The sequence below is a fragment of the Pseudomonas sp. 21LCFQ010 genome (assembly GCF_024129905.1).
In the GTDB taxonomy this organism is placed as follows: domain Bacteria; phylum Pseudomonadota; class Gammaproteobacteria; order Pseudomonadales; family Pseudomonadaceae; genus Aquipseudomonas.
Genome location: NZ_JAMYDZ010000029.1, coordinates 1 through 55,745, shown reverse-complemented (window position 1 = coordinate 55,745; position 55,745 = coordinate 1). Strand labels below are relative to the sequence as shown.

The window sequence follows — 55,745 nt, the reverse complement described above, 5'->3', positions numbered from 1 at the left end:
AGAGCAGATGACGCCTTACGACCTGTCCAATAACGCACCGGATGCCCCGGTGGTGTACTTCGCCACGGTTCGCTACCGCGACCTGGGCATCCCCTTCCACCGTCTGCTGCTGGCCACCCACGTCGACGACCAGTTGCTCGAAGGCGCCGGCCGCGCCTCGATTCTCGACGTCTCCGGTAAACAGGCACTCAAACTCACACCGGGCAAGCACTCGCTGCGCTGGTGCTGGACATCCATGAATGCCCTGGGCACCGGCGGCGCCCAGTGCAACCAGGAAGCCCGGGACGTGGAGTTCAAAGCCGGCAAACGCTACATCGTCGACTTCCAGAACAGCACCAGCATTGTCGGCGCTCCCGGACGCGAATCGATGCGCATCCATATCAAGAGCACAATCCGCGACCTGGACAGCGACGAAGTGGTTTACCCGGTGTTTGGCAGCGGGCAGGAGTTGATTCCGCGCACCTGAGGGCCAGGTGCGCGAGGCCGGGGTTTAGTAGGTGTATTTCAGGGAGGTCATGAAATTGCGGGGTTCGCCATAGACCGCACAGCAACTCGGCCCACCCGAGAAGTACTCTTTATCCAGGACGTTATTCAAATTGATGGAAGCGGTGAGGTTTTGGCTGATTTCGTAACGGGCCATCAGATTGACCAAGGCATAACTGCCTTGGGTCAGATACTGAAGGTCCGCGCCGGATTTGCTTTGCCAATTGACTCCACCGCCAACAGTCAATTTATCCAGCGGGCCGCTCAGGCGATATGTCGAGAAAGTTTTCACACTGTGGCGAGGAACCTGAGTGACGATGCGCTCACCCTCGCTGTCTTCGATAACGCTATAGGTATAGCCACTGCTGAGCTGCCAGCCGGGGGCAAGCTCACCGGAAAGCTCCATTTCCACGCCCGTGCTGGTCGTGCCCTGAGCTGCGGTGTAATTGCTGAACGTGCCATCGTTGATAAGGATCGCAAGGTTATCTTGCTCGGTCTTGAACAACGACAGACTGGCGACAAGGCGATCATCGTTGAAGCTGGCCTTGGCACCCAGCTCATAGCTGCTGCCCTCTTCAGGTGACAAGGGCAGCTTGTTGACGTCGCGGACATATACAGGTTGAGGATTGAAGATTTTCGTGTAGCTGGCGTACAACGACCAAGTGTCGTTCAGGTCTTGAACCACACCCACGTAGGGAATGTATACGCCGCTGTCGCGAGCATTTGTTTTGGTGGTCACCCCCGCCAACGAGGTGGTGTCTCTGTTACGTTTCCAGTCGGTCAACCGGTTACCAACAATTAGATGGGTCGAATCGGTCAGATTGAAGCGAGCACTCAGATAAGCGCCGTACTGATACTCATGAGTTTCAACATCAGCCGTCTTCGGAAAGTCAGGTTTGCTCAGGCTACCGTCCCAGTCGAGCAGGTTGGCAATGGCACCGTTATACCCCGTATAAGGATACATCCATGAGCCATACACTGGTGACGTTGACTGCAGGTCTGACAGGGTGGTCCCGACAATGATCTCGTGCTCCCGGTCGAACAGCTTCAACGGGCCTGTCGCGTAGAGGTCCAGACTATGTTCATGTGGGGCATCCCTGAACCGGGCCGGTGCAATGTAGGCTCCAGCACCAGTTGCCTGGTTAACAGAACCGGCCATGTACGGCACGATCGCGTTGCTGCGGTACTGGCTGTAACGATATTCAGCCTTGGCATTCCAGCCCGACTCAAACTGGTGCTCGAGCGAGCCAAAGATGCTGCTCAACTCATTGTCGTAGAACGTCCAGTCCGGGGCATTGTTGGCCGAGCGCTTGAAGTCGATGCGCTGCCCATTGCTATAACGCGTCAGATAGCCACTGCGCATTGGCGCATTTGCATCGGTCGTTTCGAAATTGAAACCCAGTGTCAGCAGGGTCTTATCACTTAAATCAAGTTCGGTGATGCCATACAACACCGACTCTTCTTTTTCGAAACGGTCCACCCAGGCATGCTGGTTCTTGTAGTCACCGACCAAACGGCCTCGAATGCTTCCTGAATCGTTCAAGGAACCGGAGATATCAAACCCGGTGCCATAGCGATCCCAGCTACCGGCCTCTGCAGTGAGACTGATCTGCGGTTCAAATGTCGGGCGCTTGCGAATCAGGTTAACCGTTGCCGAAGGCGTACCCATTCCGCTGATCAAGCCGGTAGCGCCCCGGACGACTTCGATTCGATCATAAGCAACGCTGCTCAGACGCTGGTTGGCGAGTAATGAAGAGGTGCGAACGCCATCGACAGCAAAGTTGTTAAGAATGAAACCGCGCGAGTAAATCAAGTCGTTATCAATATCGACGCCAGCGCGACTCACGGTAATACCCGGCGTTGCCTCTAGAGCATCGACCATATTTTCAATTTTCTGGTCATCGAGGCGCTGACGCGTTAGCACTGTGACCGATTGCGGTGTTTCCTTCGGTGTCAGATTGAGCCGGGTCGAGCTACTGGCTGAGTAGGTGTTGTACAACCCTGTCCCCTCAGTCGTCGACCCCGGCGCCTTGCCGGAAATGGTCACCGACGACAACTCCATGGCCCCGGCAGGTTCCATCGCCACCACCAATAGATAACTGCCATCGCTTTGCTGCGCCGCAGAATATCCGCTGCCCGCCAGAATGCGTCTGAAGCCTTCCTCGATGCTGAACTCGCCTTGCAGCCCGGCACTGGTCTTGCCGGCCGTCAGGCTGGCATTGGTCGACAAGGCAATGCCGGCCTGGCGACCGAACTGGCTCAGCGCTTGATCAAGAGGGCCGGCGGCAATCGAGAAGTGCTGGATGCTGGCCATCGTCTGCGCCTGTGCGCGGGTGGCGGTCAGGCCGTCAATGAGCACGGCACCGCCAAGCAGTGCGAGGCTCAGGGTCGATGCGCAGGCGACCTGGCGGCGGCGTTTTCGGGGCGTTGCGGGGTATTTCATGACGGTTTTCCGATCTTGGCTGGCAGGGCTCCGCGCTTGCGATGCACGGGTTCTGCTCATAGGCCAAGCGAGGCGGATAAATCTGCGATTTTTTTTGGATTTTTTCTCAGTGCTTAGCGAGCCGTGATGGTCACCCACCACGGGGTACGCTGTTCAACCCGCACCGGCAGGCTCTGCTCCAGCATCGACAGGATTCTGGCCGGGTCGGCCAGCGGATAGGAGCCAGTCAGGCGCAGGTCGGCCACTGCCGGGTCGCAGCGCAGTACGCCCAGCCGATAGCGCGCCAGCTCTTCGACAAAGTCCCCCAGACGCATGCGCTCAGCCACGATAAAACCGTCGACCCAGGCATTCCCGGCCTGACTGGCGGGTTGCAGCGGCTGGATCCGGGCGTGATCGATGCGCGTCTGAAAACCTGCCGGCACTACCTGTGTATCGCCGCCACTGGCAAGCTGCGCCGCCACCCTGCCGTTGCTGACCGCCAGCAAGGTGCCCTGAGTGTCGTTGTCGCGGCGCACCGTGAAGCGTGTGCCCAAGGGTTGCAAACGCGCTTCGCCGGTGTAGACCAGCAACGGTCGCCCGGCCGGGTCGCTGCCGGTCAGGATATCGACCTCGCCCTGGCGCAGGATCAACTGGCGCTCCTGCGCACTGAAGCGCACATCCAGCAACGTGCGGGTGTTGAGCCAGACCTGCGTGCCGTCCGCCAGGGTGTGATGACGGCGCTCGCCAATGCCGGTGTGGTAATCGGCCAGAGTGCTTTGCAGCCAGAAGCTGTCGCTGACCTGCCAGGCCGCACCACCCAGCAATCCGGCGCCAAACAGCAGCTTGAGAAGCTGGCGGCGATCCGCCTCAACCAACCGGGTTTTGCTCAAGGTGTTGCGGGCCAGCGGATTGCTCAGCACTGTGCTGCGCTGTTGTAACTGCCGGGAAATACCGGCCAGCCGCTGCCAGGCACGCTCATGCTCGGGATCGGCCTGACGCCAGCGTTGCAGGTTCTCGGCCTGCGCGGCACTCATGTCGCCCGATTGCGCCTGGGTGAACCAGTCGATGGCCTGATCGCGCACCGCATCGGCAATCGGCGCCTGCGGGTCTTGGGCAGTCGGCACGCGCGGTTACTCGAAGCGGCTGGCATAGCAAAGCGCGAAGGCTTTGCTCATGCTGCGCTGCACCCGGTCGACACTGATGCCCAACTGGTTGCCGATCTGTTTGTAGGTCAGCCCGTCGAGTTGCGACAACAGAAAGATCTCGCGCATCTCGGGCGTCAGCCCCTGCAGCAGTTCATCGAACTCGACCAGCGTTTCGATCAGCAGGTAGCGCTCTTGCGGGGAAATCTCCAGCGCCTGCGGCTGCTCGGCCAGCACCTCAAGATACGCCCGCTCCACCGCCTGACGCCGCCAGCGATTGATCAACAGGCTGTTGGCGATGGTCGCCAGGTACGCCAGCGGCTGTTGCAGATCATTGACCGGCCGCCGCGCGCGCATGATGCGCACGAAGGTGTCCTGTGCCAGGTCATCGGCATCCGCACGTTCGGCCAGGCGCTTGCGCAGCCAGTTTTTCAGCCAGCCAGAATGCTGCAGATAAAGGCGCTCGACGTCCTGTTCGAAGCTTGTGCGGTGATCCATGAGGGTAGGCGCCAACGTGTGATTGATAACTATTATCAAATTTAACGTGAGGCGTGCAGGTGATGCAATCGGCAGATGCCAGAGCGCACCTGAGGGTCAGGTGCGCCTGGCTGCCGTATCAATCAAAAGCTGTATTTGAACGACGTCATGAAGTTGCGTGGTGCCCCCCAGGTTCCGTTAAGTCCGTTGTCAGCAAGGACGTACTCCTTATCAAACAGGTTATTGATATTGATCGACGCTGTCAGGTTACGGCTGATGTTGTAACGGCCCATGAGGTTGAATACGGCGTAGCTGCTTTGGCTGAATACATGCAGATCAGTACCCGTTTTGCTTTCCCAGTTGAAGCCGCCGCCGACGGTGAACTTCTCCAGGTTGCCCGGCAAGCGGTAGGTCGTGAAGGTCTTGAGGCTGTGTCGCGGGGCACGCGTCAAAACCCGCTGATCTTCTGCGTCCATTGTCGTGCTGTAGACATAGCCGCTGCTGAGGTTCCAGCCCTCTGCTAACTGACCGTTGAATTCGACTTCGACACCCTGCGTATCAATACCGTTGAGCGGGGTGTAGGTTCTTGAATCAGAGTCCCATTCACCAATATTGTCCTGCTCGGTTTTAAACACCGAGAGGCTGGCATTCATGCGCCCTTCATTGAAGCTGGCCTTGATACCGGTCTCATAGCTGGTGCCCTCTTCGGGCATCAAGGGTTGCTGGTTGATATCGACGACGTAATACAACTGCGGATTGAAGATCTTTGTATAGCTCGCGTACAGCGACCAGGTTTCATCCAGCGCATGGGTGACACCCACGTAAGGAATAAACACTCCACTTTCACGCCCGGTGGTTTTGCTTTTCGAACCGTTGTCGGTATTGCTGGTATCCCGGTTACGTTTCCAGTCGGTGACGCGGCCACCCACCAACAGGCGCGTATCATCTGTAAGGCGAAAGCGAGAACTCAGGTAAGCGCTGTATTGATACTCGCTGGTTTCAACCTTGCCGTTCTTTCGAAAGCCCGGTATTGCGGTGGTCCTGGAGAAGTCCCAGAAGTTAGGGATGCTGTAAGTGGGCGTGGTCTGCAGATAGTTGGGCGTTTCGATATCGGTATCGGCCAGCGTCAGCCCGGTAATCAATTCATGCTCGCGGCCCAGCAAAGAAAACGGGCCGGTCAAATAGACATCGAGGGTGTCCTGATTGACCGTAGACGCATAGTGGTTTGACTGGATCGAAGCACCGGTTCCGGTGACCTGGTTGACCCGCCCCTGAAAGGCGGCAACCAGACCATCATATTGATACTGGGTATGCGACAATTCGCTCTTGATACTCCACCCTGAATCAAATCGATGCTCCAGGGATGCAAAGACGTTGTTCGACTGGTGGTCATAGTAAGACCAGGCAGGTGAGTCGTTGTCTGAGGCGTTAGAGGGCACCTTATTGCCCACACTGTCCAGCAGCGGGAACATCCGGGTTTGCGAGTCGGTATGTTTCTTCAGGTGGTTAAAACCCATTGACAGCAGCGTGTTTTCGTCAAGATCGATTTCCGCAATACCGTAAACTGCGGTGTTTTCCTGCTCGTAGTTGTCCGTCCAGGCGTGCTGGGTTTTGTAGTCGGCCGCCAGCCGGCCACGTACATTGCCATTGTCGGTCAACGGGCCTGAAACATCGAAGCCGGTACCGTAGCGGTCCCAGCTACCCGCCTCACCACGAATCGAGGCCTGGGCCTCATAGGTTGGGCGCTTGCGCACCATGTTGATAGTGGCCGAAGGATAACCCATGCCGCTCATCATGCCCGTCGCACCGCGCACGACCTCGATCCGGTCATAAGCAATCGTGCTTTGCAGGTAGTTATTCAGCGATGAAATGGTTGGAACACCATCGACCTGAAAGTTGTTGATACTCGAACCACGTGCCCAGATCTGCGGAGTATCTGCGCCCATGGAAAGTGTCTTGATGACCACCCCGGTGGTTGCATCCAACACATCGACCAAGCTGTCGAGCTTCTGATCTTCCATGCGTTGCTGGGTAATGACCGTAATCGACTGCGGCGTCTCCTGCGGGGTCAGGTTCAGACGCGTCGAGCTGCTGGTCGAGCCGGTGGTGTACGACCCCGTCCCTTCGGTAATCGACCCCGGTGCCTTGCCTGAAATGGTCACCGACGACAGCTCCAGCGCCTGCTCGTTGCTGAGCGCCGGCACCAGCGTGACATTGCCGCCGCTGGTCACCAGTACATCCAGCCCGCTGCCGGCCACAGCCTTTTGCAGCGCCTGGGTGGCGGTCATTTCGCCGTGAATGGCCGGGGCCTGTTTGCCGCTGACCAGGCTCGGGTCCAGCGACAACACCAGGCCGCCCTGGCTGGCAATGCTGTTCAGGGTATCGGCCAGGTTGCCGGCCGGGATGTTGAACGGCTGGGCAGCCTGGGCCATGGCCGGGGCGCTGATGGCGGCTACAGCGAGGGCAAACGGGAGGGCGTGGAACCAAGGGTTGTGCACAACATGCTCCTGATGATCGTGTTAAGGGTCGTTTCAGGAAATAGGTGGGACGAGATCGAAAAACCGGACACGAATGAGAAAGATTTTCAAAACTTCCCTGTTTAGACTCTCCGCCATTCGCCAGCAGTGCCTCCCACCGGGCTGGCGTCGCACTCAAGTCACAGGCACGACACTGGCCACTGTGGGAGGCTGCTCTGCAGGCGACAGGTCCTCAACGCGGGCCGATCACGGTTACCCAGGGTGTGTAATGCTCGACTTTGATCGGCAAGGTCTCTCCCAGCGCCTGCAGGGTGCGCTGCGGATCATCCAGCGGGAACACGCCTTGCACGCGCAGATCCTGTACCTCGGGCGCCACCCGCAGGATGCCGTGGGTATAGGGGCGCAAGGCATCGATCACTTCGCCCAGTGGCTCGTTGAGTACATTCAGGCGCCCTTCCAGCCAGGCGGCGCGGCGCAGTGCTTCGCGGCCCAGCGGCTCGATGCTCGAAGTACGTAACAGCGCGCCCTGACCTTGCAACACATCCTGCTCGCGGCCATCGTTCAGGCGGGCGCGCACGGCATGCTCCAGCACCACCAGGCGGGTGGCGTCCTGCTCTTGGGCAACCATGAAGCGCGTGCCCAAGGCACGGGCTTCGCCCTGTTCGGTGCGTACCCGCAAGGGCCGCTGTGGGTCGGCGGCGACCTGAATGATCAGTTCGCCACGGCGCAGGATGATCAAGCGTTGGCTGGCGTTGAAGTCCAGGTCGACCGCGCTGTCGGCATTCAGGCTCAGGCGGCTGCCGTCCGCCAGGGTCAGGCTGCGGCGCTCGGCGGTGCCGGTGCGCAGGTCAGCGAACAGTGCCAGGCCGGGACCGCTGCGCGCCGCCAACCAGAGCCCGCCCCCCAGCAAGCCAATGGCTGCCAGGCCGCGCAACACATCGCGGCGCGTCGTGGAGGGCGTGAGCAACAGGCGCCGGGCCTCTTCGGCCTGGCCTGGCTTGTGGCGCTCCAGCGAGCGAACCACATTGAACGAGCCGCCAATGCGCTCTTGCAAACGTTGCCAGGCCTGGGCATTCGCCGGGTCGCGGCGTAGCCAGTCATCGAATTCGGCACGCAGATTTGCCGAGTGCTGGCCGGCGCTGAGGCGCACCATCCAGTCAACGGCCTGTTCACCAACCGGGTCAATGGCAGGCCGGCTCACGAGCTGCTATCAGCCATATAGCACTGGCACAGCGCCTGTTTCATGTAACGACTGACCGTGCGCTCGCTGAGATTGAGCTTGGCAGCAATATCGACATAGCTCATGCCGTCGAGCTGGCTGTAGAGGAATACGGTCTTGACCAGCATCGGCAAACCGTCGAGCACCCGGTCGATGGTCACCAGCGCTTCGATCAGCAGGTGTTGCTCTTCCGGCGATGGCGCGACCTGCTCGGGCAGCAGGGCCAGGCGTTCGAGGTAGGCGATTTCCAGTTGCCTGCGCCGGTGCCGGTCAAGAATCAAACGACGGGCGATGGTCGACAGATAGGCGCGCGGCTGCTCAATGCTGTCCGGGTCGACCCTGGATGCAAGCATCTGGCAAAAGGCTTCGGCAGCGGTGTCCTCGGCGTCGGCATGGTTGCCGTTTGAGCGTCCCAGCCGCCACTGGATGTGCTGCAGCAACCAGCGATGGTGGTCGCTGAAGAAGAAACCCAGCTTGTGAATGGAGGACGTAGACACCCTGAATGATCCCGCTTTTGAAAATCGTTCTCATCTTAAGGGGCAAAGGTAAAACTCTGCAATGCTTGTAAAGCGGCTGGTCACATCAGTCGAACCGCGCCGTCAGGCAGGAGTCTACCGAGCCAATCCAGCCTTGCAGGTCAGCAGCGTGCCCAGAATCATTACCCACGAAACGCCCGAGGAGGTGGTCAAGGAACAGAACACCCGGCTGTTCGGCTCGCCCAAGGAGCGCCTGGAGTTCTACCGCCGGGAGATCCAGTACGAGACCACCAACCTCTCCAACCGCACCAACGCCTACCTCACTGCCCAGTCGTTTATGGTGATCGCCTACGCCTCGTCAATGGCTAACCTCAACCCTGACTGGGGGGTGATTTTCACTGTAGTGATTCCGCCGATGCTGGCCCTGCTCGGCCTGCTCAACACCCTCAGCGCCTGGCCCGGCATTCGTGCGGCCTGCGAGATCATCCAGCACTGGCACCACAAGCAGGCGCAATTGCTGCAAAGCGAGCCGGTCATCGGTCTGACCTATGACGACTCGCCGCTGTTCAGCGACTGGGAGTCCAGCGAAACCGGGCCGAAAAAGTCCCTGCTGTTCTCCCTGCGCGCGCCGTGGCTGTTCAGTATCTTCTGGATTTTCTTCGGCTTCTTCGCCCTGTTTCTACAGGTTCTGACACTGGACAGTTAAGCTGCAGATGGCGCTCAGGGGATCAGGATGATCTTGTCACTGCGCCCGGCATTGACCTCGCCATAGCGCGCAAGGCCTTCGCTCAAGGGTGACTCCACCAGGTCACCTGGCAGTTCCAGCAGCCCTTCATCGAAGAAGCGACCAAACTGGTCGAGCATCGCGGCGCAGGCTTTGCAGTCGTAAAGCAGCGAGTTGATCCCGACCACCGAACCGCCTTTGCGGTACAGCGCCAGTGACGGTAGCTGTACCTGGCCGTCTACCGGCGCAGCAATGATCGCGATCCGTCCCCAAGTCGCCAACGCCGCCACCGATGGCGCCAGCCAGAAGCCGGTGGTGTCGAAGATCACGTCGGCACCGCCACTGAAAAACGCCTGCACGTGCCCGGCCAGCGCATCCGGTTCGCCCAGCACAATGCTGTCGATCCCCTTGGCGGCCAGAGCCTGCTGTTGCTCAGGACGGCGCACCGCGCCCAGCACCTGAGCGCCCAGCACCCGGCCCAGTGCCAGTGCTGCACTGCCGACCGCCCCGTTGCCGCCGATCACCAGCAGCCGGGTATTGGCGCCGACACCGCTGCGCTGCAAGGCATCCCAGGCGGTGGTGTAAGGCACACCCAGGCTGGCGGCCTGAACAAAGCTCAGCGCCTTGGGTTTGAGCGCCACACCATTGGCCGGCAAGGTCAGCCATTGCGCATGGGAGCCGTCACGGAAGAACCCCGGTTCTTTGCCGGTGCCCCAGACTGGCTGGCCAATCAGACCTTGCGGGCCTTCAACCACTACACCGGCAAAATCCCGGCCCGGTACTCGCGGTAGTACGGTGTACGGGAAGCGGCCCAAGACGTTCTTTACGTCACTGGGATTGAGCCCGGCGGCCTTCACCTGGATCAGCACCTCGCCCTCGGCGGCAACCGGTTGCGGCAGTTCGACATACTCTAAAGCTGCCAGGTCGCCAGTGCGGGAAAATTGCAGTGCGTTCATCAGTAACTCCACTCAGATAGAAGATTCAGGACAGCCAGGCCGTGACCAATTGCTTGCCCATGGGCCAGGCTTTTTCACCGAGCTGCATGCCCAGCAGGCCGACCAGTGCCACGGTGGGCGGTGCCGGCGAGCGAAAATCCAGCGCGCCGTACAGCACACCGACCGCAATGCCGATGACCAGGGAAATGACAAAGCTCATGGAAGGACTCCGGACCAATCAGGGAATGGCCAGAGTCTAGGGACAGACGCAAAAGGCTACCGGCCAAGGACTTCTGAATTTCGGCCAGCTTGGATCAGCCTGATGTTTATGAGTGGAGGCGGCTCTGGATGGCTTTGCCAAGCGACGTAAGACGGTATTTCTGCAAGCGGCTGGTGGGCTTGTGTGGCAAGGTCATCTCGATGACGCCCTGTTCCAGGGCCGGAAGCAGGTACTGTCTGCGAAAATGCTCGGCGTCTTTCAAACCCAGGCAGCGCTGCAGTTCGAGGCGTCTGGCCTCGTCGTTCAATGCCCGGGCCAGCCGCTCGACTTCCGGGGTGACTTCCGGGGTGACTTCCGGGGTGACTTCCGGGGTGACTTCCGGGGCGAAGAAAGTCAGAGTTACCCCGGATGAGCGATCCGAGTGCCAGACCGGCGCCGGCAGCCCTGCTTCCTTGCAAGCCTGGCTTATCAAGACACTGCCCCGCCCCAGTTTCTCCATGTACCCCAGCACATACAGCACGTGGGCGATATCAGGATTGCGCAAGACCGAAACATGCGCGCGATCAAGACTTCCAGCCTCTATACCTTCAGGCAGTTCACCGGAGTTCCAGATTTCGACCTTGCCGGGGCTGATTTCAATCTTGATACCTCCCGTGAAGCTACTGTAGTCGCGATGGGCGAAGGCATTGACGATCCCTTCGCGAATCGCCAATTCCGGGTACAAGGAAATGTCCTCGCGCTGCACCTGTCCCCGGCGAAAACGCACCCTCGCAGGCGTGTTACGCATGACAAAACCGAACAACTGCTCGATGACTTCACTCATGGGGCCGGAGAAATGCTTGAGATCCTGATACTCGTCAGCGGTCTTGCTGTTGTAGCAAACGGCCCGCACGCGAGCTTGAGGATGCCGGCGTACAGGCTCTCTGGCCAACAAAACATCTGCGGCATTGGTCAGCCGGCCATGACTGGCCAGTGATAAAGCCCGTAACTGTGAAAGAATTCCCTGGCTTGCGAGCTCTGCTAGCTGCGGGAACCGTGGTGACTTGAACAAGCGCTGACAAGCAGCATTACAAAGCTGCAGCTCTTCAACCTCCGGGGAAAACAGCCGTTCCCAGCGCTGAGGTTCAATCTGCTTGCGCAGAATCATGTCGCGAATGGTTTCGACATCCGCCTTCGTTGCCTTACCTTCATGGAGAATGAAAATGTCATCCTCAAAGGCGTAGGGAATGTCTTTACCCGAAGGTGCATCGATCAAGATGGCCTCATGCCCGTCCAGCTCCATGGTCTCTACCGAGAATAGTACGGGTGGCCGGATTCCTGTCTTGAGCACCTGCTCCAGCTCGTCTGCCCGCCACTTGGTATTCTCTACCCCTGGAACCTCAGTACATCCACTGAACTCACACAGCAGGTAGCCTCCTTCTCCGTTAAGCAATGCACAGAGTAACGGCCCACAAGCCCCAGGATGAGTGACTGTCAGCCACTGCGGCACCTGATGGTCGCCCGGTTGAAGCAAGTTAACAGACTCCGCAGGAACTCTACTCATCGCTGCCTCCCAGAGACTTTGCGAGCAGCCGAGAATCAGTGAAATGCTCGATCAACCGCTGCTCGACATCCTGATAACGCGAGAATTGAGCAACTACAAACAGGTTGGCCTCATCGTCCTGAACAAACTTCTGTACCCAGTTACCCTGACGATCATTCAGAGGCAACTGCTCCATCGTGGCCTCTTCGTACATATCAATGATTTTCAGATCGCTGAGGGAGGCTGATCGGGCCTTGAGAGCAAGCCGTTGACGGTCCTGTTGCTTTCGATAGCCAAGGTCGGCCAACAGACGCCGGGCAAATACGACCTGTTCATGGGCAAGAAACCAGCGAGGTTTTTTCAGCGCCACAGCCTGACGGATTTCCTGATGGGTGATCGATACCCCGCTATCGCCTACACCGCTGCCGTATTGCGAGGTGATGATGCCCAGAAACAGATCGCACTTTTCCACTGCCGACAGGCAGCTCTGGAACGCGGTCTGGTTTGAAAACACAGGGACAGTTCCCTTGTGGGACATCCAGACCTCGTAGCCGAAGCCCGTCAACAATGCATAGACACGATCAAGCAACTCTTCTACGCCATAGACGGTGGAAGACACCATGATCCTGATTTTTCGTTCGTGCATGCGTTTGTGGCCCGCAAGGAAGGTTATCTGTATCGATCAACGTACACAGACCTTACAGAGCCCATTTGCTGTCGCCTACATGCAATCGCCGCCGCGACACGCAGGAAAAGTCTTCAATTTGCCGCCCATGATTCAACATCATCCTTCGATTTCAGGTGTAGTTATGAATCCCTCCCATACTGCGAAGGCGCCACCCCCAGTTCCCGACGGAACATGTCGCTGAAGCTGCTTGGTGAGTAGCCCAGGCGGTGGGCGATGCTGCTGACGGTATGGCCCTGGATCAGGCTGGCTACGGCGGTGGCCAGTTGAACCTGGCGACGCCATTCGGCAAAGCCCATACCCAGAGCAGCCTGGAACAGGCGGGCCAGGGTGCGCACGCTGGCACCGGCGTTCTCTGCGTGTTGCTCAAAAGGGATGTCCAGCGAGGGTTCGTCAATCACCGCCTGACAGAGGTTCATCAGGCGGCGGTCGGCGCCGTCCGGCATGGGGATGCGGATCAGTGAACGGCGGGCGCGGGCCAGTTCGAGCAACGCCAGATTGACCAGGGCATCGTAGTAATCAGGTTCAGCTTCACGGTCCAGCGCGACCAGACTGATGATCAGCTCGCGCAGCAGGCTGCCCACTTCGAACACCTGCACGGTCTTTTCAAGAGTCAGGGCAATGGCCGGGCGCAGGTAGATATTGCGCATTTCCAGATCCGAGACCACACGAATGCCATGCTCGACACCCGGCGGCAACCAGACCGCGCGTTGAGGTGGGACCAGCAGCGCCTCCCGAGGCGTCTCGACCCACATCACGCCTGACGAGGCATACAGCACCTGGCCCCATACATGCTGGTGCGGCTCGATATACAGCCCGCGCGGGTAGGTGCGCGCCAGCGGCTGAACGGGAATCGCGGTGTCGGTCAGGTCAGGCGGTGCGGCAAGGGCCATGGAAGTTATCGCAGCCAGTGAACAATGACGCATGGTAACCAAAATTCTGACAGCACTCGTCATCTGACCATTCGATTGTCTCTCTCAGGGTGACAGTAAAACGCTTTTCAACCGATTTATCCCGTCCAGGTAAATCCTTAATCTGTGTCCAAGTTGAACGCAACGCCACTTACCCCACAACTTCTCAGATAAAGGATCTACCCCATGGCCAACTTTACCTACAACCGCCTGAACAAAGACGACGCTGCTGTACTGCTGATCGACCACCAGACCGGCCTGATCTCGCTGGTGCAGGACTTCTCGCCCAACGAGTTCAAGAACAACGTGCTGGCGCTGGGTGACCTGGCCAAATTCTTCGAGCTGCCAACCATCCTCACCACCAGCTTCGAGCAAGGCCCCAACGGCCCGCTGGTGCCGGAGCTCAAAGAGCAGTTCCCGGATGCGCCGTACATCGCCCGCCCTGGCCAGATAAACGCCTGGGACAACGAAGACTTCGTCAAGGCGATCAAGGCCACCGGCCGCAAGCAACTGATCATCGCCGGTGTCGTCACCGACGTGTGCGTGACCTTCCCGGTGCTGTCGGCCCTGGAAGAAGGTTTTGAAGTGTTCGTGGTGACCGATGCTTCCGGCACCTTCAATGAAACCGTGCAACAGGCCGCGTGGAACCGCATGAGCCAGGCCGGCGCCCAACTGATGAACTGGTTCTCGGTGGCGTGTGAGCTGCACCGCGACTGGCGCAACGATATCGAAGGCTTGGGTAACCTGCTGAGCCAGCGTATTCCCAACTACCGCAACCTGATGAACAGCTACTCGGCGCTGACTGCGCGCTGAGTCCAATGCAACTCGGTTAAAAGCACAAATCTCGGTAGGAGCGAGCGTGGTCTGGGCGGCACACCGACGAAGACGGCGGTACATTCGCAGCGGTTGCTGTGACTTTACCGGCCCTTTCGCGACCAAGGTCGCTCCTACAGTGGGCATGCGTGTCTAAGTGAATGTATTGCGGCTAAAGCCCCTCGGTAGCGGCTTTAGCCTTTATCCCGCATTTGGCCGATAACCTTTCATCAACCGCTATCCTTGTGACACCCTGTTCACCAGCCATGGCTACAGAAAGGAATGCCCTGATGCGTCTGTGTGTGTTTTGCGGTTCGAGTGCCGGCAGCGACCCGGTGTATATGGATCAGGCGACCCGTCTGGGTGAAGCGCTGGCCCGTGCGGGTATTGGCCTGGTGTATGGCGGGGCGTCGGTGGGCCTGATGGGCGCAGTGGCTGATGCCGCATTGGCCAATGGCGGTGAAGTGATCGGTGTGATCCCCCAGGCGCTAAAGCAGAAAGAGATCGCCCACCCTGGCCTGCAGGACTTGCGTGTGGTCAATTCCATGCACGAACGCAAAGCGCTGATGGCCGAATTGTCAGACGGCTTCATCGCCATGCCGGGCGGCGTCGGCACCCTCGAAGAGCTGTTTGAGGTGTGGACCTGGGCGCAGCTTGGCTACCACGAAAAACCTTGCGCGCTGTTCAACGTGCACGGCTTCTATGATGGCCTGTCAGCCTTCCTGACGCATGTGGTGAACCAGTCCTTTCTCAAGGATGAACATCGCCAGATGGTGATCGTCAAAGACGATGTCGCCGGGCTGCTTGAGGCCATCGAGAACTACCAGCCGCCCAAAGTGGTGAAGTGGATCAAGAAGGATGAGCAGACTTAACAGCCAGTTAAAGCCCCAGCAACCCCGGCAGCTCACTGATATCGCTGATCTGTCGGTAGCCATAGATGCTGTTGGCCGGCTGTTCGTGCCCGCGCGCGACAAATACCTTATGGGTGATGTTCATGTCGTGGGCAGGAAACAGGTCGTAGCGAAAGCTCGATGACACATGCAGCACGTCCTGCGGGCCACAGCCCAGGTTATCCAGCATGAACTCGAACGCTGCCAACCGCGGCTTGTAAGCCTGCGCCTGCTCGGCGGTGAAGACCTTGTGAAACGGCGCACCGAGTTTGCCGACGTTGGACATGATCTGACTGTCGCTGGCGTTAGAGAAGATCACCAACGGAATTTCGTTCGCGATTTTCGCCAGCCCGGCAGGCACATCAGGATGCGGCCCCCACTCGGGTATCGCATCGTAAAGTGCCTGGCCTTCACCCCGGTAGTCGATACCCCAGCGCTTGCAGGTACGGGCCAGGGCTTGCTTGATGATCTGATCATAAGGCACCCACTCACCTTTGACCTGATCGAGGCGGTAGGCCGCGAAGTCCTTGATGAATGCGTCCATACGCTCGACAGGCACCCGGTCAGCGAACATCTGCCGGGTCATGGGGCTCATCTGAAAGTGCGTCAGCGTGCCGTAGCAGTCGAAGGTGACGAATCTGGGGCGTAGAACGCTCATGGTCAGAACTCCTTGCAAGGCCTGGCGGCTATTTCCCGGACTGCTCCAGGTAGTCAGTAAGAAAGTGCTGAGCATTGCCCTGGCTGGACAGTCCCTCGTCATAGCCCACCGAAGCGGTCTGCGCTTCGCCCGGCAGATACAGCTCGCCATAGTTGCCCTGAACGATCAGCGCGACATACTTCTTGCCATCAACTTGCGTCGAATAGCGGGTGTCCTTGCTGGTCTTCTCGACTGTCATCTGCTGGATGCGCTTGTCCCAGTCGTGATCAACACCCTCGATCTGCACCAGCGCCTGGTTGGCCGAACGCTCGGCATAGCGCAGCGTCCACACCTTCACCCCTTGCGTGCCCGAGTAAGCCACCACCCGGTCAGCAACCTGCGGCCGCGCCGTATCGTTATCAGCCATCGCACCCGTGGCGATGCACAAGCCCAGCATCAGCGCTGCCCAGTTCCTTGTTACCAACATCGTTGTCGTCCTTCTATTGCGGAAAATATGCTTAGCCAGATGGGACAGCGTTGCTGGAGAAAAGCTCCGTATGAGGTCTTTAGACACCTGTGAGTTGCGACTCGCATCAAGCAAACTGCGGCCCGACCTTCGAGCCCCTGAAAGACTACATCTTGCTAAGTTTTTTCTTATCTAAACATAGGCATTTCCTACGTTTATAGCTGCCTCTTCATCTGTCACAGCTTTCAGCCGCCCTCTAATATCCATTTCTCTGGAAAAGAGCCTTCAGGGCTATTGAGCAGCACACACCTATTCTCCTGCGGCAGCTCGCACTTCAAAAGGTACGCCAGAGGCGTATACTCGTATATGATTTTTATCGAGACACCTGTATTTACAAAGCGCGCTAAAGAACTGCTTGAAGACGCAGAGTACGATGATCTACTGAAGGACCTCCTAAAAAACCCCTCAAAGGGCGTGTTGATTGAGGGAACCGGGGGTATCCGAAAGATTCGCGTCGCCTCAAGAGGTCGCGGCACACGTGGCGGTGCAAGGGCTATCTACTATCACTTCGTTTCAGCGTCCAGGATCGCCATGCTTATGATCTATGCGAAGAATGAAAAACACGATCTGAGCTCGGACGAACGAAAAGCATTGAAAACCATCATCGACGGATGGAGTTAACCATGAGCAAATTTTTCGATGAATTAATGGAAAGCGTCCAGCAAATGGATGGGATCATTCGTGGAGAAAAAGCAGCGTCGCGCGAGTTCACGGTGGACGCACTGCAGGTCAAAGAGATACGCCGCTCAACCGGCCTGTCTCAAGCGAAATTCGCTGCAATGATCGATGTGCAGATAGGCACGTTGCGTAACTGGGAACAGGGCCGTCGTGAGCCCGCAGGACCTGCACGTGCACTACTGAAAGCTATTCACAACGATCCCCAGAACGTTCTCAAGGCCCTTGCTGGCTGAGCATGGGCTTCAGGATTTTCGCTCTGCACAATCAGTTCTCAAGAATTAATGCCGATCAGTTAAGCGATTTCGGACCTGGCCAGGTCCCGGTGGGAGCCGACCTTGGTCTGGGCGGCACGCCAACGAAAGGGCCAGTAAAACCGCTACATCTGTTGTGGATGTAATGCCGCTTTCACGAGCGAGCTCGTTCCCACAGAACCCGCGCTGCCCTTGGCTGATCGGCATCAGTTCTCAAGAACCCGCTTATAGAACTTGCTATCCACCGCCATCAACGGAAAGCTCGCCGGCAAGCTGTCCTTGGCCACCTCTATGAAACCGTGCTTTTCATAGAAACGGTGGGCCGCGAGGAATTTGTCGGTGGTGCCCAGCAAGACCTCTTTCACGCCTTTACTCCTGGCGCCTTCGAGCAACTCGGCCAACAGCTTCGCAGCCACGCCCAATTCACGACCGCGATAAGCTGCGGCCACGAACATCTTGCGCAGGGCGGCCTGGCCTTGGCCGATGTCTTTGAGGCCAATGGTGCCAACCACCGTACCAGCCTGCTTCGCGACCCAGAAATCACCGGTGCCGCGCTGGTAGAAATCCACAATAGCAGCAAGGTCTGGCTGATCTGCTGCAGTGATGGCGATGCCGAACTCCTGCTGCTGGATCGGCACGATGACATCGATCACGCCTTGTTGGTCCTGGGGTTGAAAACGCTGGATCTGGATGCTGGAGGTCGTCAAAGGTCTGTCCTGCTGCTCGCCGAGTGAGTGAAAAGCATTGTTTCAGAGCTTTTACTGTCGCCGCAAATGAACAAAGACACCCTTTGAAATGGGCTGAAATTCAGACCGGAAAAAAGTTTGTTTAATTACGACATGTAGTTTTCAGCGTGCGACACAGCAGGCGCTCAGAGGCGTCAGACCCTCGCTGCAGAGAAGCTTGTCTCATAAAAAAACCGCCCCGAAGGGCGGTTTCTTGTTAAGCCAGCTGAAATTACAGCTGTGGACCGGCCGCCTTGATGGCGTCGCTCACCTCGAACTTCTTGAAGTTCTCGATGAACAGGCCAGCCAGGCCTTTGGCCGCCTGGTCGTAGGCCGCTTTGTCTTCCCAGGTGTTACGTGGGTTGAGCAGAACGGTTTCGACACCTGGAACGACTTTAGGTACGTCCAGGTTGATGATGTCCAGGTGCTCGGTCTCGGCACCGATCAGCGCGCCGCTCTGAATCGCTGCAATCACGCCACGAGTGGTCGGGATGTTGAAGCGCTTGCCGACACCGTAGCCACCGCCGGTCCAGCCGGTGTTGACCAGATAGACCTTGGAGTTGAAGCCACGGATACGCTTGATCAGCAGCTCAGCGTAAACGCCAGCCGGACGCGGGAAGAACGGTGCGCCGAAGCAGGTGGAGAAGGTCGACTTGATGCCGGCGCCCGAACCCATTTCAGTCGAGCCAACCAGTGCGGTGTAGCCGGACAGGAAGTGATAGGCAGCCTGCTCTTCGCTGAGGATCGACACGGGCGGCAGTACGCCGGTCAGGTCGCAGGTCAGGAAGATCACCGCGTTGGGCTCGCCGCCCAGGTTCTTCGGTGCGCGTTTTTCGATCAGCTCGCGCGGGTAGGCCGCACGGCTGTTCTGGGTCAGGCTGTCGTCGGCGTAGTCGGCTTTCTTGGTGGTCGGGTCCAGCACCACGTTTTCCAGGACGGCGCCGTGCTGGATGGCTTTCCAGATGACGGGCTCGTTCTTCTCGGACAGGTCGATGCACTTGGCATAGCAACCGCCTTCGATGTTGAACACTACGCCCTCGCCCCAACCGTGCTCGTCGTCACCGATCAGGTAACGGCTTTCGTCGGCCGACAGGGTGGTCTTGCCGGTGCCGGACAGGCCGAAGAACAGGGTCACGTCGCCCTCTTCGCCCATGTTGGCCGCACAGTGCATTGGCAGCACGTCAGCTTCAGGCAGCAGGAAGTTCTGCACCGAGAACATGGCTTTTTTCATTTCACCGGCGTAACGCATGCCAGCGATCAGAACCTTCTTGGCCGCGAAGTTGATGATCACGGTGCCGTCGGAGTTGGTGCCGTCACGCTCTGGCTCACAGACGAACCAAGGGGCGTTGAAGATCTGCCACTCGTCCTTGGCGCCTTCGTTGTACTGCTCAGGGTTGATGAACAGGCAACGGCCGAACAGGTTGTGCCACGCGGTCTCGGTGGTCATCTTGACCGGCAGATAGTGAGCGGGGTCAGAACCGACATGGACATGAGAAACAAAACGCTCGCGCTCGCCCAGGTAGGCGCCAACGCGGTCCCACAGCGCGTCGAACTTGTCGGCCGGGAACTTGCGGTTGATCGGGCCCCAGGCAATAGCGTCCTGAGTACCTGGCTCTTCAACGATGAAACGGTCCACCGGAGAGCGACCAGTACGGTGGCCGGTTCTCACTACCAGTGCGCCAGTGTCGGCGAGTTCGCCTTCGCCACGGGCAAGGGCTTCCTTGACCAGGTCGTCGATGCTCAGGTCGGTGTACACAGCGTTCTTGGTTTGCGTCATGAGGGTCCCCATCGGCGGAATGCCGAGTGTTCCAAACGGTTTTTGTAGTAAAAAAACAAGCACTACTACAGCCAAAAGTGGGCCGGATTATGCCAGAAATGCCCGGAAATGATAGAACCCTCCGGTCAGAACGTTATGAACGTGCTTGATCGTGTTCTGGAGGGTTCTATCGCCAGCAAAGTCAGTGGCGAGTAGTGGACGGCGAGTCGACGCCACCACCAGCAAACAGCTGAGTGACATCCGTGGAGTCGAACAGATAGCGTTCGTTACAGAACTGGCAGTCGATCTCGATGGCTCCGCCGTGCTCCTTGACCAGCTGCTGGGCGTCTTGCTCGCCCAGGCTGATCAGGGCGCTGCCGGAGCGCTCGCGTGAGCAACTGCAGCGGAAAGTGATCGGCTGCGTGTCAAACAGTCGCACCTGCTCCTGGTGATAGAGGCGGTGCAGCAGGGTCTCGTTATCAACCCCCAGCAGCTCTTCATCGCTCAGGGTATTGGCCAGGGTGACAACATGCTCCCAACTGGCAGCGCGCTCATCGGCATCGGTGATGCGCGCAACCGGCAGTTGTTGCAGCAAAAAGCCACGGGCGTTCTGGCCGTCGGCCTTGAGCCAGAAGCGCGTGCCAAGCTGCTCGGACATCACAAAGTAGCTCGACAGGCTTGCCGACAGATCGACACCGTCCAGCGCCACAATGCCCTGGTAGCGCTTGCCGTGCCGTGGATCGATGGTCATGGCCAGCGAGCCATCGGGCATCAGTTGCTGCAAACCGGTGGTTGCATCAGTAATCAGCGCCTCGTCATAGCGGGCAATGCCGCGCAGTTCACGTTCGCTGGAGCATTCGACCATCAACAGCGGCACTGCGCCGCTGGAGCGCGCCTGCAGGGTCAGCAGGCCGTCGAACTTCAAGGTGCCGACCAGCAGCGCCGCCGCAGCCATCAGTTCGCCCAACAGACGCGCGACAGGCGCCGGGTACGGATGCCGGGCCAGCACTTCAGCGTAACTGCTGTGCAGGGCGACCAGTTCGCCGCGAACATCGCTCTCGTCAAAGATGAAGCGCTGGGTGAAGTCTTTTACAGGGGATTCAGACATAAAAGGGATAGGTTCTGATCAGAGTGAATGGCCAACAGTTTACCAGCAGAACCGGCATGCAACTGAAACCGGCTCAACCGCCCGAGCTGTCATGAAAGCGATCCAGTTGCCGACGTTGCTTCTTGTTCGGGCGCCCGTCAGTCATCACGCTCAGATTGCCGGCCTTGCGCTGGGCAGCCGCCGCCTCGCGATTGGCGATGCTTTGCGCGGTTTCGCGGTACAGGGCCTGGGCCTCGGGCGCGCCGCGCCGGACCACCGACAGCGCCTCGACCACCACGGTCCGTTCGTCAAAACCGGTACGGATCTGGAATTCATCGCCTACACGCGGTTCTTTGCCGGGCTTGCAACGTTCGCCCCGGCAGTGCACCTTGCCACTCTCGATCGCTGCCTTGGCCAGGGCACGGGTCTTGTAGAAGCGTGCCGCCCATAGCCATTTGTCGAGACGAACCTTGTCGTCGTCTTCTGCCTTTTGCGCCATCTGAATTTCTCATCTGCATGGCAATCTGAAGCATAACCAGGCCTGATACCTGAGCGCTCGCCACGATTACCGGCGTTATTGGATCTGGGTCAGCAACGAACATGAAGTAACCGAACCCGGCTTGTCAAAACCACTCATCAAGAATCTGATAGAGCCGCCCACCCTGTGCCCGCTGGAGGATGTCATGACAAAGTTTCCGGATTCATTGACAGCCCCAAGACGCGGTTGTCAGGGGTGCACTGGCAGTCCAGCTCTGGGCTTCGGCTTTGAGTATGCCTACCAACCGATCGTCGACCTGCGTGATCACTCAGTGTTCGCCCATGAAGCGTTGATACGCGGCCCCAATGGCGAGAGCGCACAAAGCGTGCTCGCTCAGGTCAACGACCAGAATCGCTACCGCTTCGACCAGAGTTGCCGTACCGCCGCTATCGCCGGCGCCGCCAGCATTGGAATGACCGAGCGCCTGTCGATCAACTTTCTGCCCAACGCGGTCTATCGGCCGGAGCTGTGCATCCGCAGCACCCTGGAGGCGGCGCGGCAGCACAATTTTCCGCTGGACAGGCTGATCTTCGAAACAGTCGAAGTCGAACATGTGGACAACGTGAAGCATTTGCAGAATATTCTGCGCGAGTATCAGGCGTTCGGCTTCATGACCGCCATCGACGACTTTGGCGCAGGCTATGCTGGGCTCAAGCTGCTGGCGGATTTTCAACCCGACCTGATCAAGCTCGACATGGACCTGATTCGTGGCATTCATCTCGACCGGCCCCGTCAGGCCATTGCCCGTGCGGTGCTCAGCATGTGCACAGAGCTCAATATCATGGTGATTGCCGAAGGCATCGAGCATGTGGAGGAAAGAGACTTTCTCGCCGATTGCGGCGTTTTTCTGATGCAGGGTTACTGGTTTGCCAAACCTGCGTTCAAAGCCATGGCCCAGATTCGTCCCGAGGCCTGGCAGAAGTCCTGAGTAGTACGGAAATCGCCTTGAAGACATTCGATCATCTGACAGTAATCGGCCTGCGCGAGTGGGTGGCGCTGCCCGATCTGGGGGTAGCCGGCCTGCGGGCAAAAATCGACACCGGGGCCAGCACTTCAAGCCTGCACGCCACCGAGATCGAGCCTTTTGAACGCGACGGCCAGAAATGGGTGCGCTTCAACGCGCACCTGGGCACGGTGGTGCAGTTGCGTCACCGACGCTGTGAAGCACCGTTGGTGGCCATGAAGACCATCAAGAGCTCCAACGGCCATGCACAGGTCCGTTACGTGATACGGACCACCCTGGCTTTGGGTGATCGCGTCTGGCCGGTGGAATTCACCCTGGCCTGTCGCAAGTCGATGCGTTATCGGCTGCTTTTGGGTTCCAACGCTCTGATCGACGGCCAACTGGTGGTCAATCCGGGCATTACATACGTACAAGACAAGCCGGTGTTCCCGGCCTCTACTCCCTCAGGTGCTGCATGAAGATCGCTGTGCTTTCGCGTAACCCGCGTCTGTATTCCACCCGCCGCCTGGTTGAAGCCGGTATCGAGCGCGGCCATGAAATGGTGGTGATCGACACCCTGCGCGCCTACATGAATATCGCCAGCCACAAGCCGCAGATTCACTATCGCGGCAAGCCGCTGGAAGGCTTCGATGCGGTGATTCCACGCATTGGCGCCTCGGTGACGTTCTATGGTTGTGCAGTGCTGCGCCAGTTCGAAATGATGGGTGTGTTCCCGCTCAACGAATCAGTGGCAATCGCCCGTTCCCGAGACAAGCTGCGCTCTTTGCAGTTGTTGTCGCGGCGCGGCATTGGCCTGCCGGTCACCGGCTTTGCCCACTCACCAGACGACATTCCCGACCTGATCCGGATGGTCAACGGTGCACCGCTGGTGATCAAGGTACTGGAAGGCACCCAGGGGATCGGCGTGGTGCTGTGTGAAACCGTGTCGGCCGCCGAGTCGGTGATCGAGGCGTTCATGGGCCTCAAGCAGGACATCATGGTCCAGGAATACATCAAGGAAGCCGGTGGCGCGGATATCCGCTGCTTCGTGGTCGGCGACAAGGTCATCGCCTCGATGATGCGCCAGGCCAAGGCCGGCGAATTCCGCTCCAACCTGCACCGGGGCGGCACCGCCAGCCTGATCAAGATCACCCCTGAAGAGCGCATGACCGCCCTGCGCGCCGCCAAGGTCATGGGCCTGTCAGTGGCCGGCGTCGATATCTTGCGTTCCAATCACGGCCCGCTGGTGATGGAGGTGAACTCCTCACCGGGCCTGGAAGGCATCGAGACCACTACCGGCAAGGACGTCGCCGGGATGATCATCGAACACCTGGAGAAAAACAGCGGCCCCAACCTGACCCGCACCAAGGGCAAGGGCTGAGACAGGACCGACACGGGGCCAGCGTAGGACCGGCGTAGGACCGGCGTAGGACCGGCTTCAGCCGGGAAGCTTTTATTCCCCACGGCTATGGGTGAAGGAAAAGCTTCGGGGCTGAAGCCCCTCCTACACCGCGTCGCGGGGCAGCATCAGGCCCAGCGGCAGGCGGACACGAGCTTCCAGGCCGCCGCCGGAGCGGTTGCGCAGTTCTACGTTGCCGCCGTGCATCGCCGCGATACGTTTGACGATGGCCAGCCCCAGGCCAGTGCCCTTGCCGCTGCGAGCGCGGTCGCCGCGGATGAACGGGTTGAAGATGATTTCCAGCTCCGACGGGTCAATACCCGCACCCCGGTCCAGAACGCTGAGCACGACATAAGGGGCACCGTTATCGCCCGAGACGTAGGCTGCCACTTCGATGCCGGTGCCGGCATGGTGCATGGCGTTGCCGATCAGGTTGGTCAGCAGACGCTTCATCGACAGCCGCCGCAAGGCGAACGGCGGGATCGGCTCCAGGCATACCCGAATATGCTCATCGTCGCTGTTGAACGGCTCGACCACTTCACGCACCAAGTGGCCAAGATCGACCTCTTCAACCTCTTCGTCGCGTCCGTCACGAATGAACGCCAGAAACTGGTCGAGAATCGCGTCCATGTCTTCGATGTCGCGGACCATGCCGTCCAGAAACTCGTTCTTTTCGCTCATTTCCAGCGCCAGGCGCAGGCGGGTCAGCGGTGTCCGCAAGTCATGGGAAACCCCGGCCAGCATCAGCTCACGCTCCTGACCGGCCTGCTCAACGTCTTCAGCCATCTGGTTGAAGGCGCGATACACCTCGGTCATTTCGCTCGGTGTATCGCTGATCGGCAGCCTTACGCTGCGCCCCTTGCCAAGCTGGCGGGCGGCAAACACCAGGCGTTTGAGCGGCTGGTTGAGCTGGCTGACGAAGATCCAGGCCGAGGCGGTGGAGAGCAAGCCGATGGCCAGGAACCAGCCCAGCACGCTCCAGATTTTCTGGCCGCGCAGCGGGTGTGGATAGAGCGGCACCTTGAGCCAGCCATCCCCCAGGCTCGGCGCGCGCACCCACAGCGCCGGCGGCGCGTGGACGCGCAGGCGCACCTCGGTGTCTTCGCCCAGTTCAGCCTGCATCTGGCGCTGATAGATTTCGCTGTAGGGCCAGTGTTGCTCACCCTCGGGCACCCCGCCGCCGACCACCCGGATCAAACCGGCCGCCTCGGCAATGGCTTCCCGATCGTCTTCGTTGGCTGCCCAATAGGCGCGCAGGGTCAGCGCCACGCCGTGGCTGTACTGACGGTCGACCAGCACATCCTCGTTCATCAGCAGGTAGACCAGGGTCAGCGCCTTGGAAAACAGCACGACGATCAGCACCAGCCAAAGGGTGCGCGAGAAGAAGCTTTGCGGAAACCACAGCGGAGTCTTCATAGGTGCAGCGTTCACACTTTGCAGGGCGAGACAGGCTCGCGGTTTCTGTCAATTGAAACGACCGTTGCGCAAAGCCAAAAACGCCGATAACCCTTTACAGGGCTATCGACGCATCAACGGTTTCGCGAAACGGGCAGTGAGCTGTCAGCGAGCGCCGCTGCCGTCCGGTACAAATACATACCCCACACCCCAGACAGTCTGGATGTAGCGAGGCTTGGACGGGTCCGGCTCGATCAGGCGGCGCAGACGGGAAATCTGCACGTCGATGGAACGCTCAAGGGCATCCCACTCGCGGCCACGGGCCAGGTTCATCAGCTTGTCACGGGTCAGCGGCTCGCGGGCATGCATGACCAGCGCCTTGAGTACCGCAAACTCACCGGTGGTGAGCATGTGCACTTCATCGCCGCGCTTGAGCTCGCGGGTTGCCAGCGACAGTTCGTAGTCACCGAAGGTGACCGACTCTTCTTCACTGCCAGGCGCACCAGGAACGGCAGGCGCCTGGCGACGCAGGACAGCCTTGACCCGTGCCATCAGTTCGTCAGGGTTGAACGGTTTGGCCAGGTAGTCGTCGGCACCCAGCTCCAGGCCCTTGATGCGGCTCAGCTCATCACCCTTGGCGGTCAGCATGATGATCGGCACCTGATTATTCGCCGCGCGCAGCCGGCGGCAGGCGGAAAGGCCGTCTTCACCAGGCAGCATCAGGTCGAGCACCACAAGGTTGAACACCTCACGGGACAACAGGCGGTCCATTTGCTCGACATTGGCTACGGCGCGGGCGCGATAGCCCTTGCTGGTGAAAAAACGCTCCAGCAGGCTGCTCAACCCTGGGTCATCATCGACGATCAGGATTTTTTCGCCTTCGGCATTAAGTGCAGTGCTGCTCATCGGATGCTCCTATATTCACGGGGCGCATTATGGCGTAGCCGGGATGATGCGCATCGTGCGCATTGTTAGCAGATTTTACCGGATGCAGGATAAATGCTGGTGCCTGAACGCCAACAGATGATGCTGTGCATCGTCCAAATCCCCTAACGGGGCCTGGCTGGTTATAATGCGCCGCCCTTTTTCGGGCACTCTTTTAGTCAGGCAATGTCAGACAACGTTCGTTCGCAAACGATGGCAGTTCGCTAGTTATTTTGCTCAGGTGGTCTTATGGACAGCATCAACAGCCGCATCGCCGAGGAACTCGGTGTCCGCCCACTACAGGTCGAAGCGGCCGTAGCACTACTGGATGAAGGCTCGACTGTGCCGTTCATCGCCCGCTACCGCAAGGAAGTGACCGGTAGCCTCGATGACACGCAACTGCGTCATCTGGAAGAGCGTCTGCGCTATTTGCGCGAGCTCGACGAGCGCCGGGTCAGCATCCTTGCCAGCATTGAAGAACAAGGCAAGCTGACCCCGGAGCTGGCCCGCGAAATCAAGCTGGCCGACACCAAGACCCGTCTTGAAGACTTGTACCTGCCGTACAAACAGAAACGCCGCACCAAGGGCCAGATCGCCCTGGAAGCCGGCCTGGGCGAACTGGCCGACGGCCTGTTCAACGACCCCGGTCTGAATCCGGAAAGCGAAGCGGCGCGTTTCGTCGACGCCGAGAAAGGCGTGGCCGATGTCAAAGCGGCGCTCGAAGGCGCCAAATACATCCTCATGGAGCGTTTTGCCGAAGACGCCACCTTGCTCGACAAGCTGCGCGGGTTCCTCAAGCAAGAGGCGGTGTTCAGCGCCCGCGTGGTGCCCGGCAAGGAAGAAGAGGGCGCGAAATTTCGCGACTACTTCGAACACGACGAGCCGCTCAAAAACATGCCTTCGCACCGTGCCCTGGCGATTTTCCGTGGCCGCAATGAAGGCATCCTCAGCGGCACCCTGAAGGTCGGCGAAGAGTTACCCGGCAGCCTGCACCCCTGCGAGCTGATGATCGGCGAGCGCTTCGGCCTGAGCAATCAGAACCGGCCAGCCGATAAATGGCTGGGCGAGGTCGTGCGCTGGACCTGGAAGGTCAAGCTGTACAACCACCTGGAAACCGACCTGCTGGGCGAGTTGCGTGACAGCGCCGAAACCGAGGCGATCAACGTATTTGCCCACAACCTGCATGACTTGCTGCTCGCCGCGCCGGCCGGCCCGCGTGCCACGCTGGGCCTCGACCCGGGCCTGCGTACCGGTTGCAAGGTCGCCGTGGTCGACGCCACCGGCAAGCTGCTCGACCACGCCACGGTCTACCCCCATGTACCGAAGAACCAATGGGATCAGACCCTCGCCGTACTGGGTGCGTTGTGCACCAAGCACTCGGTGGACCTGATCGCTATCGGCAACGGCACCGCCAGCCGCGAGACCGACAAGCTGGCCATTGAGCTGATCAAAAAGTATCCAGCCCTGAAAATGACCAAAATCATGGTCTCCGAGGCCGGCGCTTCGGTGTACTCGGCGTCCGAACTGGCAGCGCGCGAGTTCCCGGACCTCGACGTGTCGATCCGTGGTGCCGTATCGATTGCCCGCCGCTTGCAGGATCCGCTGGCCGAACTGGTGAAGATCGATCCGAAATCCATCGGCGTCGGCCAGTACCAGCACGACGTCTCGCAGCTCAAGCTGGCTCGCGGCCTGGACGCGGTGGTCGAAGACTGCGTGAACGCCGTGGGCGTGGATGTGAACACCGCTTCGGTGGCACTGCTGTCGCGCATTTCCGGCCTGAACGCCACCCTGGCGCAGAACATCGTCAGCCACCGTGATGCCAATGGCGCGTTCAAGACCCGCAATGAACTCAAGAAAGTCAGCCGCCTCGGTGAGAAGACCTTCGAACAGGCCGCAGGCTTCTTGCGTGTGATGAACGGCGACAACCCGCTGGATGCTTCAGCGGTGCACCCCGAGGCTTACCCGTTGGTACAGCGCATTGCCGCGCAGACCGACCGCGACATCCGCTCGCTGATCGGCGACACCGCCTTCCTCAAGCGCCTGGACCCGAAGAAATTCACCGACGAAACCTTCGGCCTGCCGACCGTCACCGACATTCTCAGTGAGCTGGACAAACCCGGTCGTGACCCGCGTCCCGAGTTCAAGACCGCCGAGTTCCAGGAAGGCGTCGAAGACCTCAAGGACCTCAAGCTGGGCATGATCCTCGAAGGCGTCGTGACCAATGTCACCAACTTCGGTGCTTTTGTCGACATCGGCGTGCATCAGGACGGCCTGGTGCACATTTCTGCCTTGTCGGAGAAGTTCATCAAGGACCCGCGTGAAGCCGTCAAGGCCGGCGACGTGGTCAAGGTCAAGGTCATGGAAGTCGACATCCCGCGCAAGCGCGTCGGCCTGTCGATGCGCATGAGTGATACACCGGGCGAGAAAATCGACGGCGCTCGTGGCTCACGTCCGGGCGCTGCACCGCGCCAGACCAGCGCGGCGCCACGCAAGGAAAGCAGCACTGCGGCCCCGGCCAACAACGCCATGGCTTCGCTGTTCGCCAATGCCAAGCAGTTGAAGAAGCGTTGATGGAGATCCCTGAGGCGCTGACCCACAGCCCTTACCTGCGCATGCTCGGTTGCGAGATTCGCAGCCTGGGCGGCGGCGTTGCCGAAGTCGCACTGCCTCTGGAAGCGCACCTGCGCAACCGGGGCAACATGATGCATGGCGGGGCCATTTTCAGCCTGGTCGACATCGCCATGGGCCTGGCCTGCTCCAGCGCCCACGGCTTCGAGCAGCGCAGCGTGACCATCGAGTGCAAGATCAACTATGTGCGCGGGGTCAGCGAGGGCGAGGTGTTGTGCGTTGCCAGGGTCCTGCACGCTGGGCGCAGGACCCTGGTGGTAGAAGCCGAGGTGCTGCAGGCCGACAAACTGATCGCCAAGGCGCAGGGCACCTTCGCGATTGTCTGAGCGCCTGCCTGGCTCTTGGCAGACCTGACCGGTACGCAAGATCTGCGTCAGGGTAACCGCCACGCCCGACTCGGGCGTGGCGTTTTTTAGCTGGTAAAGATCGTAGGCAATCTAGCTGTACCCCCTCTGTTTAGGGTAATTTGCCGCTAATCCTGTCAAAAAAGTCGACAAATCGACTGCATGGCAAGCAACCGTGAATCTTGAGCCGGCGTTAAAGACCCAACCAGGCGACAACGCCAGTTCCTTTCTTCACCCTTGTAGACCGTCGGCTCTACCCCCATATGTGGGCGACCGATGTGTGAAGGAATCCACCTTGAGCGAATTTCTCAACCACCGCCTGGCCGTGCTTGGCGAACGCACCAACCTCCCATTGCTGGGACAGTGCCTGCACGGAATCGAACGTGAATGCCTGCGCGTCACCGACCAGGCCGAACTGGCCCAGACCCCGCACCCGCAGGCGTTAGGCTCGTCGCTCACCAATGAGCAGATCACCACCGATTATTCCGAATCGCTCCTGGAGTTCATCACACCGGCGCTGAAAAACCCGGCAGATACCCTGGACAGCCTGGAAAAGATTCATCGCTTCGTTTACAGCAAGCTCGGTGACGAGTTGCTGTGGAGCCCGTCGATGCCATCGCCGCTGCCCGCCGAAGAAGCTATTCCGCTGGCGTATTACGGCACCTCGAACATAGGCAAACTCAAGTACGTGTACCGCAAGGGTCTGGCGCTGCGCTATGGCCGCACCATGCAGTGCATCGCCGGCATCCACTACAATTTCTCGCTGCCTGAAGCCGCCTGGAGCGTGCTCAAGCAGACCGAGAACTTTGCCGGTGATGACCGCGATTACCAGTCGCACTCCTATATTGTCCTGATCCGCAACTTCCGCCGCTACAGCTGGCTGCTGATGTACCTGTTCGGCGCTTCGCCGGCCCTGGACAAAGGCTTCCTGCGCGGTCGCAGCCATCAGTTACAGGCATTCGACGAGAACACCCTGTACCTGCCGTGGGCCACCAGCCTGCGCATGAGCGACCTGGGTTATCAGAGCGAGGCCCAGGCCGGCCTGACGCCGTGCTACAACGACCTGCAGAGCTACACCGACAGCCTGCGCCGCGCGGTCGCCACGCCTTATGCGCCCTATGTCGCAACCGGTACCCACGATGCCAACGGCGAGTGGGTGCAGCTCAACACCAACGTGCTGCAGATCGAGAACGAGTACTACTCCAACATCCGCCCCAAGCGGGTGACCTACACCGGCGAACGGCCGATCCAGGCGTTGATCGCTCGTGGCGTGCAATACGTCGAGGTGCGCTGCCTGGACATCAACCCGTTTCTGCCGACCGGTATCAATCTGGAGCAGGCGCGCTTCATCGACGCCTTTATCCTGTTCTGCGCGCTGCAAGAGAGTCCGCAGCTGTCCAGCGGCGAATGCGGCAATGCGGGCAACAACTTCCTCAGCGTGGTCAAGGAAGGTCGTCGGCCGGGCCTGCAGCTGCAACGCGGCGGCTCGCCAGTTGAACTCAAGCACTGGGCCACTGAATTGCTGGAAAAGATCGCGCCTATCGCGCAGTTGCTCGACCAGGCCAGCGGCAGCGACGAACACTGTCGTTCACTGATCGCGCAGCAGGCCAAGATAGACGATCCTGAACTGACCCCGTCGGCCCGGATTCTTGCCAGCATGCGCGAGCACAACGAGGGCTTCGCGGCCTTCTCGTTGCGCCAGAGCAAGCTCCATGCCCAATACTTCCGCGCTCACCCTCTGAGCACAGAAGATCAGGCGCACTTCGAAAAGCTGGCACAGACCTCGCTGAATGAACAGGCCGAGCTTGAAGCCAGCGAAGAAGTGGTGGATTTCGACACCTTTGTCGGTGCCTATCAGGCGAGCATTCTGTCGATCAGTAATTGATCGATTTTCGCGGCTGTTTTTGTCTTCGCGGCTAAAGCCGCTCCTACAGACGGTTGATATCCGTAGGAGCGGCCGGACGGCGATCCGCCTCAGCCGCGAAATCCTGTTACCGGAAACCCTAAATCGCTTTCTCGAAGATCTTCGAATTACGCTGGTAGTTGTACAGCGATGCCCTGGCGCTGGGCAGGCGGTCGACACTGCTGGGCTCGAAGCCGCGCTCGCGGAACCAGTGGGCGGTACGGGTGGTAAGAACGAACAGCGTGGTAATGCCCAGGGCACGGGCACGGTCTTCGATGCGTTCGAGCAACTCGTCACCGCGACCGCCATGGCGGTACTCGGGATTGACCGCAAGGCACGCCAGCTCGCCCGCCTGGGAGTCGGCAATCGGGTAGAGCGCCGCACAGGCGATGATCATCCCTTCACGTTCGACCACGCTGAACTGCTCGATCTCGCGCTCCAGCACTTCCCGCGAGCGGCGGACCAGAATGCCCTGTTCTTCCAGCGGCGTGATCAGCTCGATCAGGCCACCGACGTCTTCGATACCGGCTTCACGTACACGCTCGAATTGCTCCTGAGCGACCAGGGTGCCGCCACCGTCGCGGGTGAACAGTTCGGTCAACAGCGAGCCGTTCTCGACGTAGCTGACGATATGGCTGCGGCCCACCCCGCCACGGCACGCTTCGGCCGCCGCGTCGAGCAGTTCGGCCTGGTAGCTGCTGCTGCCCAGCCGTTGCAGATGCGCCGGGACCTGCTGCGGACGCAGTTCACGAACCAGCCTGCCGCTGTCGTCCAGCAAGCCTTGTTCGGCGCCGAACAGCAGCAGTTTGTCGGCCCCCAGATCAATCGCCACCCGGGTTGCGACATCTTCACAGGCCAGGTTGAACACCTCACCGGTGGGCGAATAGCCCAGCGGCGACATCAACACGATATGGCGCTCGTCAAGCAGACGGTTGATACCTTTACGGTCGACCCGGCGTACTTCGCCGGTGTGCAGATAATCAACACCGTCGAGCACACCGATTGGCCGGGCGGTGACCAGGTTGCCACTGGTCACCCGCAGGCGCGAGCCCTGCATCGGCGAGTTGGCGATGTCCATTGACAGCTTGGCTTCGATGGCGATGCGCAGGCCACCCACTGCGTCGATCACGCACTCCAACGTTTCGGCATCGGTAATGCGCAGGTCACGGTGGTAGCGCGGCTGCAGGCCGCGCTGGGCCAGGCGGTTTTCAATCTGTGGGCGGGTGCCATGCACCAGCACCAGACGCACGCCCATACTGTGCAGCAGCACCAGGTCGTGGACGATATTGCCGAAGTTCGGGTGTTCGATCCCGTCGCCGGGCAGCAACACCACAAAGGTGCAGTCCCGGTGGGCATTGATATAAGGAGACGCGTGACGCAGCCAGTTGACGTATTCGGGCATAACCGTAAAAGCCTGTAAAAAGTTGGACGAAAGACAGAAACACGCACAACACAGTGGTGGTTATCGTCGGAACAGGCCTGGCAACACGCGCAGTCTCCTTATATTTGTGAATTCGGACCGGAGCGCTTATTGGGGCGTCAGGCAGTAGTGTTCAATCAATTGTCTCAACAGACGCACTGTAGGCTGCAAACGTGACATTTCCAGATACTCGCCCGGCTGGTGCGCACAGGCGATGTCGCCAGGGCCGAGTACCAGCGTCTCGCAGCCAAGCTGCTGAAGATAAGGCGCTTCGGTGCCAAATGCCACCGCTGCTGCCGTATGACCTGTCAGACGCTCGGCCAGCCGGACCAGTTCCGCATCGGCCGGCTGCTCGAACGGCGAGCACTCGGGGAACAGCGGCTGGTAGTCGATGCTGACCTGATGACGCTCGGCCAGCGGTTGTAATTTCTGACGAATCAGCGAGCGCAAAATTTCGGGGTCCATGCCCGGCAGTGGCCGCAGGTCGAACTCCAGCGAGCACTGGCCACAGATGCGATTGGGGTTGTCACCGCCATGAATGCAGCCCAGGTTGAGGGTCGGCTGCGGCACGCTGAATTGCGGATTGTGGTACTCGGCCTGCCACTGCGCGCGTAACCCCTTGAGGTCGCTGATCACATCGTGCATCGCTTCCAGCGCACTGTGGCCCAGGCGCGGATCGGAGGAATGGCCGCTGCGCCCGAGGATATCGATGCGCTCCATCATCACGCCTTTGTGCAGACGAATCGGTCGCAGCCCGGTCGGCTCGCCGATCACCGCCGCACGCCCCAGAGGCCGCCCCGCCTCGGCCAGGGCACGGGCCCCGGCCATCGAGCACTCTTCGTCACAGGTGGCCAGAATCAACAGCGGCTGCTTGAACGGCTGGGCCAGCAGAGGCAATACCGCCTCGATGATCAGCGCGAAGAAGCCTTTCATGTCGCAGCTGCCCAAGCCGACCCAGCGACCGTCAACTTCTGTGAGCTTCAGCGGATCGGTCTGCCACAGGGCTTCGTCATAGGGCACGGTGTCGCTGTGCCCGGCCAGCACCAGACCGCCCGGGCCACTGCCGTAGCTGGCGAGCAGGTTGAACTTGCCGGGCGAAATGGTCTGGATTTCACAGGCAAAGCCCAGCTCATCGAGCCAGCCGGCCAGCAGGTCGATGACCGGCCGGTTGGACTGATCCAGCGCCGGCTGGGTGCAACTCACCGAAGGTGTGGCGATCAGCGCAGCGAACTGCTCTTTCATGGATGGCAAAGGCATGGATGACGGTTCCTTGAGGCTTGCGGACCATCATAGGGGTATAACGCGTCAGGAATAAACCGCCTGCGTCCTGTAAACTACAGCGCTTCGCCGCCATGCCCATGGCTGCCCGTTCACCAGCACCCGCGTTTGGATCGCCCCGGCCATGCAGAAAGAAACCGAAATCAAACTCCGCGTCAGCCGCGAGACCCTCGCCGCCCTGCGCGATCACCCCCTGCTGAAAAAACGCAACAAGAGTGGCTGGGAGCGCCTGGAACTGACCAACCAGTATTTCGACACCCCGGAGCGCGATCTGGCCCGGGCCAAGGTCGCGCTGCGCATCCGTCGCGATGGCGAGCAACTCATCCAGACCCTCAAGACCCGTGGCCAGAGCGTCGCCGGGCTGTCCGAGCGCAATGAATTCAACTGGGATATCGCCAAACCCAAGCTGGACCTGAAAAAGCTCGACGGCCAGTGCTGGCCCGAGCAACTGGCCGAACTGGACAAGAAAACCATCAAACCGCTGTTCACCACTGACTTCGTGCGTGAAAAAGCCGAAATCGCCTGGGGCCGTGGCAAGGCCAAAGTGGTGATTGAAGCCGCTCTGGATCTGGGTCAGGTGGTGGCCGGCAAGCAGAAAGAAGAAATCTGCGAGCTGGAGCTGGAACTGCGCGAAGGCGAGCCTGACGCATTGCTGGAACTGGCCGCCGAGCTGGCCGCCAGCCTGCCATTGATGCCGTGCGATATCAGCAAGGCCGAGCGCGGCTATCGCCTGTTCGACGCCGGCAGTTATTCGCTGAGCCTCAAGGCCCCGCAACTGACGGCCGAAACCAGCCTGGACGACGCCTACACCGCCCTGGCCTGGCACCTGCTGGGCAGCAGCCAGCGGCTGGCCGAACAATACCGTTTCAACGGCCACTGGCGCCTGCTGCAAGAGTGGGTCGAGCTGTTGGCTGAGCTGCGCGCCCTGACCGGCAGCCTGGGCCAGTGCGCCCCGCGCAGCACCACCAACAGCCTGCGTACTGCACTGGATGCGCTGCTCGAAGACTGGCGCCCGCTGGTCCAGGCCGGCCAGGAAGATGCTGACGTGCGTAGCGCGGCCCACGAGCAGTTCCTTGAAGAGCTGCAAGACACGCGCTGGGGCGAATTCTCGCTGAGCACCTCACGCTGGCTGCTGGCTCGCGGCTGGACCGTCGAGCGCAACAAGCGCGGCGAACGCCTGGGCGTCGTGCCGCTGGGCAACTGGCTGCCGACCCTGCTGGCCGCCGAGGCCAGCGCACTGCAACTGGACCGCTACCAGCAGCAACCTGAAGACCTGGCCGAGCAATTGCCGCGCATCGAGCGCATCCAGGTCTGGCTGCACTGGGCCCGTGGCGTGCTGGAACTGCCCGAGCTGGATCGCCTGTACGGCGAGTTGAACAAGCTGGAGCAACTGGCCAACCAGGACATCAGCGACGAAGTGCTTGCCGAACGTGTCAGCCAGGCGCTTATCGTCACCCAGACCAAGGCCTGGAGGCAGTTGTTGCGCGGCTGAGCGTCCTGCCGCTCAACGTCCTAACGGTAAACTGGTGGTGGATTTGATCTCCGACAGGGCCACGATCGAATTCACCTCCTGGATCCCCGGGACCATCGACAGCTTGTCGAAGAAAAACTTCTCATAGGCCTCGATATCAGCGGTGACGATGCGCAACAGAAAGTCCACCGCGCCCATCAGCACGTAACACTCCAGCACCTCAGGAAACTCACGGATCGCGTCGGTGAATTCGGCAAAATTCGAACGGCCATGGGCATTGAGTTTCACTTCGGCAAAGATCTGCGTGTCCAGGCCGATCTTCTTGCGGTCCAGCAGGGTCACCTGACGGCGGATCACCCCTTCATCCTTGAGCCGCTGAATGCGTCGCCAGCACGGTGATTGTGACAGCCCCACCTGCTCGGCAACCTGCGCGCTGGACAGCGAAGCGTCCTCTTGCAGCAGTTTGAGGATCTTGCGGTCATAGGCATCCAGCTCAATCTGCATAAACAATTCTCTTTGATGGCCAACCTTGCTTTATCAATCCAAAATAAAGCCTGTAACCGCGATCATAGACCAGTATTTTCCCGATACGCATGCAAGAATTTCCTCACCTGCCCAGGAGACTCACGCATGTCCAGCCTCGAAGCCTTTCCCGCCCCCGCCCACCGTCCAGATAGCTGGGCCGCCGGTAATGTTCATTGCTGCGTCCGCTACCGGGTGCTGGCCGATGCCCAACCGGCGCTGTTGTGTCAGGTTCTGAACCTGCTCGCCATGCAGTATCTGGTGCCTCTTGAGGTCAATGTGCTGCGTCAGGGCAACTGCTTGCGAATCGACGTGGCCGTCGACGGCCTGAGCGGGCATCGCGCGCAGGTCATCGGCGAAAAAATGCGTAACCTGATCGACGTCGAATCGGTGCAGTTACACAGGCTCGAACAGCCGCCACAGCTGGCTCATGCAGCGGCATTGATCAGCGCATGAGGGGGTAACACAAGACATTCCTGTTCACACAAGGGGGATAACACTGGCACCCTTGGGGTCTACGCTTGGATCAATTCCCGGACTCGCCCAAGGAACCTGCATGGCTGTTCACGCCCATACCCCAACAGACCGCTGGCTCGACCTGAACGATCTGTTGCGCGAGCTGGTCGCACAGAATCATCTGAGCCAGACCGATGCCGAGGCGGCCGTCACCCAACGCCGCAGTGCCGCGAATATTCAGTTGCATCCGCTGGAGTTTCTGGCCACCCAGCAATTCGACGACCTGGCGCGGCCGGGGCGCAAACTCGATCTGGAAACGCTCACCGCCTGGCTCGCCGAGCAATGCGGCCAGCCATACATGCGCATCGACCCGCTGAAGATCAACGTGGCAGCCGTCACACCATTGATGTCCTATGCCTTTGCCCAGCGCCACCGGATTCTGGCCGTGGCAGTGGATCGCGAGGCGGTGACCATCGCCAGCGCCCAGCCCTATGTCAGCTCCTGGGAAGCCGACCTGTCACACGTACTCAAGCTGCCAATCAAGCGGGTAGTCGCCAACCCGGTCGATATCCAGCGCATGACCGTCGAGTTTTTCCGCCTGACCCGCTCGGTCAGCGGCGCCACGGCCACTGATCAGAAAATCAGCAACCTGGGCAACTTCGAACAATTGCTCAAACTCGGCTCCAGCGATCAGGAGCCCGATGCCAACGATGCGCATATCGTCACCATCGTCGACTGGCTGTTTCAGTACGCCTTCCAGCAACGCGCCAGTGATATCCATATCGAACCACGCCGGGAAAGCGGCACCGTGCGTTTTCGTATCGACGGCGTGCTGCATAACGTCTATCAATTCCCGCCGCAGGTCACCATGGCAGTGGTCAGCCGCCTGAAAAGCCTGGGCCGGATGAACGTCGCAGAAAAGCGCAAACCCCAGGATGGCCGGGTCAAGACCAGCACCCCGGATGGCAATGAGGTCGAACTGCGCCTGTCGACCCTACCCACCGCGTTCGGTGAAAAACTGGTGATGCGGATCTTCGACCCCGAAGTGCTGCTCAAGGATTTCGACCAACTGGGTTTTTCCAGCGACGACCTGCGCCGCTGGCAGGGCATGACCCGCCAGCCCAACGGGATTATTCTGGTCACCGGGCCGACCGGGTCCGGCAAAACCACCACCCTGTACACCACGCTCAAGCAACTGGCGACCACGGAAGTCAACCTGTGCACCATCGAAGACCCCATCGAGATGGTCGAGCCGGCCTTCAACCAGATGCAGGTCCAGCACAATATCGACCTGACCTTTGCCAGCGGCATCCGGGCACTGATGCGCCAGGACCCGGACATCATCATGATCGGCGAGATTCGCGACCTGGAAACCGCCGAAATGGCCATTCAGGCCGCGCTGACCGGGCACCTGGTGCTCTCGACCCTGCACACCAACGACGCCCCCAGCGCGATCAGCCGCATGCTCGAACTGGGTGTGCCGCACTATCTGCTCAAGGCCACGATTCTCGGGGTCATGGCCCAGCGCCTGGTGCGCACCCTGTGCCCGCACTGCAAAGCGCCGGTAGAGCTTGATGAGGCCGACTGGCAGGTGCTGACCCGCCCCTGGCAGGCACCGGTGCCCAGCGGTGCCTGCCGGGCCGTAGGCTGCGTCGAATGCCGGGACACCGGTTACCGGGGTCGCGCCGGGGTGTACGAAATCATGCTGATGTCCGACGCAGTCAAGGGGCTGATTTCCTCTGACCTGGACCTCACCGGGCTGCGCCGTCAGGCGTTCAAGGAGGGCATGCGTAGCCTGCGCCTGTCGGGCGCGCAAAAAATTGCAAACGGTTTGACAACAATTGAAGAAGTCCTGCGAGTGACGCCGCAAAGCGAGCAGCGCTAGTATCCGGGGCTTGGTGTCGATGCTCCATCCCACCGGCACCGGCCTGACAAGGATGGAATCTGCAAAAGGATAAGGACGTTATGCCAACCGAAAGCATCGTCATTCTGCTATTCGTCGCGCTGGCAATTGCCATTGTATTGATGGGTTTCAAAGTGGTGCCTCAGGGTTATCAGTGGACCGTGGAGCGCTTCGGCCGCTACACCACTACCCTCAAGCCCGGCCTGAGCATCATCATCCCGGTGATGGACCGCATCGGGCACAAGATCAATGTGATGGAAAGCGTGCTCGATGTACCACCCCAGGAAGTCATTACCTCTGATAACGCTACGGTTGAAATCGACGCGGTGTGCTTCTTCCAGGTAGTCAATGCCGCGCAAGCCGCCTACGAGGTCAACAACCTCCAACATGCCATCCGCAACCTGCTGCAGACCAACATCCGTACCGTACTCGGCTCCATGGAGCTGGACGCGATGCTCAGCCAGCGTGACAACATCAACGAACGCCTGCTGAGCATCGTCGATGAAGCCACTGCGCCATGGGGCACCAAGATCACCCGGATCGAGATCAAGGACATCAGCCCGCCGCAAGACCTGATGGCCGCGATGTCCGGGCAGATGAAAGCCGAACGGATCAAGCGCGCGCAAATTCTTGAGGCTGAAGGCCTGCGGGCCTCGGCGATCCTGACCGCCGAGGGCAAGAAGCAGGCGCAGATTCTCGAAGCCGAAGGCAGCCGTCAGGCGGCCTTTCTTGAAGCTGAAGCCCGTGAGCGTCAGGCCGAAGCAGAAGCCCAGGCTACCCGAGTGGTGTCCGAAGCGATCGCCACCGGCAACGTGCAGGCCATCAACTACTTCGTCGCCCAAAAGTACGTCGAAGCGCTTGGCCAGCTGGCATCAGCCGACAACAGCAAAGTCGTGCTGATGCCGCTGGAGGCGACTCAGGTGATCGGTGCCGTGGGCGGTATTGGCGAGATCGTCAAAGCCACGTTCGATCGCAAGGCCTGAGGCACACGTCATGAACTGGCTGTATGAGCTGTCGTACTGGGACTGGCTGGCGCTGGGCACGGCGCTGCTAATCCTGGAAATGTTCGGTGCAGGTGGCTATCTGCTGTGGATCGGCATCGCCGCGGCGGCGGTCGGCATCCTGACGTTCATCATGCCAGAGCTGGGCTGGAGCTTGCAGTTGCTGTTGTTCGCTGTATTTGCGGTGCTGACAGCGGTGTACTGGTGGTACCGGCAGCGCAGTGCAGTCCGCCCGTCAGATCAGCCAGGGCTGAACATGCGAGGTCAGGAGTTGATCGGTCATGCCTTTATCGTGCAACAGGCGATTGTCGACGGGCGTGGCAAGATCAAGGTCGGTGACAGCGTATGGATCGTGGTAGGCCCGGATGCTCCGGCCGGCAGCCGGGTCAAAGTGGTGAGCCAGGACGGCGCGGTGCTGCGCGTTGAGCTGGCCTAGGTAGCCGTTTGACTGCAAACACCGCTGGCCTGGCGCAGGGGCGAAAGCAGGCTTATGGAACTTGACGAGTGTTTCGGATCTCCAAGTTACTCGAAATTCCATTTTCACTGGAGTACCTCACCATGCGTCTGAAGCTTGCTGTCGCCACTTGTGCTCTGCTCTCCCTGCCCGTCGGTTCGGCCATGGCCGATGCCGGTTTCTGGCGGGATGTCATTTCTTCCGGGGCCACCACCGGCTCCACTTATCTGACGTTCAAAGACCATAAGCTGGTTGCCGCTGCCCAGGACGATGCCGGCAGCTTCGTCGCCAGCGAAGGCGGTATCCGTGGCCCCTACCTGGAGGCGGCCATTGCCCAGGTTCGCCAGGATAATCCAGGCCTGCAGGCCAACGACATGGAACTGGCCAACGCCATCCTTGCGCGTCATGCCGTGGCCCAGGAATAACCACGACCAGGCCGCAATAAAAAATGCCGCTCACAAGAGCGGCATCTTTGTTCCAGCGAGCAGGCTTATTCGCCCGTCAGTGCCTTGTAGGCATCAGCATCAAGCAACTTGGCCAGGTCGGCCTCAGCGTTCGATGGCTTGAGTTTGAAGATCCATGCCTGGTAAGGCTCTTCGTTGAGCGACTCGGGGCTGTCGGCCAGTTCTTCGTTGACTGCAATCACTTCGCCAGCCACCGGCGCGTAGATGTCCGATGCGGCCTTGACCGACTCCACCACGCCTGCGGCATCACCGGCGGCGAATACTTTGCCCACTTCCGCCAGTTCGACGAATACCACGTCGCCCAGAGCCTGCTGCGCGTGATCGGAGATGCCCACGGTTACCGTGCCGTCAGCTTCCAGACGGGCCCACTCATGGCTTTCGGCGTAACGCAGATCGGCGGGAAAATTGCTCATTTGCTTATCCTCAAAATCATCAGGTCGGCGGTAGTCCGCATAAAATTAGATCAACACTTTGCCATGACGCACGAAGTTTGGCTGCACTACGCGCACCGGATACCACTTGCCACGGATTTCCACTTCGGCCCGGTCGGCCGTGCCGATGGGCACCCGCGCCAGAGCGATGGACTTGCTTAGCGTAGGAGAAAAACTGCCACTGGTGATCTCGCCATCGCCGATTTCGGCTACGCGCACGACCTGATGGGCACGCAGCACGCCGCGCTCTTCCAGCACCAGCCCCACCAGCCTGGAGTTGACGCCACGGGCGCGCTCGGCCTCCAAGGCGCTGCGGCCAATGAAATCACGATCAGCGGGCTGCCAGGCAACGCTCCACGCCATGTTCGCCACCAAAGGCGACACACTCTCGTCGATATCCTGGCCATACAGGTTCATGCCGGCTTCCAGCCGCAGGGTGTCGCGCGCGCCCAGGCCGATGGGAGAAATGCCCGCGCCGACCAGATCGTTGAAAAAGGCCGGCGCCTGCTCGGCGGGCAAGATGATCTCCAGGCCATCCTCACCGGTGTAACCGGTGCGGGCGATGAACCAGTCGTGCTCATCATGGCCTTCGAACGGCTTGAGGCTGCGGATCAGTTCGGCGCGTGCGCTGGACACCAGTTCAGCGATGCGCTTGCGGGCCTGCGGCCCCTGAATGGCGAGCATCGACAGCTCCGGGCGCTCTACCAGCTCGACATCGAAACCGGTTAGCCGCGAACGCATCCAGGCCAGGTCTTTGGCGCCGGTGGCAGCGTTGACCACCAGCCGGTAACCGCGCGGAGTGAGGTAGACGACCATGTCGTCGATGATTCCGCCGTTGTCATCGAGCATCGCACTGTACAGCGCGCGCCCCGGCTCTTGTAAACGACCAACATCGTTGGCCAGCAGATAACGCAGCCAGGCCTTGGCCTGACTGCCGATGACATCGATCACGCGCATGTGCGAAACGTCGAAAACGCCGCATTCGCGGCGCACCTGATGGTGCTCCTCGACCTGTGATCCGTAATGCAATGGCATGTCCCAACCACCAAAATCGACCATCTTCGCGCCAAGTGCGAGGTGCAGGTCAAACAGGGGGGTACGCTGTCCCATGGGTGTCTCCTTCCGGGCGTGGCGAAGATACAGGCCAGGCTTGGGCCGACGGGTCCCCCAATGACTCGGGGTTTACCGCAAATGAAAACCCGTGACGCCAACCCGGCCTGCATCGATTGCGGCGCATTGTAGCCGTATGAGCGGTGGCCCGCACCCGATGTGCAGTACCGGAAACATCGAGTGTCATTTCATCTGGCCACCAGCTAAAGCCTAGCCGATCTGCCGTGCCGAGCGCCGAATCAGGCCAATCACCGGCAACAGACCGACCAGCACCAGCGTCAGTGCGGGCAATGCAGCACGAGCCCATTCGCCTTCGCTGGTCATTTCGAAGATGCGCACCGCCAGGGTGTCCCAGCCGAATGGGCGCATCAGCAAAGTGGCCGGCATTTCCTTGAGCACATCGACGAACACCAGCAGCGCCGCACTCAAGGCCCCCGGCACCAGCAATGGCAGATACACCTTGAAAAACAGCCGTGGCCCACTGGCGCCCAGGCTGCGCGCCGCTTCAGGCAACGACGGACGGATCCGCGCCAGGCTGTTTTCCAGCGGTCCGTAAGCCACGGCAATGAAGCGCACCAGATAAGCCAGTAACAGGGCCGACAGGCTGCCCAGCAACAGTGGCTTACCGGCTCCGCCCAACCAGCCGGACAGCGGAATGACCAGGGCTTTGTCCAGATAGCTGAAGGCCAGCATGATCGACACCGCCAGTACCGAACCTGGCAAGGCATAACCGAGGTTGGCCAACCCCACCCCGGCATTGATCGGCGGGGTCGGTGCCTGACGCCGGGCAAAGGCCAGGATCAACGCAGCACTGACGGTAATCAACGCCGCCATGCTGCCCAGGTACAGGGTATGCAGCACCAGGCCGGTGTAGCGCTCATCCAGATCGAAACGGCCACGCTGCCAGACCCACACCACCAGTTGCAGCATCGGTACGGCGAACGCGCAGATGAACACCAGCAGGCACCAGCTGGTCGCGGCCAACGCCTTGCCACCACGCAGGTGATACAAGGCTTTGCCCCGTGGACGCTCGTTGGCGGCGCGATTGGCGCCGCGCAGGCGCCGTTCGCCGTACAGCACGACCATCACCGCCAGCAATAACAGGCTGGCCAGTTGAGCGGCACTGGAAAGGCTGAAGAAGCCGTACCAGGTCTTGTAGATGGCGGTGGTGAAGGTGTCGAAGTTGAATACCGACACCGCACCAAAGTCAGCCAGGGTTTCCATCAGCGCCAAGGCAATACCGGCACCAATCGCCGGCCGCGCCATCGGCAAACCCACGCGCCAGAACGCCTGTAACGGCGACAGGCCCAACACCCGCGCCGCCTCCATCAGGCCTTTGCCCTGAGCCAGAAACGCCGTGCGCGCCAGCAAGTAAACGTAGGGGTAGAACACCAGCACCAGCACCAGGATCACACCGCCGGTGGAACGCACCCTGGGCAGGCGCACACCACTGCCGAACCATTCGCGCAGCAAGGTCTGCAAAGGCCCGGCAAAATCCAGCAGGCCGACAAACACGAAGGCCAGCACGTAAGCCGGAATCGCAAAGGGCAGCATCAAGGCCCAGTCGAGCCAGCGCCGCCCCGGAAACTCACAGAGGCTGGTCAGCCAGGCCAGGCTGACACCCAGCAAAGTCACGCCGACGCCGACCCCCAACACCAGAGTCAGGGTGTTGCCCAGCAGGCGGCTCATCTGGGTCTCAAGCAAGTGCGACCAGATCTCCCGGTCGATGCTCTCCCAGGACAGCAGCAATACGCTGAGGGGTAACAGCACCAGCGCGGCGATGACAAAAACCAGGGGATACCAGCGGCGTTGGGCAGGATGGGCCAAGGGGGAGTCTCGAAGCGGGAAGGAGGCTCATTCGCGGCTAAAGCCGCTCCTAGGTTGCAGGAGCGGCTTCAGCCGTGAACAGGGCAGGTATTAAATCAATTCCAGCCCACACGATCCATCATGCGAATGGCTTCGGCCTGGCGCTTGCCAGCCACTTCCACCGGGATGGTGTCGGCCTTGAACGAACCCCAACTGGCGACTTCTGCGCTTGGCGGCACGTTCGGGTTGGCCGGGAACTCCTGGTTGACCCCGGCGAAGATCGCCTGGGCTTCGGGGCCGGTCATCCATTCGACCAACGCTTTGGCGGCCTCTGGATGCGGCGCGTGTTTGGTCAGGCCGATGCCTGACAGGTTGACGTGCACGCCACGGTCGGCCTGGTTGGGCCAGAACAGCTTGACCGCCAGTTGCGGGTTCTGCGCGTGCAGACGACCGTAGTAGTAGGTGTTGACGATACCGGCATCGCATTGCCCGGCATTGATCGCCTCCAGCACCGCGATATCGTCAGAGAACACGTCAGTGGACAGGTTGTTGACCCAGCCCTTGAGCACTTTCTCGGCCGCTTCGGCACCGTGGGTCTCGATCAGCGTGGCCGTCAGCGACTGGTTATAGACCTTCTTGCCGGTGCGCAGGCACAGGCGGCCTTCCCAGTTCTTGTCGGCCAGTGCTTCGTAGGTGCTCAGCTCTTCGGGCTTGACCCGGTCAGTGGAGTAGGCAATGGTTCGCGCGCGCAGGCTCAAGCCGGTCCAGGCATGGGCCGAGGAGCGATACTGCGCAGGAATATTGGCGTCGATCACCGGTGTGCTGAAGGGTTGCAGAATGCCCATCTGCTCGGCTTGCCAGAGGTTGCCGGCATCAACGGTCAGCAACAGGTCGGCCACGCCGTTCTCGCCTTCGGCCTTGATGCGCTGCATCAACGGCGCTTCCTTGTCGGTGATGAACTTGACCTTGACGCCGGTCTTGGCGGTGTAGGCGTCGAAAACAGGCTTGATCAACTCATCGATCCGCGATGAATACACCACCACCTCGTCGGCCGCCTGGGCGGCACCGCCGAGCAGGGTCAGTGTCAGGGCAGCCATAAAACGCTTGCTTGCCTGCATGAAAAAAGCCTCTGGTTTCGAATACAAGGGCGAAATGGTAGTGAATCCCATTAAGCACCTCAATCGAACACCCTCCTGAGGAGTAACAGAATGTTACAGAAGTGGGTAATAGGCTGACTCAGATTTTCGCCAGTTCCGGCATTTCGCCTGACAGCCCTAAAGCCTCACGGACGAACAACGCCTTGACCTCAGGCAAATCGTTGACCACCTTCAAGCCGGTATTGCGCAGCCAGCGCAGCGGCAAAGGGTCAGCCTGGAACAACCGCTGGAAGCCTTCCATCGCTGCCATCAGGCTCAGATTGTGGGGCATGCGGCGCCGCTCGTAGCGGGCCAGCACACGCTCATCAGCGAGGTTCTCGCCACGCTCGACGGCATGCAACAGCACCTCGGCCAGCACCGCTGCATCCAGCAACCCCAGGTTCACGCCCTGCCCGGCCAACGGATGAATGGTATGCGCGGCATCGCCGATCAACGCCAGGCCACGGGACACATAACGCTTGGCATGACGCTGACGCAGCGGCACACACAGCCGCGGGTCGGTGCCCAGCACACTGCCCAGACGACCTTCAAAGGCCCGCTCCAGCTCGGCACAGAAGGTCGCGCTGTCCAGCGCCATCAGGCGCTCGGCCTCCAGCGGGGTCACCGACCAGACAATCGAACACCAGTGTTCGCCCTCACGCTGCAACGGCAGGAATGCCAGCGGGCCGTCATCGGTAAAGCGCTGCCAGGCCGTACGGTGATGAGACTCGGCAGTGCGCACGCTGGTGACAATGGCGTGGTGCAGGTAATCCCACTCACGGGTCGGCGTACCGCTCAGGCGGCGGATGGCCGAATGCGCCCCGTCAGCGCCCACGACCAGCGGCGCGCGCAACTGGCGGCCATCAGCCAGGGTCAGCAGCCAGTCGTCGCCAGAGTGACGCAGCTGCTCCAGACGGGCTTCGCCCAACAGGCCGATGTCGCTGTCGTGCAGCCGCTCCAGCAAGGCGTCCTGCACCACCCGGTTTTCGACGATATGGCCCAGCACGTCAGCGTGCACACTGGAGGCACTGAAGTGAATCTGCCCGGTGCCGCTGCCGTCCCAGACGTGCATCTGCCCATAGGGGCTCAGGCGCCGGGCAACGATACCGTCCCAGGCGCCCAGGCGTTGCAGAATCCGCTGACTGGCCGCTGACAGCGCGCTGACCCGCGGTTCAAACGAGGCTTGCGGGTCAAAGGGTTTGACACTCAGCGAGCCACCATCGACCACCAGCACGTCCAGGCCGCTGCCTTGCAGCGCCAGGGCAAGGGCACTGCCGACCATACCGGCTCCGACGATCAGCACATCCGCGCGGGTTTCCATGGTTCAGATCACTCTCGCTTGAATCTTGGGGTAAAGGTTACGCATCGGAGCGGGTTCCCAGGCCCATGGCCTGGCGGGCAAACCAGCGCTTGGCCGGCGGCAGCAGATCCAGGCCCAACAGGCCCAGATTGCGCCCGGTAGTGACCACCGCACGGGTGCTGCCAAACAGCCGGGTGACCTTGTCGGAGAAACCGACGGTCAGTTGCTGATCCAGTTGCTGGTGCTCGCGGTAGCGTTGCAGCGTCGCCAGGTCACCGGGCGCCTGAGCGCTTTGCAGCAGGGTCTGGGCCAGGGCGTCGGCATCGCGCAATGACAGGTTGAAACCTTGCCCGGCAATCGGATGCAGGCTGTGCGCGGCGTTGCCCAGCACCACCAGATGCGAACGAACCTGCTCGTCGGCTTCGACCAGTGTCAGCGGGTACACATGCCGCGCGCCGACCTGACACAGCTTGCCCAGGCGATAGCCGAAGGCTTGCTGCAACTCGGCCAGAAAGCTGCGATCGTCGAGCGCGGCCAGGCGCCGGGCATCGTCACCGGTGCGGGTCCAGACCAGCGCACAGCGGTTTTCCGGCAGCGGCAGCAAGGCCATGGGGCCTTGCTCGGTGAACCGCTCGAACGCCTGCCCGCAATGTGCTTCGCCGGGGGTGATGTTGGCGATCAGCGCGGTCTGCCCGTACGGTCGCTGACGGACACTGATGCCCAGTTGCTCGCGCAGGCTGGAACGCCCGCCATCGGCCAGCACGGCCAGGTCGCATTCGAGTTCGGATTCGTCACTCAGGGCCAACCGAAAGCCCTGGTCGATCGCCTGCATCTTCTGCACTTCAGCAGGTACGCGCCAACTGACCACGTCACGGTCCAGCGCCTGCCACAGGCACTGGCCCAGCCAGGCGTTTTCGGCCACGTAACCGAGTGCCGGAACACCTTCTTCAAGGGCCGACAACCGCGTAGCGCCGAAACGCCCACGGTCGGAGACCTGGATCTGCAGGATCGGCTCGGCACGTCGGGCAATCTCTTGCCACACACCCAGCCGTTCATAGATGCGCCGGGCGCCAAACGATAAGGCTGACGAGCGTGCGTCATAGCTTGGCTGAAAGGTGTCACCCGGCGCGAACGGCTCGATCAGGACGATCTTCCAGCCGCGCTCGCGGGCGCCGGCCTGCAGGGCCAGGGCCAGGCTCGCACCGACCAGCCCGCCGCCGACGATGGCCAGATTGAACCGGCTCATGCCGCCACCGCTTTGGCAGCGGCCATCAGTGCCTCGATCTCGGCCACGGTTCTGGGCACATCACCGGTAAGGATTTCACAGCCCTGCCGGGTCACCACCACATCGTCTTCGATTCGCACGCCGATCCCTCGCCATTTCTTCGCCACGTTCTTGTTGTCCGCTGCGATATAGATTCCCGGTTCAACGGTCAGTGCCATGCCCACTTCGAGTACCCGCCATTCGCCGCCGACCTTGTAGTCGCCGACATCATGCACATCCATGCCCAGCCAGTGACCGGCGCGGTGCATGTAGAACGCCTTGTAGGCGCCATCCTCGATCAGTTGCCCGACATCGCCCTGCAGCAAGCCCAGCTCCACCAGCCCGGCGGTGATGACCTGCACCGTAGCCTCATGGGCCTGGTTCCAGTGTTTGCCCGGACCAATGGCCTCGAAAGCCGCCTGCTGGGCCTTGAGCACCAGTTCATAAATCGCTTTCTGCTCTGCGCTGAACACACCGCTGACCGGAAAGGTCCGGGTGATGTCACTGGCATAGCAGTCGATCTCGCAACCGGCATCGATCAGCACCAGATCGCCGTTTTTCAGCGGCGCGCTGTTTTCCTGGTAGTGCAGGATGCAGGCGTTGCGTCCAGACGCGACAATCGAACCATAAGCCGGCATCCGCGCACCGCCCTTGCGAAACTCGTACTCAAGCTCCGCTTCCAGACTGAACTCGTACAACCCGGCCTGCGCAGCCTGCATCGCTCGGACATGGGCACGGGCCGAGACCTGCGCCGCGTAGCGCATGACTTTGACCTCGGCTGCCGATTTATACAGGCGCATGTCATGCAGCAGGTGATCCAGGGCAACGAATTCGTTGGGCGGCTGGGCGCCGAGATGCGCCTTGGAACGGATGCTGTTGATCCACTCCATCAGGTGACGGTCGAACTCGGCATTGCTGCCCATCGCCGAGTACACCCGATCGCGGCCTTCGATCAGCCCCGGCAGGATGTCGTCGATGTCATTGATCGGAAAAGCGTCATCCGCGCCGTAATCACGAATCGCCCCTTCCTGGCCGGCGCGCAGCCCGTCCCACAGCTCCCGTTCGGGGTTGCGCTCGCGGCAGAACAGCACGTACTCACCGTACTCACGGCCGGGTATCAGCACTACCACCGCTTCGGGCTCAGGAAAGCCGCTCAGGTACTGAAAGTCGCTGTCCTGGCGATACACATGCTCAACATCGCGATTGCGGATCACCACGGCTGCGGCGGGCAGGATGGCGATGCTGTTGGGCTCCATCTGCTCCATCAGAGCCTTGCGGCGCCGGGCATATTCGGATTTCGGGATGTGGATCATCGGCAAGGGGCATCTCCCGGTGAGGCGTGCCGGCCGCAACATTGGCGGCGGCGGCAGCGCAGAGTGGGAATCAGTGCAGGGACGGCTTGGGCTGCGGCTGGGCAGCGTCTGTTTTGGCGCACTCGGAGAACAGCAGCAGCGGCGCCACGCGCAGATACTCCATGACTTCCATGTAGTCGCTTTCGCCGTCTTCGGACTCTTCCAGCGCGTCCTGGACCTGAGCGATGGCCGCCAGGTCCTGCAGCACTTCAGTGGCCTCGATACTCAGAACCCGCTCGCCAGCCGCCAGGCCAAAGCCCGACAGAAAACCCTGGCACCACTGACCGAGAGCGCCGGCACGTTCGGCCAGCGGTTCATCGTCGCCCGGCAGCAACAGCACAACGGTCATGTCTTCGCCGCTCAGTTCGCCCTTGACCATTTCCTGCAGGCCAATCAGCGCCTGGCGCACGTTGTCTTGCGGCTCGGTCTCCAGCAGTATCGAAGCATCGGCAAACCAGCCTTCGCTATCAAAACCGGCGCCGGCGCAACTGCGGCCCAATAACAGGCCATGCAGCTCGGCAGGAGAAACCGGATGACCGGCGCTGCTCAACAAGGTGGCGAAAGCTTTGTACGGAGAATTTGTCGTGGGCATGGGTAGCTGGTCGCCAAACGGCGCAATGTCTAGAATGAAGGCCTTGTATCGTAGGGGCTGTTAGCGTTTGAGCACAAGCTGAAAGCCCCAAGGGGCCACCTCTAAAAACTGCCTGCGTTGTCATCGCGGCGTTAAAAACAGGCTCGGCATGCTCATTTACAACCCGTAAACTCGGCTGCCTCGCCTGTTTTTGCCCTGCGTTGACTGCCTCGCCTACATTTTTAGAGGCACCCCAAAGTACCCGAGTACAGGTTTGTCGACCCGGCGCTCCCGACCCTGAGCCGCGCCGCTCATCAGAAAGTAATCAGTAGGGACCCATGACAGACGCCGACCTGCAAGCACTGATGAACCGGCTGGAGCTGTTGCTCGAACGTGTCGAGCAACTAAAAGGCCAAAATGCGTTCCTATTAGCTCAGGAGAAGACCTGGCGCGAGGAACGCGCCCACCTCATCGAAAAGAACGAAATCGCCCGGCAGAAGGTCGAGTCACTGATTTCGCGCCTCAAGGCCCTGGAGCAAGACTCATGAGCAACGGCAACAGCGTCACTGTCCAAATCCTCGATAAGGAATATTCGATCATCTGCCCTCAGGAAGAGCGCACCAACCTGATCGGCGCCGCCCGCTACCTGGACGGCAAGATGCGCGAAATCCGCAGCAGCGGCAAGGTGATCGGCGCTGACCGCATCGCAGTGATGGCGGCCCTCAATATCACCCATGACCTGCTGCACAAGCAGAATCTGCCCGACCTGCAGGTCAATGGCTCGACCCGTGAACAGGTCCGTGACCTGCTCGAACGCGTTGACCTGGCCCTCGCCAACGACGCACCGGCCACAGCCGATTCGTCACGGAGCTGAATATTTCGTAACGTTTCTGTATACTTGCGCCGCTCCCTGAAGTGTTTGCCAGTCGGTCATGTCCCTGAGCCGATACGCACAACCACGGGGGTTGCACGTGGGGTTGGTGTGCATGTCCGCTCGACGGAAAGCCTTAAAACCCCCTGTAATCTCCACCTTGAACTTTCGGGTTCAAGGGCTACACCGACAGCGGCTCGTTGGGGAGTCCCATTTTCTGCCATGGCTGCCAAAGCGATGGTTTGCCTTCCTCGTGCCTGGGGATCTGCCTGCATGACGTCCCGTTCATGACCAGCGCCACAGCGCTGACCCGCCCGCAGTTACGCCGCCAGTTGCGCAAAGCGCGCCGCGCCCTGAGCCGCAGCCAGCAACGCGAAGCGGCCCGCAATCTGTATCGACAACTGGCCCAGCATCCGCTATTTCGCCGTGCCCGACACATCTCGCTGTATCTGGCCAATGACGGAGAAATCGACCCCCGCTACCTGCTGCAGGCCGCCCAGCGCCGTGGCAAGGCCACTTACCTGCCGGTACTCGATGCCTGGCCGCGAACCAAAATGGTCTTCCAGCGCGTGCGTCGCGGCGAGGCGTTCAAGCCCAACCGTTTCCGCATTCCCGAGCCGCGCATCAATCGCGCGAAACAACGCCGGATCTGGGCGCTTGACCTGATCCTGATGCCGCTGGTGGGGTTCGATGAACACGGTGGACGGCTGGGCATGGGCGGCGGCTTCTATGACCGCAGCCTGGCCTACCGCAGCCGCCGCCAGACCTGGCGCAAGCCGACGCTGCTGGGCCTGGCCCATGAATGTCAGAAAGTCGAGCGGCTGGCACTGGCCAGTTGGGACATCCCGCTGCTGGGGACGGTGTCGGACAAGCGCTGGTATCTGGCGTGAGCGGAAGGGTCAGTTGTTGCGACCCGGCACCTTCTGCTTCTGCTGGGTAATTTCTACAGGCGCATCAGGCTTGCTGGCCCAGAGACTTTGCGCGTAGCCGGTGGTGACAATACCCAAGCCGAAGACGATGACGAGAATCCAGAGAAGATCCGGCTTGCGTTTCATTGATTGCCCTCCTGCAGCGAATCAATACGTTGTCAGCAACGGGTACAGAACGGCCGTGCAACAGCGGTGACGAAAAAAGGTGCGGCATTTTGCGATAACGTGAACGAGTACGCAAATCCTGACGTCAACCGGCTGTCGGTTTTGTGATCACCTTGTTTTTCTTTGTAACAGGAGTATGCAACGTGGCCTATTGGCTGATGAAGTCCGAGCCCGACGAGTTCTCGATCAGCGACCTGCAGCGCCTGGGCACGGCGCGCTGGGACGGGGTACGCAACTACCAGGCACGCAACTTCCTGCGCGCCATGGCCGAGGGCGACTCATTCTTTTTCTACCATTCCAGTTGCCCGCAACCGGGCATTGCCGGGATCGGCACCATCACCCGCACGGCCTACCCGGACCCGACGGCGCTGGACCCGGACAGCCACTACTTCGATGCCAAGGCCAATGCGGACAAGAATCCGTGGAGCGCTATCGAAGTGAGCTTCGAAGCGATCTTCCCCAACGTGTTGGGGCTGGACTTTCTCAAACAGCAAAGCGCGCTGGAACAGCTGCCTCTGGTACAGAAAGGCAGCCGCCTGTCGGTGATGCCAGTGACCGCCGAGCAGTGGGCGGCGGTCCTGGCCTTGCGCTGATTACTGGGCGATCAGGTTGTTGAACAGCAGGTCTTCCACGATCGGCTTGCCCTCTTCGGTGGTCAGCACCTGCTGGACCTGCTTGAGGGCTTCCTGGCGCAGCGCCTCCTTGGCCTCGGCCGAACTCATGCTCTCGACCGTCTGCTGCGAGAACAGCGCCACCAGCTGGTTGCGGATCAAGGCGTCATTGCGCTTGACCGCAGTCTGCGCATCGGCGCCGGTGACCCGCACGGCAATATCGGCCTTGTAAACGCGCAGCTTCGGACCGCCATCGAGCGCGTAATTGCCCACAAAGGGCGGCGCCAGGCTCACATAAGCCGGCTTGGGCGCGGCATCTTCTTCCTTCTTCTCTTCAGCCTGCGCCAGGGCAGGCAGCGACAGAGCCAGCAACATCAAGATCCACGCTTTCACAATCCACTCCTTCAATTCGTGTGCACCGCGATTGTCCGGCAACTTTCCTGCGGAGGAAAGCGACGCCGGCATCCGGCTGACAGCCTCTCGCCGACAGGCCTATGGCCTGAACAACGCTTGTGCAGAGCATATCGGCCGCTGAGGGAAAAGGAATAGCCCCCAGAGCCTGGTGGCGTCGGCGAAGGCGTCATGCCCGCCGCCAACATAGCAACGGCCTGAACCTGTTCAGCGGCTGAATAGGAGTCCTGGCGGCAGGGTCAATTCGTCCTTTGGAAGGTAAGGGGCAACTTTTGATTGTCGAGGCACGTGTCGTAGAACCGTCGTTAAAGTGCAGAAAAGGGCAACTTAAGCAAGAGCAATCAATAACCCAGACACAGATAAAACAACCATTTACCACCCACACAATTAAGCCAAACAAAAAAGAAAAACGACCAACAATATAGATATATACCACCTCAACAACCTGAAAATAACCAACGTAGCCATACAACCAAGGAGAACTGTATGGCTACAAGGATAAAGAGGCAGACCAATACATTGCACGATACAACCACCGGAACGGTAAATATCGTTCACGGTAGTGCATCCAAACCACAGAACATCGGTTTTTTTGACAGGAGTTTTACCAATACCGGCTCATCGCGCCGCCGCAAGCGGCGTAGACGCTTGCACGCCCGCGCCAGGCAGGCTGCCTTGGCAAAAGCCGCAGCCGAGGCTCAAGCCACAGCGCAAGCAGAAAGCCAAGCGCAACATGAGGCGCAACTACGCGCACAAGCCGCCGAGCATGCCCGTACCGAAGCAGAGAACCGCACCAGGGCAGAACGTGAGCAGGCCTATCGACACACCATCAACACCCTTGCTCAAGCGCAACACTCGCTTCAGGCAGATCTCGCAAAGCGTTACACCCAAGCAGCATCAGCTCAAGCAGCGATGCTGCATGGGGAGGTCGTATCGAACATTGAGCCACTGACCGGCAATCCAACCGGACAACAACTGGCTGACCTGATCCTGCAGGAAAAAGCCCGCATCAACGACCTGCTCGCCCAGAAAAGCAACGAGCTGGAAAAGCGCAGCCTTGAAACCCTGGCTCAGGCCGAAGCCTTGGCGGCCACGACCACGCAACGATACAGAGATTATCTGGAGTCACGCAGCCACGGGGATGCCGCCCTTGCGCAGCAAGCTCACCAAGCCTGGAGTCAGGCTACCGACAACGTGCAGGAATCAAAGCTGCTTGCCGATGCGATTGTATTGCTCGAACAGCAGTCCGTAGCGCTTTCCGAACGCCATGCGCTGCTCACACAACCCGACACGCCCGCTACACCACCATCTAAAGACCCGGCACCGACTGACTTCAGCGCCGACCGTCTCTGGTCTGCGGTTGGTGCCTCCGGCTCGCCCTCGACCCTTCCCGCACCGTCTGACACTCTGGAAAAAGCCCGGCAGGTTGCCAGAAATATCTTTCTCAAAACCGCTGCCGACGTATTGAAAAGATACCCTGCTGTTGCTTTGGCACTCTACTCGCCGTCCCTGGCAGATGCACAACGGCCTTCATCAACCATCGCAACGCCGGTCTCGCAGCTCAATCTGCCGCATCCTGTGGACCTCGGCTATGTCGCCAGCGTCAACGGCAGCATTGATGTACCGCATCGTCTGGCCATGGTCGACGACGGGCAGCAACCTGTCGCCAGGTGGGTCGCTACAGATGGCGTAGCTGTCGGCACTAAAGTTCGTGTACGACATTTCACCTACAACGCCCAGAACAAGACCTACGAGTTCATTCGTGACGGCGACACCACACCGGCACTGGTGTGGACTCCAATAGAACAACCTGCAGACAGCTCCACAAGCTTTCCAGGCCAGAAACCATTACTGCCAGCCGACCCAGGCACTGATGTATCGCCACAGGAAGGCTGGCTAGAAGACCTGCCAGGCTTCGCCAACGACGACCCAGATGACTACATCCTCGTCTTCCCGCCAGGTTCGGGGCTACCTGACACGTATGTTCTTTTCAAGAGTCCGCGAGATCTCCCAGGAACTGCCACGGGTTATGGCAAGCCTGTGACAGGGACCTGGTTAGGCGAGAGTGCCAGTAAGCACGGCTCACCAATCCCAGCACATATTGCAAATCAGATAAGGGGACAGGAGTTCAAGAGCTTCGGAAAGTTTAGAGAGGCTGTATGGGCGGCAATTTCTAGAGATGTTGAAATCCGAACACAGTTCGCAAGACGAAACACTGTGCAATTAGATCGAGGAAGATCACCGTTCACAATAGAAGCGGATCAGGTTGGGGGACGTATGCGATTTGAAATGCATCATGTAATAGAAATTGCAAAAGGCGGTGCCGTTTACGACATTGATAATATTGTTATCGTAACACCCAAAAGGCACATCCAGATTCACAGGGGAGACAAGAATGAAAAACAAAACTAAATTCGAAGATTACACCGAAGCGGAATTCCTAAATTTCCTTGAATTGCTCTGCTCAAACCCCACAGATATCAGCGATGAAGAATTCGAGCTTCGCACCAACAGAATGGTCAGCCATTTTAAAGAGGTCACCGAACACCCCGCCGGGTCCGACGTGATCTTCTATCCAGAAGAAGGTCAGGAAGACAGCCCCGAAGGCATGCTCAAGACCGTCAAGGAATGGCGTGAAAAAAATGGAAAGCCGGGCTTTCGCAAACCTGATGCCCATTGATAGCCCATAACGCCCACTACACTAAATCGAACAGGACGGCCCCATGAACGAGTTCAATCAGCACCTTCATCAGCTCCCCGATTTTCTGCAGCAGGATCTGGCGGCGCACGTAGGCAACACCGCTGGTCTTGCGGCATCCCAGATTGTTGCCCGATACCGAAGCAGTGCGCAGCATCTGGTCACCAGCCGCTATGCCGGGCTACTTCCGCAGGATATCAATGACGCCAGGCTTTACCTCAGCCACATGCCTTATGACAAAGAGAATATCGAGAACTATCTCAAATTCAGGCAACAAGGCTTTGTAGGCATAGGTTTCTCAGCAGAGGTCCATAACGCTCACTTCATACTGGAGTCCAATCGTTTTCTGATGGACTTCGTACACCGTACCGCAGCGGTAGAAGTGCGCCTGGCGGAGCAGGAACGACTGACTGCCCAGCGCCAGGCCGAAGAGGCGGCTCGCCAACATGCCCAGCGGATGGCAGAGGAAGCCGCACGCCGTTTGGCACAGCAACAGGCAGAAGAAGCCGCCCGAGAGTTGGTCAGGCGTCAGATTGAGGAAGCCAAGCAGCGCGCTCAACATGAGGTGGAAGAAGCCGCCCGCAAGCTTGCCCAGCAGAAGGCTGAGCAAGAGACACTGCGAGCAACAACGATGCCCATCATCCCGGCTTCATCAATCGAGCTGATTTTCGGCCCTCAGGCCACTGCCGATGTCACGACTGCAATGGCGACGCTGAAGAGCAGTATTGATCAAGCGATCACTGTCTTTTCCGAAACAATCCGTCCTCATGCGGCCCATTTGCAAGACCCGAACTTCCAGAACTTGCTGGAGTTGAGCGGTGCTGAACGACACTAACCTTGACATCCTCCCCGCCCTAAAGGGCGGGGATTCCCACAATTGGACGCTCATGCCCGAGCGCGAGAATGTTCTTTGCGGCGTTGACGTCGCGGTCGTGGGTGGCACCGCACCCACAACAAGTCCATTCCCTTATTCCAAGCCCTGCGATACCTC

Annotated in this window: 58 protein-coding genes and 1 other RNA gene (1 of these 59 running past the window's edge); 26 read left to right on the top strand and 33 right to left on the bottom strand. The window is 60.0% G+C overall.

The window, feature by feature from the left end; translation table 11 throughout:
- Positions 1–466, top strand: the 3' portion of a protein-coding gene (locus NJC38_RS24755; protein WP_253117498.1) for a hypothetical protein. It extends 113 nt beyond the left edge of the window; only the last 466 of its 579 coding nucleotides appear in the window; its start codon lies off the left edge, out of view; its stop codon occupies positions 464–466.
- A 24-nt stretch (positions 467–490) separates the two neighbouring features.
- Here the strand turns inward: NJC38_RS24755 and NJC38_RS24750 are convergent, their stop codons facing one another.
- The 6 genes from NJC38_RS24750 to NJC38_RS24725 all read right to left on the bottom strand — a co-directional run bounded on the left by NJC38_RS24750 (position 491) and on the right by NJC38_RS24725 (position 8,717).
- Complete coding sequence (locus NJC38_RS24750; RefSeq protein WP_253117497.1) at positions 491–2,926, bottom strand: TonB-dependent siderophore receptor; 2,436 nt, start codon at positions 2,924–2,926, stop codon at positions 491–493.
- 113 nt (positions 2,927–3,039) lie between these two features.
- A complete protein-coding gene (locus tag NJC38_RS24745) occupies positions 3,040–4,029 on the bottom strand; it encodes a FecR family protein (protein WP_253117496.1) in 990 nt (329 codons plus the stop codon).
- Positions 4,030–4,035: 6 nt separating this feature from the next.
- Complete coding sequence (locus NJC38_RS24740; protein ID WP_253117493.1) at positions 4,036–4,545, bottom strand: sigma-70 family RNA polymerase sigma factor; 510 nt, start codon at positions 4,543–4,545, stop codon at positions 4,036–4,038.
- Between the two features lie 122 nt (positions 4,546–4,667).
- Entirely contained in the window at positions 4,668–7,022 is a 2,355-nt protein-coding gene (locus NJC38_RS24735) for a TonB-dependent receptor (RefSeq protein WP_253117490.1), read from the bottom strand.
- 211 nt (positions 7,023–7,233) lie between these two features.
- Positions 7,234–8,202 carry a FecR domain-containing protein gene (locus tag NJC38_RS24730; protein ID WP_253117488.1) on the bottom strand — a complete coding sequence of 323 codons (969 nt, stop codon included), beginning with the start codon at positions 8,200–8,202 and terminating at the stop codon, positions 7,234–7,236.
- Entirely contained in the window at positions 8,199–8,717 is a 519-nt protein-coding gene (locus NJC38_RS24725; RefSeq protein WP_253117485.1) for a sigma-70 family RNA polymerase sigma factor, read from the bottom strand. The genes NJC38_RS24730 and NJC38_RS24725 overlap by 4 nt, the downstream gene beginning before the upstream one ends.
- Positions 8,718–8,901: 184 nt before the next feature.
- On the opposite strand from NJC38_RS24725, the gene NJC38_RS24720 reads away from it, so the two are divergent.
- A complete protein-coding gene (locus tag NJC38_RS24720; RefSeq protein ID WP_253117524.1) occupies positions 8,902–9,402 on the top strand; it encodes a hypothetical protein in 501 nt (166 codons plus the stop codon).
- A gap of 14 nt (positions 9,403–9,416) precedes the next feature.
- Here the strand turns inward: NJC38_RS24720 and NJC38_RS24715 are convergent, their stop codons facing one another.
- From NJC38_RS24715 to NJC38_RS24695, 5 genes are all read right to left on the bottom strand, one after another.
- On the bottom strand, positions 9,417–10,376 hold the full coding sequence (locus NJC38_RS24715) for a zinc-binding alcohol dehydrogenase family protein (RefSeq protein WP_253117483.1): 960 nt from the start codon (positions 10,374–10,376) through the stop codon (positions 9,417–9,419).
- A gap of 25 nt (positions 10,377–10,401) precedes the next feature.
- Positions 10,402–10,575 (bottom strand): DUF1427 family protein, encoded by a 174-nt coding sequence (locus NJC38_RS24710; protein WP_084709882.1) that lies wholly within the window; start codon positions 10,573–10,575, stop codon positions 10,402–10,404.
- 106 nt (positions 10,576–10,681) lie between these two features.
- Positions 10,682–12,118, bottom strand: a complete 1,437-nt coding sequence (locus NJC38_RS24705; protein WP_366856467.1) for a Fic family protein — start codon at positions 12,116–12,118, stop codon at positions 10,682–10,684.
- Complete coding sequence (locus tag NJC38_RS24700) at positions 12,111–12,743, bottom strand: DUF4062 domain-containing protein (protein WP_253117481.1); 633 nt, start codon at positions 12,741–12,743, stop codon at positions 12,111–12,113. The genes NJC38_RS24705 and NJC38_RS24700 overlap by 8 nt, the downstream gene beginning before the upstream one ends.
- Before the next feature lie 161 nt (positions 12,744–12,904).
- Positions 12,905–13,675 carry a helix-turn-helix transcriptional regulator gene (locus NJC38_RS24695; RefSeq protein WP_253117479.1) on the bottom strand — a complete coding sequence of 257 codons (771 nt, stop codon included), beginning with the start codon at positions 13,673–13,675 and terminating at the stop codon, positions 12,905–12,907.
- Between the two features lie 204 nt (positions 13,676–13,879).
- Here NJC38_RS24695 and ycaC point away from each other — a divergent pair, with 204 nt between their 5' ends.
- Positions 13,880–14,506: an isochorismate family cysteine hydrolase YcaC gene (gene ycaC, locus NJC38_RS24690; protein WP_253117477.1), complete on the top strand. Its 627-nt coding sequence runs from the start codon at positions 13,880–13,882 to the stop codon at positions 14,504–14,506.
- 290 nt (positions 14,507–14,796) lie between these two features.
- Positions 14,797–15,378, top strand: coding sequence for a TIGR00730 family Rossman fold protein (locus NJC38_RS24685; protein ID WP_253117476.1), 582 nt, complete (start codon positions 14,797–14,799; stop codon positions 15,376–15,378).
- A gap of 7 nt (positions 15,379–15,385) precedes the next feature.
- Here the strand turns inward: NJC38_RS24685 and NJC38_RS24680 are convergent, their stop codons facing one another.
- Together NJC38_RS24680 and NJC38_RS24675 are read right to left on the bottom strand one after the other, a co-directional pair.
- Positions 15,386–16,054, bottom strand: a complete 669-nt coding sequence (locus NJC38_RS24680) for a haloacid dehalogenase type II (RefSeq protein WP_253117474.1) — start codon at positions 16,052–16,054, stop codon at positions 15,386–15,388.
- Between the two features lie 28 nt (positions 16,055–16,082).
- A complete protein-coding gene (locus tag NJC38_RS24675) occupies positions 16,083–16,520 on the bottom strand; it encodes a hypothetical protein (protein ID WP_253117472.1) in 438 nt (145 codons plus the stop codon).
- A gap of 345 nt (positions 16,521–16,865) precedes the next feature.
- On the opposite strand from NJC38_RS24675, the gene NJC38_RS24670 reads away from it, so the two are divergent.
- Both NJC38_RS24670 and NJC38_RS24665 read left to right on the top strand, forming a co-directional pair.
- A complete protein-coding gene (locus tag NJC38_RS24670) occupies positions 16,866–17,180 on the top strand; it encodes a type II toxin-antitoxin system RelE/ParE family toxin (protein ID WP_253117470.1) in 315 nt (104 codons plus the stop codon).
- Positions 17,181–17,182: 2 nt separating this feature from the next.
- Complete coding sequence (locus tag NJC38_RS24665; RefSeq protein ID WP_045484689.1) at positions 17,183–17,470, top strand: helix-turn-helix domain-containing protein; 288 nt, start codon at positions 17,183–17,185, stop codon at positions 17,468–17,470.
- A gap of 224 nt (positions 17,471–17,694) precedes the next feature.
- On the opposite strand, the gene NJC38_RS24660 is transcribed toward NJC38_RS24665, so the two are convergent.
- The 4 genes from NJC38_RS24660 to NJC38_RS24645 form a co-directional block, all read right to left on the bottom strand.
- Positions 17,695–18,195, bottom strand: a complete 501-nt coding sequence (locus tag NJC38_RS24660) for a GNAT family N-acetyltransferase (protein WP_253117469.1) — start codon at positions 18,193–18,195, stop codon at positions 17,695–17,697.
- A gap of 250 nt (positions 18,196–18,445) precedes the next feature.
- Positions 18,446–19,990: a phosphoenolpyruvate carboxykinase gene (locus tag NJC38_RS24655; RefSeq protein ID WP_045484695.1), complete on the bottom strand. Its 1,545-nt coding sequence runs from the start codon at positions 19,988–19,990 to the stop codon at positions 18,446–18,448.
- A 181-nt stretch (positions 19,991–20,171) separates the two neighbouring features.
- Positions 20,172–21,077: an Hsp33 family molecular chaperone HslO gene (gene hslO / locus NJC38_RS24650; RefSeq protein ID WP_253117468.1), complete on the bottom strand. Its 906-nt coding sequence runs from the start codon at positions 21,075–21,077 to the stop codon at positions 20,172–20,174.
- A gap of 73 nt (positions 21,078–21,150) precedes the next feature.
- Entirely contained in the window at positions 21,151–21,555 is a 405-nt protein-coding gene (locus NJC38_RS24645) for a S4 domain-containing protein (RefSeq protein WP_045484701.1), read from the bottom strand.
- 184 nt (positions 21,556–21,739) lie between these two features.
- Here NJC38_RS24645 and NJC38_RS24640 point away from each other — a divergent pair, with 184 nt between their 5' ends.
- From NJC38_RS24640 to rimK, 3 genes are read left to right on the top strand one after another with little or no spacing between them, the layout of a single operon-like run.
- Positions 21,740–22,522, top strand: coding sequence for an EAL domain-containing protein (locus NJC38_RS24640; RefSeq protein ID WP_253117467.1), 783 nt, complete (start codon positions 21,740–21,742; stop codon positions 22,520–22,522).
- A gap of 50 nt (positions 22,523–22,572) precedes the next feature.
- Entirely contained in the window at positions 22,573–23,016 is a 444-nt protein-coding gene (locus tag NJC38_RS24635; protein WP_173426710.1) for an ATP-dependent zinc protease, read from the top strand.
- A complete protein-coding gene (gene rimK, locus NJC38_RS24630; RefSeq protein WP_045484710.1) occupies positions 23,013–23,918 on the top strand; it encodes a 30S ribosomal protein S6--L-glutamate ligase in 906 nt (301 codons plus the stop codon). Before NJC38_RS24635 ends, rimK begins: the two co-directional genes overlap by 4 nt.
- A gap of 123 nt (positions 23,919–24,041) precedes the next feature.
- Here rimK and NJC38_RS24625 read toward each other — a convergent pair whose 3' ends face one another.
- Complete coding sequence (locus NJC38_RS24625; RefSeq protein WP_045484713.1) at positions 24,042–25,352, bottom strand: ATP-binding protein; 1,311 nt, start codon at positions 25,350–25,352, stop codon at positions 24,042–24,044.
- Positions 25,353–25,496: 144 nt separating this feature from the next.
- Positions 25,497–26,237 (bottom strand): two-component system response regulator OmpR, encoded by a 741-nt coding sequence (gene ompR, locus NJC38_RS24620; RefSeq protein WP_045484716.1) that lies wholly within the window; start codon positions 26,235–26,237, stop codon positions 25,497–25,499.
- Positions 26,238–26,504: 267 nt separating this feature from the next.
- Here ompR and NJC38_RS24615 point away from each other — a divergent pair, with 267 nt between their 5' ends.
- The 3 genes from NJC38_RS24615 to gshA all read left to right on the top strand — a co-directional run bounded on the left by NJC38_RS24615 (position 26,505) and on the right by gshA (position 31,112).
- Entirely contained in the window at positions 26,505–28,826 is a 2,322-nt protein-coding gene (locus NJC38_RS24615; protein WP_045484718.1) for a Tex family protein, read from the top strand.
- Positions 28,826–29,209 (top strand): PaaI family thioesterase, encoded by a 384-nt coding sequence (locus NJC38_RS24610; RefSeq protein WP_045484720.1) that lies wholly within the window; start codon positions 28,826–28,828, stop codon positions 29,207–29,209. Before NJC38_RS24615 ends, NJC38_RS24610 begins: the two co-directional genes overlap by 1 nt.
- A 313-nt stretch (positions 29,210–29,522) precedes the next feature.
- Positions 29,523–31,112, top strand: a complete 1,590-nt coding sequence (gene gshA / locus NJC38_RS24605) for a glutamate--cysteine ligase (RefSeq protein WP_253117465.1) — start codon at positions 29,523–29,525, stop codon at positions 31,110–31,112.
- Positions 31,113–31,230: 118 nt separating this feature from the next.
- Here gshA and argA read toward each other — a convergent pair whose 3' ends face one another.
- Both argA and argE read right to left on the bottom strand, forming a co-directional pair.
- The gene (argA, locus tag NJC38_RS24600; protein WP_045484725.1) at positions 31,231–32,532 is read right to left on the bottom strand and encodes an amino-acid N-acetyltransferase; all 1,302 of its coding nucleotides are present in this window, start codon (positions 32,530–32,532) and stop codon (positions 31,231–31,233) included.
- A 126-nt stretch (positions 32,533–32,658) separates the two neighbouring features.
- Entirely contained in the window at positions 32,659–33,807 is a 1,149-nt protein-coding gene (gene argE, locus NJC38_RS24595) for an acetylornithine deacetylase (protein ID WP_253117463.1), read from the bottom strand.
- 145 nt (positions 33,808–33,952) lie between these two features.
- Between argE and NJC38_RS24590 the strand changes: the two genes are divergently transcribed.
- Positions 33,953–35,320 carry a CYTH domain-containing protein gene (locus tag NJC38_RS24590; RefSeq protein ID WP_253117459.1) on the top strand — a complete coding sequence of 456 codons (1,368 nt, stop codon included), beginning with the start codon at positions 33,953–33,955 and terminating at the stop codon, positions 35,318–35,320.
- 12 nt (positions 35,321–35,332) lie between these two features.
- Here the strand turns inward: NJC38_RS24590 and NJC38_RS24585 are convergent, their stop codons facing one another.
- The gene (locus NJC38_RS24585; RefSeq protein WP_253117457.1) at positions 35,333–35,803 is read right to left on the bottom strand and encodes an Lrp/AsnC family transcriptional regulator; all 471 of its coding nucleotides are present in this window, start codon (positions 35,801–35,803) and stop codon (positions 35,333–35,335) included.
- Positions 35,804–35,929: 126 nt separating this feature from the next.
- Here NJC38_RS24585 and NJC38_RS24580 point away from each other — a divergent pair, with 126 nt between their 5' ends.
- From NJC38_RS24580 to NJC38_RS24560, 5 genes are all read left to right on the top strand, one after another.
- Entirely contained in the window at positions 35,930–36,277 is a 348-nt protein-coding gene (locus NJC38_RS24580) for a hypothetical protein (RefSeq protein ID WP_253117456.1), read from the top strand.
- 100 nt (positions 36,278–36,377) lie between these two features.
- Complete coding sequence (locus NJC38_RS24575) at positions 36,378–38,162, top strand: GspE/PulE family protein (protein ID WP_045484740.1); 1,785 nt, start codon at positions 36,378–36,380, stop codon at positions 38,160–38,162.
- 80 nt (positions 38,163–38,242) lie between these two features.
- Complete coding sequence (locus tag NJC38_RS24570; protein WP_253117454.1) at positions 38,243–39,163, top strand: SPFH domain-containing protein; 921 nt, start codon at positions 38,243–38,245, stop codon at positions 39,161–39,163.
- A 10-nt stretch (positions 39,164–39,173) separates the two neighbouring features.
- The gene (locus tag NJC38_RS24565; protein WP_253117452.1) at positions 39,174–39,617 is read left to right on the top strand and encodes an NfeD family protein; all 444 of its coding nucleotides are present in this window, start codon (positions 39,174–39,176) and stop codon (positions 39,615–39,617) included.
- Between the two features lie 122 nt (positions 39,618–39,739).
- Positions 39,740–40,060, top strand: a complete 321-nt coding sequence (locus tag NJC38_RS24560; RefSeq protein ID WP_253117450.1) for a DUF2388 domain-containing protein — start codon at positions 39,740–39,742, stop codon at positions 40,058–40,060.
- A gap of 65 nt (positions 40,061–40,125) precedes the next feature.
- Here the strand turns inward: NJC38_RS24560 and gcvH are convergent, their stop codons facing one another.
- The 8 genes from gcvH to NJC38_RS24520 all read right to left on the bottom strand — a co-directional run bounded on the left by gcvH (position 40,126) and on the right by NJC38_RS24520 (position 49,090).
- Positions 40,126–40,512, bottom strand: a complete 387-nt coding sequence (gcvH, locus tag NJC38_RS24555) for a glycine cleavage system protein GcvH (RefSeq protein WP_045484748.1) — start codon at positions 40,510–40,512, stop codon at positions 40,126–40,128.
- Between the two features lie 45 nt (positions 40,513–40,557).
- A complete protein-coding gene (gene gcvT, locus NJC38_RS24550; protein WP_045484751.1) occupies positions 40,558–41,640 on the bottom strand; it encodes a glycine cleavage system aminomethyltransferase GcvT in 1,083 nt (360 codons plus the stop codon).
- Positions 41,641–41,850: 210 nt separating this feature from the next.
- A complete protein-coding gene (locus tag NJC38_RS24545) occupies positions 41,851–43,467 on the bottom strand; it encodes an iron ABC transporter permease (RefSeq protein WP_253117448.1) in 1,617 nt (538 codons plus the stop codon).
- Positions 43,468–43,562: 95 nt separating this feature from the next.
- Positions 43,563–44,564, bottom strand: coding sequence for an extracellular solute-binding protein (locus tag NJC38_RS24540; RefSeq protein ID WP_253117446.1), 1,002 nt, complete (start codon positions 44,562–44,564; stop codon positions 43,563–43,565).
- Positions 44,565–44,682: 118 nt separating this feature from the next.
- Positions 44,683–45,903, bottom strand: coding sequence for a 2-octaprenyl-3-methyl-6-methoxy-1,4-benzoquinol hydroxylase (locus NJC38_RS24535; protein ID WP_045484757.1), 1,221 nt, complete (start codon positions 45,901–45,903; stop codon positions 44,683–44,685).
- 37 nt (positions 45,904–45,940) lie between these two features.
- Positions 45,941–47,128 carry a 2-octaprenyl-6-methoxyphenyl hydroxylase gene (gene ubiH, locus NJC38_RS24530; protein ID WP_253117443.1) on the bottom strand — a complete coding sequence of 396 codons (1,188 nt, stop codon included), beginning with the start codon at positions 47,126–47,128 and terminating at the stop codon, positions 45,941–45,943.
- On the bottom strand, positions 47,125–48,459 hold the full coding sequence (gene pepP, locus NJC38_RS24525; RefSeq protein WP_253117522.1) for a Xaa-Pro aminopeptidase: 1,335 nt from the start codon (positions 48,457–48,459) through the stop codon (positions 47,125–47,127). Before pepP ends, ubiH begins: the two co-directional genes overlap by 4 nt.
- Before the next feature lie 70 nt (positions 48,460–48,529).
- Positions 48,530–49,090, bottom strand: coding sequence for a YecA family protein (locus NJC38_RS24520; RefSeq protein WP_253117441.1), 561 nt, complete (start codon positions 49,088–49,090; stop codon positions 48,530–48,532).
- A 317-nt stretch (positions 49,091–49,407) separates the two neighbouring features.
- Between NJC38_RS24520 and NJC38_RS24515 the strand changes: the two genes are divergently transcribed.
- The 4 genes from NJC38_RS24515 to NJC38_RS24500 all read left to right on the top strand — a co-directional run bounded on the left by NJC38_RS24515 (position 49,408) and on the right by NJC38_RS24500 (position 50,830).
- A complete protein-coding gene (locus tag NJC38_RS24515; protein ID WP_045484768.1) occupies positions 49,408–49,617 on the top strand; it encodes a TIGR02449 family protein in 210 nt (69 codons plus the stop codon).
- Positions 49,614–49,943 (top strand): cell division protein ZapA, encoded by a 330-nt coding sequence (locus NJC38_RS24510; protein WP_045484771.1) that lies wholly within the window; start codon positions 49,614–49,616, stop codon positions 49,941–49,943. The genes NJC38_RS24515 and NJC38_RS24510 overlap by 4 nt, the downstream gene beginning before the upstream one ends.
- A gap of 30 nt (positions 49,944–49,973) precedes the next feature.
- Positions 49,974–50,151, top strand: a non-coding RNA gene (ssrS, locus tag NJC38_RS24505) — 6S RNA.
- 76 nt (positions 50,152–50,227) lie between these two features.
- Positions 50,228–50,830, top strand: coding sequence for a 5-formyltetrahydrofolate cyclo-ligase (locus tag NJC38_RS24500; protein ID WP_045484774.1), 603 nt, complete (start codon positions 50,228–50,230; stop codon positions 50,828–50,830).
- Between the two features lie 9 nt (positions 50,831–50,839).
- Here NJC38_RS24500 and NJC38_RS24495 read toward each other — a convergent pair whose 3' ends face one another.
- Positions 50,840–50,995, bottom strand: a complete 156-nt coding sequence (locus NJC38_RS24495; RefSeq protein ID WP_144403210.1) for a hypothetical protein — start codon at positions 50,993–50,995, stop codon at positions 50,840–50,842.
- Positions 50,996–51,177: 182 nt separating this feature from the next.
- Between NJC38_RS24495 and NJC38_RS24490 the strand changes: the two genes are divergently transcribed.
- A complete protein-coding gene (locus NJC38_RS24490) occupies positions 51,178–51,627 on the top strand; it encodes an EVE domain-containing protein (protein ID WP_253117440.1) in 450 nt (149 codons plus the stop codon).
- Here NJC38_RS24490 and NJC38_RS24485 read toward each other — a convergent pair whose 3' ends face one another.
- On the bottom strand, positions 51,628–52,038 hold the full coding sequence (locus NJC38_RS24485; RefSeq protein ID WP_045484780.1) for a flagellar basal body-associated protein FliL: 411 nt from the start codon (positions 52,036–52,038) through the stop codon (positions 51,628–51,630).
- A 504-nt stretch (positions 52,039–52,542) separates the two neighbouring features.
- Between NJC38_RS24485 and NJC38_RS24480 the strand changes: the two genes are divergently transcribed.
- The 3 genes from NJC38_RS24480 to NJC38_RS24470 are packed head-to-tail and all read left to right on the top strand — an operon-like array spanning position 52,543 to position 55,589.
- A complete protein-coding gene (locus NJC38_RS24480) occupies positions 52,543–54,468 on the top strand; it encodes an S-type pyocin domain-containing protein (RefSeq protein WP_253117439.1) in 1,926 nt (641 codons plus the stop codon).
- Complete coding sequence (locus tag NJC38_RS24475) at positions 54,452–54,736, top strand: bacteriocin immunity protein (RefSeq protein ID WP_253117438.1); 285 nt, start codon at positions 54,452–54,454, stop codon at positions 54,734–54,736. Before NJC38_RS24480 ends, NJC38_RS24475 begins: the two co-directional genes overlap by 17 nt.
- A 43-nt stretch (positions 54,737–54,779) precedes the next feature.
- A complete protein-coding gene (locus NJC38_RS24470) occupies positions 54,780–55,589 on the top strand; it encodes a hypothetical protein (protein WP_253117437.1) in 810 nt (269 codons plus the stop codon).
- Between the two features lie 19 nt (positions 55,590–55,608).
- On the opposite strand, the gene NJC38_RS24465 is transcribed toward NJC38_RS24470, so the two are convergent.
- The gene (locus NJC38_RS24465; RefSeq protein ID WP_253117521.1) at positions 55,609–55,725 is read right to left on the bottom strand and encodes a zinc ribbon domain-containing protein; all 117 of its coding nucleotides are present in this window, start codon (positions 55,723–55,725) and stop codon (positions 55,609–55,611) included.
- Between the last annotated feature and the right edge of the window lie 20 nt (positions 55,726–55,745).

Bases quoted from the DNA above. Each gene is read 5' to 3' on its own strand.
- NJC38_RS24750 (WP_253117497.1), bottom strand. From the start codon at position 2,926: ATGAAATACCCCGCAACGCCCCGAAAACGCCGCCGCCAGGTCGCCTGC.
- NJC38_RS24740 (WP_253117493.1), bottom strand. From the start codon at position 4,545: ATGGATCACCGCACAAGCTTCGAACAGGACGTCGAGCGCCTTTATCTG.
- NJC38_RS24715 (WP_253117483.1), bottom strand. From the start codon at position 10,376: ATGAACGCACTGCAATTTTCCCGCACTGGCGACCTGGCAGCTTTAGAG.
- NJC38_RS24710 (WP_084709882.1), bottom strand. From the start codon at position 10,575: ATGAGCTTTGTCATTTCCCTGGTCATCGGCATTGCGGTCGGTGTGCTG.
- NJC38_RS24705 (WP_366856467.1), bottom strand. From the start codon at position 12,118: ATGAGTAGAGTTCCTGCGGAGTCTGTTAACTTGCTTCAACCGGGCGAC.
- NJC38_RS24700 (WP_253117481.1), bottom strand. From the start codon at position 12,743: ATGCACGAACGAAAAATCAGGATCATGGTGTCTTCCACCGTCTATGGC.
- NJC38_RS24695 (WP_253117479.1), bottom strand. From the start codon at position 13,675: ATGGCCCTTGCCGCACCGCCTGACCTGACCGACACCGCGATTCCCGTT.
- ycaC (WP_253117477.1), top strand. From the start codon at position 13,880: ATGGCCAACTTTACCTACAACCGCCTGAACAAAGACGACGCTGCTGTA.
- NJC38_RS24685 (WP_253117476.1), top strand. From the start codon at position 14,797: ATGCGTCTGTGTGTGTTTTGCGGTTCGAGTGCCGGCAGCGACCCGGTG.
- NJC38_RS24680 (WP_253117474.1), bottom strand. From the start codon at position 16,054: ATGAGCGTTCTACGCCCCAGATTCGTCACCTTCGACTGCTACGGCACG.
- NJC38_RS24675 (WP_253117472.1), bottom strand. From the start codon at position 16,520: ATGTTGGTAACAAGGAACTGGGCAGCGCTGATGCTGGGCTTGTGCATC.
- NJC38_RS24670 (WP_253117470.1), top strand. From the start codon at position 16,866: ATGATTTTTATCGAGACACCTGTATTTACAAAGCGCGCTAAAGAACTG.
- NJC38_RS24665 (WP_045484689.1), top strand. From the start codon at position 17,183: ATGAGCAAATTTTTCGATGAATTAATGGAAAGCGTCCAGCAAATGGAT.
- NJC38_RS24655 (WP_045484695.1), bottom strand. From the start codon at position 19,990: ATGACGCAAACCAAGAACGCTGTGTACACCGACCTGAGCATCGACGAC.
- hslO (WP_253117468.1), bottom strand. From the start codon at position 21,077: ATGTCTGAATCCCCTGTAAAAGACTTCACCCAGCGCTTCATCTTTGAC.
- NJC38_RS24645 (WP_045484701.1), bottom strand. From the start codon at position 21,555: ATGGCGCAAAAGGCAGAAGACGACGACAAGGTTCGTCTCGACAAATGG.
- NJC38_RS24640 (WP_253117467.1), top strand. From the start codon at position 21,740: ATGACAAAGTTTCCGGATTCATTGACAGCCCCAAGACGCGGTTGTCAG.
- rimK (WP_045484710.1), top strand. From the start codon at position 23,013: ATGAAGATCGCTGTGCTTTCGCGTAACCCGCGTCTGTATTCCACCCGC.
- NJC38_RS24625 (WP_045484713.1), bottom strand. From the start codon at position 25,352: ATGAAGACTCCGCTGTGGTTTCCGCAAAGCTTCTTCTCGCGCACCCTT.
- ompR (WP_045484716.1), bottom strand. From the start codon at position 26,237: ATGAGCAGCACTGCACTTAATGCCGAAGGCGAAAAAATCCTGATCGTC.
- NJC38_RS24615 (WP_045484718.1), top strand. From the start codon at position 26,505: ATGGACAGCATCAACAGCCGCATCGCCGAGGAACTCGGTGTCCGCCCA.
- NJC38_RS24610 (WP_045484720.1), top strand. From the start codon at position 28,826: ATGGAGATCCCTGAGGCGCTGACCCACAGCCCTTACCTGCGCATGCTC.
- argA (WP_045484725.1), bottom strand. From the start codon at position 32,532: ATGCCCGAATACGTCAACTGGCTGCGTCACGCGTCTCCTTATATCAAT.
- argE (WP_253117463.1), bottom strand. From the start codon at position 33,807: ATGCCTTTGCCATCCATGAAAGAGCAGTTCGCTGCGCTGATCGCCACA.
- NJC38_RS24590 (WP_253117459.1), top strand. From the start codon at position 33,953: ATGCAGAAAGAAACCGAAATCAAACTCCGCGTCAGCCGCGAGACCCTC.
- NJC38_RS24585 (WP_253117457.1), bottom strand. From the start codon at position 35,803: ATGCAGATTGAGCTGGATGCCTATGACCGCAAGATCCTCAAACTGCTG.
- NJC38_RS24580 (WP_253117456.1), top strand. From the start codon at position 35,930: ATGTCCAGCCTCGAAGCCTTTCCCGCCCCCGCCCACCGTCCAGATAGC.
- NJC38_RS24575 (WP_045484740.1), top strand. From the start codon at position 36,378: ATGGCTGTTCACGCCCATACCCCAACAGACCGCTGGCTCGACCTGAAC.
- NJC38_RS24570 (WP_253117454.1), top strand. From the start codon at position 38,243: ATGCCAACCGAAAGCATCGTCATTCTGCTATTCGTCGCGCTGGCAATT.
- NJC38_RS24565 (WP_253117452.1), top strand. From the start codon at position 39,174: ATGAACTGGCTGTATGAGCTGTCGTACTGGGACTGGCTGGCGCTGGGC.
- NJC38_RS24560 (WP_253117450.1), top strand. From the start codon at position 39,740: ATGCGTCTGAAGCTTGCTGTCGCCACTTGTGCTCTGCTCTCCCTGCCC.
- gcvH (WP_045484748.1), bottom strand. From the start codon at position 40,512: ATGAGCAATTTTCCCGCCGATCTGCGTTACGCCGAAAGCCATGAGTGG.
- gcvT (WP_045484751.1), bottom strand. From the start codon at position 41,640: ATGGGACAGCGTACCCCCCTGTTTGACCTGCACCTCGCACTTGGCGCG.
- NJC38_RS24540 (WP_253117446.1), bottom strand. From the start codon at position 44,564: ATGCAGGCAAGCAAGCGTTTTATGGCTGCCCTGACACTGACCCTGCTC.
- NJC38_RS24535 (WP_045484757.1), bottom strand. From the start codon at position 45,903: ATGGAAACCCGCGCGGATGTGCTGATCGTCGGAGCCGGTATGGTCGGC.
- ubiH (WP_253117443.1), bottom strand. From the start codon at position 47,128: ATGAGCCGGTTCAATCTGGCCATCGTCGGCGGCGGGCTGGTCGGTGCG.
- pepP (WP_253117522.1), bottom strand. From the start codon at position 48,459: ATGATCCACATCCCGAAATCCGAATATGCCCGGCGCCGCAAGGCTCTG.
- NJC38_RS24520 (WP_253117441.1), bottom strand. From the start codon at position 49,090: ATGCCCACGACAAATTCTCCGTACAAAGCTTTCGCCACCTTGTTGAGC.
- NJC38_RS24515 (WP_045484768.1), top strand. From the start codon at position 49,408: ATGACAGACGCCGACCTGCAAGCACTGATGAACCGGCTGGAGCTGTTG.
- NJC38_RS24510 (WP_045484771.1), top strand. From the start codon at position 49,614: ATGAGCAACGGCAACAGCGTCACTGTCCAAATCCTCGATAAGGAATAT.
- NJC38_RS24500 (WP_045484774.1), top strand. From the start codon at position 50,228: ATGACCAGCGCCACAGCGCTGACCCGCCCGCAGTTACGCCGCCAGTTG.
- NJC38_RS24495 (WP_144403210.1), bottom strand. From the start codon at position 50,995: ATGAAACGCAAGCCGGATCTTCTCTGGATTCTCGTCATCGTCTTCGGC.
- NJC38_RS24480 (WP_253117439.1), top strand. From the start codon at position 52,543: ATGGCTACAAGGATAAAGAGGCAGACCAATACATTGCACGATACAACC.
- NJC38_RS24475 (WP_253117438.1), top strand. From the start codon at position 54,452: ATGAAAAACAAAACTAAATTCGAAGATTACACCGAAGCGGAATTCCTA.
- NJC38_RS24470 (WP_253117437.1), top strand. From the start codon at position 54,780: ATGAACGAGTTCAATCAGCACCTTCATCAGCTCCCCGATTTTCTGCAG.